General features: G+C 41.4%; 57 protein-coding genes (1 of these 57 running past the window's edge). 26 read left to right on the top strand and 31 right to left on the bottom strand.

What is annotated here, in order from left to right; genetic code table 11:
* The 17 genes from glmU to mnmE all read right to left on the bottom strand — a co-directional run.
* Positions 1 to 784, bottom strand: partial view of a bifunctional UDP-N-acetylglucosamine diphosphorylase/glucosamine-1-phosphate N-acetyltransferase GlmU gene (gene glmU / locus NYF15_RS00285; RefSeq protein ID WP_371352386.1) — the 5' portion only. 575 nt of this gene lie to the left of the window's left edge; 784 of the gene's 1,359 nt are visible here — the first part of the coding sequence; it begins with the start codon at positions 782 to 784; the stop codon falls past the left edge of the window.
* 267 nt (positions 785 to 1,051) lie between these two features.
* Positions 1,052 to 1,474, bottom strand: coding sequence for a F0F1 ATP synthase subunit epsilon (locus NYF15_RS00280; RefSeq protein WP_054554812.1), 423 nt, complete (start codon positions 1,472 to 1,474; stop codon positions 1,052 to 1,054).
* A 13-nt stretch (positions 1,475 to 1,487) separates the two neighbouring features.
* A complete protein-coding gene (gene atpD, locus NYF15_RS00275) occupies positions 1,488 to 2,873 on the bottom strand; it encodes a F0F1 ATP synthase subunit beta (RefSeq protein WP_054554811.1) in 1,386 nt (461 codons plus the stop codon).
* A 32-nt stretch (positions 2,874 to 2,905) separates the two neighbouring features.
* Entirely contained in the window at positions 2,906 to 3,766 is an 861-nt protein-coding gene (gene atpG / locus NYF15_RS00270) for a F0F1 ATP synthase subunit gamma (protein WP_054554810.1), read from the bottom strand.
* A 59-nt stretch (positions 3,767 to 3,825) separates the two neighbouring features.
* Positions 3,826 to 5,367, bottom strand: coding sequence for a F0F1 ATP synthase subunit alpha (gene atpA, locus NYF15_RS00265; protein WP_054554809.1), 1,542 nt, complete (start codon positions 5,365 to 5,367; stop codon positions 3,826 to 3,828).
* Positions 5,368 to 5,381: 14 nt separating this feature from the next.
* The gene (gene atpH / locus NYF15_RS00260; protein ID WP_062568483.1) at positions 5,382 to 5,915 is read right to left on the bottom strand and encodes a F0F1 ATP synthase subunit delta; all 534 of its coding nucleotides are present in this window, start codon (positions 5,913 to 5,915) and stop codon (positions 5,382 to 5,384) included.
* A gap of 16 nt (positions 5,916 to 5,931) precedes the next feature.
* A complete protein-coding gene (gene atpF / locus NYF15_RS00255; protein WP_054554807.1) occupies positions 5,932 to 6,402 on the bottom strand; it encodes a F0F1 ATP synthase subunit B in 471 nt (156 codons plus the stop codon).
* A 42-nt stretch (positions 6,403 to 6,444) separates the two neighbouring features.
* The gene (gene atpE / locus NYF15_RS00250; protein ID WP_004335261.1) at positions 6,445 to 6,678 is read right to left on the bottom strand and encodes a F0F1 ATP synthase subunit C; all 234 of its coding nucleotides are present in this window, start codon (positions 6,676 to 6,678) and stop codon (positions 6,445 to 6,447) included.
* A 55-nt stretch (positions 6,679 to 6,733) separates the two neighbouring features.
* Positions 6,734 to 7,591 (bottom strand): F0F1 ATP synthase subunit A, encoded by an 858-nt coding sequence (atpB, locus tag NYF15_RS00245; RefSeq protein WP_237120462.1) that lies wholly within the window; start codon positions 7,589 to 7,591, stop codon positions 6,734 to 6,736.
* A 15-nt stretch (positions 7,592 to 7,606) separates the two neighbouring features.
* Positions 7,607 to 7,987 carry an ATP synthase subunit I gene (locus tag NYF15_RS00240; protein ID WP_371352385.1) on the bottom strand — a complete coding sequence of 127 codons (381 nt, stop codon included), beginning with the start codon at positions 7,985 to 7,987 and terminating at the stop codon, positions 7,607 to 7,609.
* A 160-nt stretch (positions 7,988 to 8,147) separates the two neighbouring features.
* Positions 8,148 to 9,059 (bottom strand): ParB/RepB/Spo0J family partition protein, encoded by a 912-nt coding sequence (locus NYF15_RS00235; protein ID WP_371352384.1) that lies wholly within the window; start codon positions 9,057 to 9,059, stop codon positions 8,148 to 8,150.
* Positions 9,060 to 9,079: 20 nt separating this feature from the next.
* A complete protein-coding gene (locus tag NYF15_RS00230; RefSeq protein ID WP_371352383.1) occupies positions 9,080 to 9,865 on the bottom strand; it encodes a ParA family protein in 786 nt (261 codons plus the stop codon).
* Between the two features lie 12 nt (positions 9,866 to 9,877).
* Positions 9,878 to 10,498, bottom strand: coding sequence for a 16S rRNA (guanine(527)-N(7))-methyltransferase RsmG (gene rsmG / locus NYF15_RS00225; RefSeq protein ID WP_054554802.1), 621 nt, complete (start codon positions 10,496 to 10,498; stop codon positions 9,878 to 9,880).
* A gap of 15 nt (positions 10,499 to 10,513) precedes the next feature.
* A complete protein-coding gene (mnmG, locus tag NYF15_RS00220; protein ID WP_371352382.1) occupies positions 10,514 to 12,403 on the bottom strand; it encodes a tRNA uridine-5-carboxymethylaminomethyl(34) synthesis enzyme MnmG in 1,890 nt (629 codons plus the stop codon).
* A gap of 429 nt (positions 12,404 to 12,832) precedes the next feature.
* Positions 12,833 to 13,282, bottom strand: a complete 450-nt coding sequence (gene mioC / locus NYF15_RS00215; RefSeq protein ID WP_287204437.1) for an FMN-binding protein MioC — start codon at positions 13,280 to 13,282, stop codon at positions 12,833 to 12,835.
* A 586-nt stretch (positions 13,283 to 13,868) separates the two neighbouring features.
* Positions 13,869 to 14,609, bottom strand: coding sequence for an isocitrate lyase/phosphoenolpyruvate mutase family protein (locus tag NYF15_RS00210; protein WP_371352381.1), 741 nt, complete (start codon positions 14,607 to 14,609; stop codon positions 13,869 to 13,871).
* A 146-nt stretch (positions 14,610 to 14,755) separates the two neighbouring features.
* Positions 14,756 to 16,120, bottom strand: coding sequence for a tRNA uridine-5-carboxymethylaminomethyl(34) synthesis GTPase MnmE (gene mnmE, locus NYF15_RS00205; RefSeq protein WP_062568466.1), 1,365 nt, complete (start codon positions 16,118 to 16,120; stop codon positions 14,756 to 14,758).
* Between the two features lie 209 nt (positions 16,121 to 16,329).
* On the opposite strand from mnmE, the gene NYF15_RS00200 reads away from it, so the two are divergent.
* Both NYF15_RS00200 and NYF15_RS00195 read left to right on the top strand, forming a co-directional pair.
* Positions 16,330 to 18,477: a TonB-dependent siderophore receptor gene (locus NYF15_RS00200; RefSeq protein WP_371352380.1), complete on the top strand. Its 2,148-nt coding sequence runs from the start codon at positions 16,330 to 16,332 to the stop codon at positions 18,475 to 18,477.
* A 9-nt stretch (positions 18,478 to 18,486) separates the two neighbouring features.
* Entirely contained in the window at positions 18,487 to 19,692 is a 1,206-nt protein-coding gene (locus tag NYF15_RS00195) for a PepSY-associated TM helix domain-containing protein (RefSeq protein ID WP_371352379.1), read from the top strand.
* A 56-nt stretch (positions 19,693 to 19,748) separates the two neighbouring features.
* On the opposite strand, the gene yidC is transcribed toward NYF15_RS00195, so the two are convergent.
* The 4 genes from yidC to rpmH form a co-directional block, all read right to left on the bottom strand.
* A complete protein-coding gene (yidC, locus tag NYF15_RS00190) occupies positions 19,749 to 21,380 on the bottom strand; it encodes a membrane protein insertase YidC (protein WP_371352378.1) in 1,632 nt (543 codons plus the stop codon).
* A gap of 8 nt (positions 21,381 to 21,388) precedes the next feature.
* Positions 21,389 to 21,661: a membrane protein insertion efficiency factor YidD gene (yidD, locus tag NYF15_RS00185; protein ID WP_054563758.1), complete on the bottom strand. Its 273-nt coding sequence runs from the start codon at positions 21,659 to 21,661 to the stop codon at positions 21,389 to 21,391.
* Between the two features lie 128 nt (positions 21,662 to 21,789).
* On the bottom strand, positions 21,790 to 22,212 hold the full coding sequence (rnpA, locus tag NYF15_RS00180; protein ID WP_058583673.1) for a ribonuclease P protein component: 423 nt from the start codon (positions 22,210 to 22,212) through the stop codon (positions 21,790 to 21,792).
* Between the two features lie 7 nt (positions 22,213 to 22,219).
* Positions 22,220 to 22,354, bottom strand: a complete 135-nt coding sequence (gene rpmH, locus NYF15_RS00175) for a 50S ribosomal protein L34 (RefSeq protein WP_045980711.1) — start codon at positions 22,352 to 22,354, stop codon at positions 22,220 to 22,222.
* Between the two features lie 505 nt (positions 22,355 to 22,859).
* Here rpmH and dnaA point away from each other — a divergent pair.
* The 7 genes from dnaA (at position 22,860) to NYF15_RS00140 (ending at position 32,547) form a co-directional block, all read left to right on the top strand.
* Positions 22,860 to 24,260: a chromosomal replication initiator protein DnaA gene (gene dnaA / locus NYF15_RS00170; protein WP_371352377.1), complete on the top strand. Its 1,401-nt coding sequence runs from the start codon at positions 22,860 to 22,862 to the stop codon at positions 24,258 to 24,260.
* A 13-nt stretch (positions 24,261 to 24,273) separates the two neighbouring features.
* Positions 24,274 to 25,377 (top strand): DNA polymerase III subunit beta, encoded by a 1,104-nt coding sequence (gene dnaN / locus NYF15_RS00165; protein WP_130149247.1) that lies wholly within the window; start codon positions 24,274 to 24,276, stop codon positions 25,375 to 25,377.
* A 6-nt stretch (positions 25,378 to 25,383) separates the two neighbouring features.
* Complete coding sequence (recF, locus tag NYF15_RS00160) at positions 25,384 to 26,478, top strand: DNA replication/repair protein RecF (RefSeq protein WP_054563761.1); 1,095 nt, start codon at positions 25,384 to 25,386, stop codon at positions 26,476 to 26,478.
* A 12-nt stretch (positions 26,479 to 26,490) separates the two neighbouring features.
* Complete coding sequence (gene gyrB, locus NYF15_RS00155; RefSeq protein ID WP_371352376.1) at positions 26,491 to 28,917, top strand: DNA topoisomerase (ATP-hydrolyzing) subunit B; 2,427 nt, start codon at positions 26,491 to 26,493, stop codon at positions 28,915 to 28,917.
* Between the two features lie 141 nt (positions 28,918 to 29,058).
* Positions 29,059 to 29,958 (top strand): glycine--tRNA ligase subunit alpha, encoded by a 900-nt coding sequence (gene glyQ, locus NYF15_RS00150; RefSeq protein ID WP_054554789.1) that lies wholly within the window; start codon positions 29,059 to 29,061, stop codon positions 29,956 to 29,958.
* Positions 29,959 to 29,966: 8 nt separating this feature from the next.
* Entirely contained in the window at positions 29,967 to 32,036 is a 2,070-nt protein-coding gene (glyS, locus tag NYF15_RS00145; RefSeq protein WP_371352375.1) for a glycine--tRNA ligase subunit beta, read from the top strand.
* 61 nt (positions 32,037 to 32,097) lie between these two features.
* Complete coding sequence (locus tag NYF15_RS00140; protein WP_130149243.1) at positions 32,098 to 32,547, top strand: hypothetical protein; 450 nt, start codon at positions 32,098 to 32,100, stop codon at positions 32,545 to 32,547.
* Positions 32,548 to 32,620: 73 nt separating this feature from the next.
* Here NYF15_RS00140 and tusA read toward each other — a convergent pair whose 3' ends face one another.
* The 3 genes from tusA to fadB form a co-directional block, all read right to left on the bottom strand.
* On the bottom strand, positions 32,621 to 32,860 hold the full coding sequence (tusA, locus tag NYF15_RS00135; protein WP_371352374.1) for a sulfurtransferase TusA: 240 nt from the start codon (positions 32,858 to 32,860) through the stop codon (positions 32,621 to 32,623).
* Between the two features lie 154 nt (positions 32,861 to 33,014).
* On the bottom strand, positions 33,015 to 34,181 hold the full coding sequence (gene fadA, locus NYF15_RS00130) for an acetyl-CoA C-acyltransferase FadA (protein ID WP_062568452.1): 1,167 nt from the start codon (positions 34,179 to 34,181) through the stop codon (positions 33,015 to 33,017).
* Between the two features lie 5 nt (positions 34,182 to 34,186).
* Positions 34,187 to 36,346: a fatty acid oxidation complex subunit alpha FadB gene (gene fadB / locus NYF15_RS00125; protein WP_371352373.1), complete on the bottom strand. Its 2,160-nt coding sequence runs from the start codon at positions 36,344 to 36,346 to the stop codon at positions 34,187 to 34,189.
* A 195-nt stretch (positions 36,347 to 36,541) separates the two neighbouring features.
* Between fadB and NYF15_RS00120 the strand changes: the two genes are divergently transcribed.
* From NYF15_RS00120 to NYF15_RS00080, 9 genes are all read left to right on the top strand, one after another.
* A complete protein-coding gene (locus NYF15_RS00120) occupies positions 36,542 to 38,428 on the top strand; it encodes a transglycosylase SLT domain-containing protein (protein WP_371352372.1) in 1,887 nt (628 codons plus the stop codon).
* 86 nt (positions 38,429 to 38,514) lie between these two features.
* A complete protein-coding gene (gene pepQ / locus NYF15_RS00115) occupies positions 38,515 to 39,837 on the top strand; it encodes a Xaa-Pro dipeptidase (protein ID WP_371352371.1) in 1,323 nt (440 codons plus the stop codon).
* Positions 39,838 to 39,893: 56 nt separating this feature from the next.
* On the top strand, positions 39,894 to 40,517 hold the full coding sequence (locus tag NYF15_RS00110; RefSeq protein WP_130149238.1) for a YigZ family protein: 624 nt from the start codon (positions 39,894 to 39,896) through the stop codon (positions 40,515 to 40,517).
* An 89-nt stretch (positions 40,518 to 40,606) separates the two neighbouring features.
* The gene (locus NYF15_RS00105; protein ID WP_130149237.1) at positions 40,607 to 42,058 is read left to right on the top strand and encodes a TrkH family potassium uptake protein; all 1,452 of its coding nucleotides are present in this window, start codon (positions 40,607 to 40,609) and stop codon (positions 42,056 to 42,058) included.
* A gap of 31 nt (positions 42,059 to 42,089) precedes the next feature.
* Positions 42,090 to 42,743: a flagellar brake domain-containing protein gene (locus NYF15_RS00100; protein WP_371352370.1), complete on the top strand. Its 654-nt coding sequence runs from the start codon at positions 42,090 to 42,092 to the stop codon at positions 42,741 to 42,743.
* A gap of 480 nt (positions 42,744 to 43,223) precedes the next feature.
* The gene (locus NYF15_RS00095) at positions 43,224 to 43,436 is read left to right on the top strand and encodes a calmodulin (RefSeq protein ID WP_371352369.1); all 213 of its coding nucleotides are present in this window, start codon (positions 43,224 to 43,226) and stop codon (positions 43,434 to 43,436) included.
* A gap of 67 nt (positions 43,437 to 43,503) precedes the next feature.
* Positions 43,504 to 43,716, top strand: a complete 213-nt coding sequence (locus NYF15_RS00090; protein ID WP_062568443.1) for an EF-hand domain-containing protein — start codon at positions 43,504 to 43,506, stop codon at positions 43,714 to 43,716.
* 148 nt (positions 43,717 to 43,864) lie between these two features.
* Positions 43,865 to 44,080: an EF-hand domain-containing protein gene (locus NYF15_RS00085; RefSeq protein WP_062568442.1), complete on the top strand. Its 216-nt coding sequence runs from the start codon at positions 43,865 to 43,867 to the stop codon at positions 44,078 to 44,080.
* 81 nt (positions 44,081 to 44,161) lie between these two features.
* A complete protein-coding gene (locus tag NYF15_RS00080) occupies positions 44,162 to 44,380 on the top strand; it encodes an EF-hand domain-containing protein (RefSeq protein ID WP_062568441.1) in 219 nt (72 codons plus the stop codon).
* Between the two features lie 72 nt (positions 44,381 to 44,452).
* On the opposite strand, the gene trkA is transcribed toward NYF15_RS00080, so the two are convergent.
* The 4 genes from trkA to def are packed head-to-tail and all read right to left on the bottom strand — an operon-like array spanning position 44,453 to position 48,604.
* On the bottom strand, positions 44,453 to 45,829 hold the full coding sequence (trkA, locus tag NYF15_RS00075; RefSeq protein WP_054563775.1) for a Trk system potassium transporter TrkA: 1,377 nt from the start codon (positions 45,827 to 45,829) through the stop codon (positions 44,453 to 44,455).
* 12 nt (positions 45,830 to 45,841) lie between these two features.
* Positions 45,842 to 47,128 carry a 16S rRNA (cytosine(967)-C(5))-methyltransferase RsmB gene (gene rsmB, locus NYF15_RS00070; protein WP_371352368.1) on the bottom strand — a complete coding sequence of 429 codons (1,287 nt, stop codon included), beginning with the start codon at positions 47,126 to 47,128 and terminating at the stop codon, positions 45,842 to 45,844.
* Positions 47,121 to 48,074, bottom strand: coding sequence for a methionyl-tRNA formyltransferase (gene fmt / locus NYF15_RS00065; RefSeq protein ID WP_371352367.1), 954 nt, complete (start codon positions 48,072 to 48,074; stop codon positions 47,121 to 47,123). Before fmt ends, rsmB begins: the two co-directional genes overlap by 8 nt.
* Before the next feature lie 20 nt (positions 48,075 to 48,094).
* Entirely contained in the window at positions 48,095 to 48,604 is a 510-nt protein-coding gene (def, locus tag NYF15_RS00060) for a peptide deformylase (RefSeq protein ID WP_062568438.1), read from the bottom strand.
* A 118-nt stretch (positions 48,605 to 48,722) separates the two neighbouring features.
* Here def and NYF15_RS00055 point away from each other — a divergent pair, with 118 nt between their 5' ends.
* The 6 genes from NYF15_RS00055 to hemF all read left to right on the top strand — a co-directional run bounded on the left by NYF15_RS00055 (position 48,723) and on the right by hemF (position 53,630).
* Complete coding sequence (locus NYF15_RS00055) at positions 48,723 to 49,841, top strand: LysM peptidoglycan-binding domain-containing protein (protein ID WP_371352366.1); 1,119 nt, start codon at positions 48,723 to 48,725, stop codon at positions 49,839 to 49,841.
* A gap of 30 nt (positions 49,842 to 49,871) precedes the next feature.
* A complete protein-coding gene (dprA, locus tag NYF15_RS00050) occupies positions 49,872 to 50,969 on the top strand; it encodes a DNA-processing protein DprA (protein ID WP_371352365.1) in 1,098 nt (365 codons plus the stop codon).
* Entirely contained in the window at positions 50,962 to 51,435 is a 474-nt protein-coding gene (locus tag NYF15_RS00045) for a DUF494 family protein (RefSeq protein WP_062568435.1), read from the top strand. Before dprA ends, NYF15_RS00045 begins: the two co-directional genes overlap by 8 nt.
* Before the next feature lie 71 nt (positions 51,436 to 51,506).
* Complete coding sequence (locus tag NYF15_RS00040) at positions 51,507 to 52,076, top strand: type I DNA topoisomerase (protein WP_130149231.1); 570 nt, start codon at positions 51,507 to 51,509, stop codon at positions 52,074 to 52,076.
* Positions 52,077 to 52,110: 34 nt separating this feature from the next.
* Positions 52,111 to 52,677: an L-threonylcarbamoyladenylate synthase gene (locus tag NYF15_RS00035; RefSeq protein ID WP_237120492.1), complete on the top strand. Its 567-nt coding sequence runs from the start codon at positions 52,111 to 52,113 to the stop codon at positions 52,675 to 52,677.
* Positions 52,678 to 52,679: 2 nt separating this feature from the next.
* A complete protein-coding gene (gene hemF, locus NYF15_RS00030) occupies positions 52,680 to 53,630 on the top strand; it encodes an oxygen-dependent coproporphyrinogen oxidase (RefSeq protein ID WP_371352364.1) in 951 nt (316 codons plus the stop codon).
* A gap of 56 nt (positions 53,631 to 53,686) precedes the next feature.
* Here the strand turns inward: hemF and NYF15_RS00025 are convergent, their stop codons facing one another.
* Both NYF15_RS00025 and NYF15_RS00020 read right to left on the bottom strand, forming a co-directional pair.
* The gene (locus tag NYF15_RS00025) at positions 53,687 to 55,282 is read right to left on the bottom strand and encodes a methyl-accepting chemotaxis protein (protein WP_130149229.1); all 1,596 of its coding nucleotides are present in this window, start codon (positions 55,280 to 55,282) and stop codon (positions 53,687 to 53,689) included.
* A 76-nt stretch (positions 55,283 to 55,358) separates the two neighbouring features.
* Positions 55,359 to 55,790, bottom strand: coding sequence for a group II truncated hemoglobin (locus NYF15_RS00020; protein ID WP_062568430.1), 432 nt, complete (start codon positions 55,788 to 55,790; stop codon positions 55,359 to 55,361).
* Positions 55,791 to 55,831: 41 nt separating this feature from the next.
* Between NYF15_RS00020 and aroE the strand changes: the two genes are divergently transcribed.
* Both aroE and NYF15_RS00010 read left to right on the top strand, forming a co-directional pair.
* Positions 55,832 to 56,656 (top strand): shikimate dehydrogenase, encoded by an 825-nt coding sequence (gene aroE, locus NYF15_RS00015; RefSeq protein ID WP_371352363.1) that lies wholly within the window; start codon positions 55,832 to 55,834, stop codon positions 56,654 to 56,656.
* The gene (locus tag NYF15_RS00010) at positions 56,653 to 56,907 is read left to right on the top strand and encodes a DUF1488 domain-containing protein (protein ID WP_130149227.1); all 255 of its coding nucleotides are present in this window, start codon (positions 56,653 to 56,655) and stop codon (positions 56,905 to 56,907) included. Before aroE ends, NYF15_RS00010 begins: the two co-directional genes overlap by 4 nt.
* Here the strand turns inward: NYF15_RS00010 and NYF15_RS00005 are convergent.
* On the bottom strand, positions 56,904 to 57,437 hold the full coding sequence (locus tag NYF15_RS00005) for a gamma carbonic anhydrase family protein (protein ID WP_371352362.1): 534 nt from the start codon (positions 57,435 to 57,437) through the stop codon (positions 56,904 to 56,906). The two genes, NYF15_RS00010 and NYF15_RS00005, sit on opposite strands and share 4 nt — an antisense overlap.
* Positions 57,438 to 57,671 lie beyond the last annotated feature (234 nt).

The following is a 57,671-nucleotide window of genomic DNA, read 5'->3' as shown; positions in this document are numbered from 1 at the left end:
CACCACGCACATCAATACGAGCAGGATCAGCAAGAGTTGCGCCGTTCAGCATTAGTTCTTCTGCTTGCCATGCTTGATAGGCACGCTCAAGTGCCGCTAATTGCACTCGATTGTTAGCGCCTTCAACTTCCATCGGGTGCTCAGGCTGTGCAGAAGTAATTTCAACACCTTCGCTGTGTGCCATCGCAACGATATCCGTAAGGTAGTACTCACCTTGGGCATTATTGTTAGATAGATTACCTAACCAACGTTTAAGTAACTCACCATTGGCAGCCATAATACCGGTATTGATTTCTTTAATTGCGAGTTGATCAGGCGAAGCATCTTTTTGTTCAATAATGCCGACTAGCTTGCCATTTTCGCGAAGCATACGGCCATACCCAGAAGGGTCGTCTAGAGTGACCGTTAATACTGCAAGACCATTTTTAGGGGTCGAAGCAAGTAGCTTTTCTAATGTGGCACGTTTGGTCAATGGCACATCACCATAGAGAATCAACACAGTGTCGTCATCAGCAATGTGCTGCTTAGCAACAGCGACCGCATGGCCAGTACCAAGTTGCTCTTCTTGTAATACCCAGTTTACTTGATTGTGTGATAGGGCAGCTTGTAGCTGATCACGACCATGACCATAGACAAGGTTTGTTTCACGAGCACCAAGGGCAGTGGCATTATCAATCACGTGTTGCACCATAGGTTTACCAGCTACTTTATGTAACACCTTTGGTAGTGCTGAGCGCATACGAGTGCCTTTACCCGCAGCAAGAATAACGGTTGTCAGAGACATTAAAACAATATCCTTCTTTCTTTGTTTTATTTACTGATTGGAGTAAGTAATTAATTACCCAAGGTTACGTAAGTCACCTCATGTGCAAATACTCAATCCTAATGCTCAGGACTGAACCTTAAATGAAAAACCCACTTACTTTTAATACAGGACATTCTATCGGGGTTTAGTGAAGGATATAAGTGTGATAACACCATCTTTACGAAAAATTTATGCTTAGACACAAAAAAGCCCACATGAAGTGGGCTTTTTGAAAACCAAGTAGGCTTACTTTTTACGTAATTGTTGAATTACGCGAAGTTGAGCGATTGCTTCAGCAAGTTGCACTGCAGCTTGTTGATAATCTAACTCAGCAGTTGACGTATTCGCCATTTGCTCTTCAGCATCACGTTTCGCTTTTTCAGCCGCTTGTTCGTCTAGGTCTTCACCACGTACTGCAGTATCTGCAAGAATCGTGATGCGATCCGGTTGAACTTCTAGCGTGCCGCCAGCAATATACATCACGTCTTCGTGACCAAATTGCTTAACTAAACGTACCATACCAGGTTTTAGGGCAGTTAATAATGGAGCGTGACCATAGTTAACACCAAGGTCACCTTCACTACCACTCACTTGAATCGATTCAACCAGACCAGAGAACAAGCTCTCTTCTGCGCTTACTACGTCAAGATGTACAGTCATAGCCGCCATACTACCCTCCTAATTACATGCTTTTGGCTTTTTCTTGAGCTTCTTCAATAGAGCCAACCATGTAGAACGCTTGCTCTGGCATATCATCAAACTCACCGTTTAAGATACCTTTGAAGCCAGCAATTGTGTCTTTAAGTGACACGTATTTACCAGGCGCGCCTGTGAATACCTCAGCAACGAAGAACGGCTGAGATAGGAAACGCTGGATTTTACGTGCACGAGATACAACTTGCTTATCTTCGTCAGAAAGCTCGTCCATACCTAGGATTGCGATGATGTCTTTAAGTTCTTTATAACGTTGAAGAACTGTTTGAACGCCACGCGCTGTATCGTAGTGCTCTTGACCGATTACTAATGGGTCAAGTTGACGTGAAGATGAATCAAGTGGGTCTACCGCTGGGTAGATACCAAGTGAAGCAATATCACGAGAAAGTACTACTGTTGCATCTAAGTGAGCAAACGTTGTTGCTGGAGATGGGTCAGTTAAGTCATCCGCAGGTACGTATACCGCTTGGATTGAAGTGATTGAACCCGTCTTAGTCGATGCGATACGCTCTTGAAGTACACCCATTTCTTCAGCAAGAGTTGGTTGGTAACCTACTGCTGAAGGCATACGACCTAGAAGTGCTGATACCTCTGTACCCGCTAGAGTATAACGGTAGATGTTATCAACGAAGAAAAGTACGTCACGACCTTCGTCACGGAACTTCTCAGCCATAGTAAGACCCGTTAACGCTACGCGTAAACGGTTACCCGGTGGCTCATTCATTTGACCGTATACTAGCGATACTTTGTCTAGTACGTTTGAGTCGTTCATCTCATGGTAGAAGTCATTACCCTCACGAGTACGCTCACCAACACCTGCGAATACTGAGTAACCGCTGTGCTCGATTGCGATGTTACGGATAAGTTCCATCATGTTTACGGTTTTACCAACACCGGCACCACCGAATAGACCAACTTTACCACCTTTAGCGAATGGACATACAAGGTCGATTACCTTGATACCCGTTTCTAAAAGTTCTACTGAACTTGATTGTTCTTCATAAGAAGGTGCTGCACGGTGAATAGACATACGCTCTTCTTCACCAATTGGACCAGCTTCATCAATAGGGTTACCTAATACGTCCATGATACGACCTAGTGTCTTCGTACCTACTGGAACGTGGATTGGCTGACCTGTACCTTCTACTGCAGTACCACGACGTAAACCGTCAGTAGTACCAAGTGCGATACCACGTACCACACCGCCACCTAGCTGTTGTTGAACTTCTAAAGTTAAACCCGCTAAGTCGCCATCTGTTACTTTTAGTGCGTCATATACGGCTGGCACGTTGTCTTGTGGAAATTCGATATCCACAACGGCGCCGATAATTTGGACGACCTTACCTAAACTCATGTCTATTCCTCTCATTAAACTTTGCCGAAGCGTTAAACTGCTGCCGAACCGCCAACAATCTCACTGATTTCTTGTGTGATTGCAGCTTGACGAGCCTTGTTATAAACAAGCTGTAACTCATCCATAAGGTCGCCAGCGTTATCAGTTGCAGCTTTCATTGCAACCATACGGGCAGCCTGTTCAGAGGCAGCGTTCTCAACTACACCTTGGTATACTTGAGACTCAATAAAGCGTACTAACAGAGCTTCTAAAATAGCTTCTGGGTTTGGCTCATATAAGTAATCCCAAGAATGTTGAGATACTTCTTCTTCAGCTTTTGGCAAAGGGAGTAACTGATCGATTGTTGGCTCTTGCTTCATCGTATTAACGAACTTGTTAAATACGACGTATAAGCGGTCAATTTTACCTTCAGAGTATGCATCTAGCATTGTCTTTACAGGACCAATCACGTCTTGTAATGAAGGTGTATCTCCTAAGTTCGCTTTTTTAGCGACTAACTTACCGCCAAAACGTTGGAAAAAGCCAGCTGCTTTGCTACCTAAAGTAGTAAATTCAGCTTCAACGCCTTTTTCTTTCCACGCTTTCACGTCTAGGGCAACTTTTTTGAACTCGTTTGAGTTCAAGCCACCACATAGACCACGGTCAGTAGAGATAACAATATAACCAACTCGTTTTACTTCACGCTCTTCTAGAAAAGGGTGAGTAAAATCAAGATTTGCTTGAGCAACACGACCAATCACTTGGCGTAAGTTTTCAGCGTATGGACGGCTTGACGCCACACGTTCCTGCGCTTTTTTCATTTTAGACGCAGCAACCATTTCCATTGCGCTGGTGATCTTTTGAGTATTCTTGATACTCCCGATCTTGCTTTTAATCTCTTTTCCGCTGGCCATGACTCTCTCTCCGAATCAGGTGGGCTTTAGTTGCCTAAAGCTCACCATTCATAACTAAATTACCAAGTTTGCGTCGACTTGAACTTCTCTAGAAGTTCTTTAAGTTGAGCTTCAATCTCAGCGTTGTAGTTACCAGTTTCATTGATTTGAGCCATTAGCTCTGCGTATGTGCTGTTTGCGTAAGAAATTAGGCCAGCTTCGAAATCCATGATTTTCGCGATTTCGATATCTTTTAGGTAGCCTTTTTCAGCAGCAAATAGCGACAGAGACATTTCAGCAACAGACATTGGTGCGTACTGTTTCTGCTTCATTAGCTCTGTTACGCGCTCACCATGCTCTAATTGAGCACGTGTTGCATCGTCAAGGTCAGACGCGAACTGCGAGAACGCAGCTAATTCACGGTACTGAGCTAACGCTAGACGGATACCACCACCTAGTTTCTTAACGATTTTAGTTTGCGCTGCACCACCAACACGCGATACCGAGATACCAGCGTTAACAGCTGGACGGATACCTGAGTTGAATAAGTCAGTTTCTAAGAAGATCTGACCATCGGTGATAGAGATAACGTTTGTCGGTACGAACGCAGAAACGTCGCCGCCTTGAGTTTCAATGATTGGCAATGCCGTCAATGAACCTGTTTTACCTTTCACTTCACCATTCGTGAACTTCTCAACGTAATCAGCGTTTACACGTGATGCACGCTCTAGAAGACGTGAGTGAAGGTAGAATACGTCACCTGGGTATGCTTCACGGCCTGGTGGACGCTTAAGTAGTAATGAGATTTGACGGTAAGCAACAGCTTGCTTAGATAAATCATCATATACGATTAGCGCGTCTTCACCACGGTCACGGAAGTATTCACCCATAGTACAACCAGAGAATGGTGCTAGGTACTGAAGTGCCGCAGATTCAGAAGCAGATGCAACAACAACAATCGTGTTTTCAAGTGCACCGTGCTCTTCTAATTTACGTACTACGTTAGCGATAGTAGATGCTTTTTGACCAACTGCAACGTACACACATTTAACGCCTGTACCTTTTTGGTTGATGATAGCATCGATTGCTAATGCAGTTTTACCAGTTTGGCGGTCACCGATCACAAGCTCACGTTGACCACGACCTACTGGGATCATCGCATCGATAGATTTATAACCAGTTTGTACTGGCTCATCTACTGATTGACGTTCGATAACGCCTGGTGCGATTTTCTCAACAGGTTCAAAACCGTCGTTATCTAAAGCGCCTTTACCATCGATAGGAGCACCTAGTGTGTTAACAACACGACCAAGTAGACCACGACCAACAGGAACCTCTAGGATACGACCAGTTGATTTAACTTTTACGCCTTCTTTAAGGTCAGCGTAAGGACCCATTACTACTGCACCTACTGAGTCACGCTCAAGGTTTAGTGCGATAGCATAACGGTTGCCAGGAAGCTCAATCATCTCACCTTGCATACAGTCAGCAAGACCGTGGATGCGGATGATACCGTCAGTAACAGATACGATAGTACCTTCGTTACGAGCTTCACTTACAACTTCGAACTGCTCAATACGTTGTTTGATCAGATCTGAAATTTCAGTGGAATTAAGTTGCATGCTCTTTTTCCCAATTACGATTGTAGTGATGTAGCTAAGCGGGCTAATTTGCCACGTACAGAGCCGTCAATTACAGTGTCACCCGCCTTAATGATAAGACCGCCAACAACTGTAGTATCTTCACTACAATTCAGCTTAACTTTGCGTGCGAAACGTTTTTCAAGTGCCGCTACCAATGATGCTTGCTGCTCAGCAGCAAGCGGTGTTGCAGAAACCACATCGACGTCGATTTCTTTGTCGTAGTCCGCTTTAAATTCAGCGAATAACTCAGCAACAGCAGGCAGTGCAACTAAACGTCCATTTTCAGCCATCACCTTGATTAGGTTCTGACCTTGTTCGTTGAGCTGCTCTGCACAGATCTTGATAAACAGATCGGCTTGTTCAGTAGCAGTAGGCAATCCAGCTAGCGCGGCAGCGGCTTGCTCATTGCTGGCAACGTGGCCAGCAAAGAACAGCATGTCGTTCCAACTTTCAACAGTGCCTTTTTCAACGGCAAGTTCAAAAGCCGCTTTAGCGTATGGGCGAGCGATAGTAGCCAATTCAGACATGCTCATACCCTCCTAATTACAGCTCAGCGACAAGTTTTTCAACGATGTCACTGTGTGCGGCTTGATTGATTTCGCGCTCTAAAATCTTCTCAGCACCAACCACTGCCAGCGTCGCTACTTGTTTACGTAGTTCTTCTGTTACACGGTTACGCTCTGCTTCGATTTCAGAGTGCCCTTGAGCAATAATTTTTTCACGCTCTTGTTGACCACGAACAGTTTCTTCGTCAACGATTAGCGTGGCACGCTTTTTAGCTTGTTCAATGATATCAGCCGCTTGAGCTTTTGCCTCTTTAAGCTGCTCAGCAGCTTTCTTTTGCGCAAGTTCTAAGTCTTTTTCGGCTCTATCAGAGGCAGCTAAACCATCTTCGATTTTCTTCTGGCGAGCTTCAATTGCACCATTTAGTGGTGGCCATACGTATTTCATACAGAAAAGTACGAAAACCGTAAATGCAATTAATTCACCGATAAGAGTGGCTGTTAAGTTCACGACCGCTCCTCCTTAAAATAGTAAGCTGTTCAAAAAATAATATTAAAGTACGAACAACAATACCATTGCGATACCAACACCGATCATAGCTACGGCATCGATTAGACCAGCAAGGATGAACATCTTAACTTGTAATGAAGGTGCAAGCTCAGGTTGACGTGCACATGCTTCTAGGAATTTACCACCCATGTTACCGAAGCCGATTGCAGTACCGATTGCACCGAAGCCGATAAGTAGAGCAACAGCGATATACTTAAGACCTAATACTAGTTCCATTTTTTTCTCCAAAGTTTCAATTGTAAATTAAAATTAAATTTTAAAAGTGTAAAAATTAGTGATTATCTGAGCTTGCCATGCTTAGGTAAACGATAGTCAGCATCATGAATACGAATGCTTGTAGTACGATTACTAAGATGTGGAATACAGCCCAAATAAAGTGCAACGGTAGTTGCATTAAACCAACTGCGCCGATCAAGATGAAAATCAACTCACCAGCATATAAGTTACCGAATAAACGCAGTGCTAACGAGAACGGCTTAGCAACTAAAGCGATTGTTTCTAGTAATAAGTTACATGGGATTAAGAACACCATCGCTAGCTTGTTTTTAGAGCTAAATGGGTGAAGCGTTAATTCAGCTATGAATCCGCCAATCCCTTTGATTTTTATTGCGTAACCGATCATCAGAATGAATACACCAATAGCCAGTGCAGCTGTCATGTTGATGTCTGTTGTCGGTACAATCTTCATGTAAACGTCGTGAGGGTCCATACCAAATGCTTGCTCGCCAACGAAGCCAGCGAATGCAGGTAGGAAATCAACCGGAATCAAGTCCATTAAGTTCATTAAGAACACCCAAACGAAAATCGTCAGAGCTAATGGAGCGATTAATGCGCTTTTACCGTGGTATGTGTCACGTACGTTGTCGCCAACGAACTCAACGATCATTTCAATGAAGCACTGAAATTTACCAGGTACACCGGTATTTGCTTTTTTAGCGGCACTACGGAAGATCCATAAAAATACAAGACCTAAACCGATTGACCATGCAAGGGTATCTATATTCCATGTCCAGAAACCACTGTCTGCACACGCTTTGTTGAAGGCAAGACCAGCGTCGGTCGAGCACATCTTAGCGTTCGTTAAGTGGTGCTGAATATGGCTTGATAGAGTTACTTCTTCTGCAGCCATGTTATATCCCAAAAGTTAATGATTAAAAAAAACGGGCGCAAACAATCCACTGAATAACACCAATACATACACACAAAAAAACGGTAATAAAATAACCGTATAAGACTTCAGTACTAGTGCGAACAATACGATTGTTAGCATAAATTTTAATCCGTTGCCGCGCTTGAGCGAGGCATACACTTGATTTGTCCGACTAGCACCCATATATCTAAATGCATAGACGACAAATACAAAATTAGGGAGTAGTGCAACAGCTCCGCCAGCAAGCGCTGACTGGCCGGCATTGACTCCCCAACCTACAAAAACAATTACTGCAGCGATAAGCGCTACGATACCCTGAAGACAAATTAATTTAAATGCGGCAAGCCGATATGGCTTTGCTAACTTATTAGTCACGTTTTATTAACCTTGTGAACGTTCAAATTGTCAGGGTATGAAAACTGGCGAAATTATACTGATTCCTACCAGTTTTGCAACTTGAGTCGACCCTTTGTAGTGCAAAAACACCACAAATGTCTCTTTTTGGACATGTTATTAATTAATGACGGGAATAGTCTTAATTTATACGGCTTAAAATGCCATCTAACTCATCAAGATTTGTATATGAAATAACCAGCTTGCCTTTGCCCTTTTTGTTGTAGTTTATTTCAACTTTAGCGCCTAAATTTTCAGCGAGCTTTTGCTCTAACTGTTTGACATCTGGATCTTTTTCTTGCACTTCTTTTTCAGGTGCAGGTTCTAAAATAGAGCGTACTAATTTTTCTGTCTCACGCACTGTTAATGCTTTAGCGACAGCCGATCTTGCGGCATCAGATTGCGCTTCACCTTCAAGTGCTAATAAACAGCGCGCATGACCCATTTCAATGTCGCCATGCTCTAACAATATTTTAACATCGTCGTTAAGGTTATTCAGACGCAGTAAGTTAGTCACAGTCGTACGAGATTTACCAACGGCTTCCGCGACTTGTTGATGAGTCAGTTCAAATTCATTCAACAAACGATTAAGAGCAATCGCTTCTTCCATTGCATTTAAGTCTTCACGTTGAATGTTTTCAATAAGGGCAATAGCAACAGCGGCTTCATCTGGTACGTCCTTGATGATACAAGGCACAGTATCTAACTTTGCTAATTGGGCAGCGCGCCAACGACGCTCACCAGCGATAATTTCGTATTTATTTGCACCAATAGGGCGCACAACAATCGGCTGAATAATACCTTGTGCTCGAATTGAGCTGGCTAACTCTTCTAGCGCTTCTTCAGACATGTCTTTACGAGGTTGATATTTACCCGACTGTAAAAACTCAATCGCTAACTTTTGCAGTTCACCTTTACTTTGCTCTGCAACAACCTCAGAGACTTGTTCTGGCTTTGCTGTAGCTTGTTGCTGATTATCTGCACTAGGGGCAGGTTTTGATGAACTTAATAAAGCATCGAGTCCTCGGCCTAAACCGCGTTTTTTAGCAGACATGTTATTTTTTTACCTCAAAGTTAGGCTACTGCTGAAGAAGTTTTCTCTTTTCTACGTAACATTTCACCGGCAAGGGCTAAGTATGCTTTAGCGCCACTTGATGCACGGTCATAATACATGGCAGGGGCACCAAAACTTGGCGCTTCTGCTAAACGGACATTACGTGGGATAACGGTACGATAAACTTTATCGCCAAAATGTTGTTTTAGTTGTTCAGATACATCATTTGCAAGGCGATTGCGCGGATCATACATGGTGCGCAAAATCCCTTCAATTGTTAACGATGGATTTACTAACTTAGAAAGTTGCGTAATGGTATCCATCAATGCGGTTAAACCTTCAAGGGCATAATACTCACATTGCATCGGAACTAAAATCGAATCTGCGGCAGCCATCGCATTAACCGTTAGCATATTAAGTGAAGGTGGGCAGTCGATAAAAATGAAATCGTATTGGTCTTGAATTTGTTCAAGTGCATTACGTAAACGTACTTCACGTGCAAACAATTCCATTAATTTAACTTCTGCGGCTGTCACATCGCCATTAGCTGCAATTAAATGATATTCACCTGACGTTTCTTTATTAATCACTTCATCAATCGGAGTTTCTTCAATTAATAAATCGTAAATCGTTGCTACATCGCCGTATTTATCGACACCGCTCCCCATGGTAGCGTTTCCTTGCGGATCAAGATCGATTAATAACACTTTACGCTTCGTCGCAGCCATAGATGCCGCAAGATTCACAGCGGTGGTTGTTTTACCAACTCCCCCTTTTTGGTTTGCTAATGCGATGACTTTTGCCACAGTGTCTGATCCCTAGTCTTTAGATAGAATGATTAGATGTCTTTGTGCATCTAACTCAGGTACTTCTAAGCTGATTTTTTCATCAAACTTAATACCTTTAGGTAATGAGTCTAATTCTTCGCTTGGAAATACGCCTTTTAAGGCGATAAATTTACCTGAATGATCAATCAAGTGCGCACACCAGTCAACCATATCTTGCAATGAAGCGAATGCACGACTTAATACACCATCTAATTTAACACTTGGTTGATATTCTTCAACTCTAGACTGCACTGGGGTTACATTTTCAAGGCCAAGAGCATGTTTTACTTGCATTAAAAAGCGCACGCGTTTCCCTAAACTATCTAACAACACAAATTGTGTATCAGGTAAAGCGATGGCTAATACGATACCCGGTAAACCAGGCCCCGTACCTACATCAATGTAATGTTTGCCTTTTAGGTGTGGCGCAACAACTAAGCTATCCATAATATGCTTAACCATCATTTCTTCAGGTAAACGAACAGAGGTTAAGTTATATGCTTTGTTCCACTTGTCGAGTAATTCAACATATTGCACAAGTTGTTGTTGCTGTTTTTCTGTTAGCGCAATATCAGTTTGCGCTAACAGTGACGTTAATTGTTGTTGTAACACTGTATTCCTCACCAACTACGCAGTCTTGCGTAGTAAGCCTTGCTTCTTCAGATAAACTAATAATAGCGAAATAGCAGCAGGGGTGATACCTGAAATACGTGACGCTTGGCCAATTGTGTCTGGACGACTATCAGTAAGCTTTGCAATAACCTCATTTGATAAACCAGAAACAGTTGAATAATCAAAGTCTTTTGGTAATACAGTTTGTTCATGACGTAGCTGCTTATTGATCTCATCTTGTTGACGAGCAATATAGCCTGCGTACTTAGTATGAATTTCAACTTGCTCAAGAGCAGCTTGGTTATTAAACTCAGAACCTAAACCATCGATCGCCATTAAATCGTTATAACGAATTTCAGGACGACGGATCAGATCCTCTAAACTCGCTTCACGCGTCAGTGGTGTTTTTAATAACGCATTTACTTGCTCAACAGCAACGTGATCTTTGTGGATCCATGTTTCTTTTAAACGTTGCGTTTCTTTTTCGATAATTTCCATTTTTTCGTTAAAGGCAGCCCAACGAGCATCGTCAACTAAACCAAGTTCACGGCCTTTAGCTGTTAAACGAATGTCGGCATTATCTTCACGAAGTAATAAACGGTATTCAGCACGGCTAGTAAACATACGGTACGGTTCTTTAGTACCTAATGTTGCTAGGTCATCAATTAGTACACCTGTGTATGCTTCATCACGGCGAGGTGTCCAAGACTCTTTACCTTGTACTTGTAACGCCGCGTTCATACCCGCAATTAAACCTTGTGCGCCTGCTTCTTCGTAACCGGTTGTACCATTAATTTGGCCTGCGAAGAATAAACCATTAATAAATTTCGTTTCTAATGATTGCTTTAAGTCGCGCGGATCAAAGAAGTCATATTCAATAGCATAACCAGGACGACAAATATGTGCATTTTCAAAACCAGTGATTGATTGCACAATTTCAAGCTGTACATCAAACGGTAAACTCGTTGAAATACCATTTGGATATAATTCGTATGATGTTAAACCTTCAGGCTCAACAAATATTTGATGTTTGTCTTTATCAGCAAAACGTACGATCTTATCTTCGATTGAAGGGCAGTAACGTGGACCAATACCTTCAATTACACCTGAATACATAGGTGAACGATGTAAGTTATTGCGGATCACATCATGTGTTTTTTCATTTGTATAAGTGATGTAACACGGGATCTGTTGTGGGTGATCTGCTTGTTTACCCATAAATGAGAATACAGGAGTAGGGGTATCACCTGGTTGTTCTTGCATCTTGCTAAAATCAACAGTACGCGCATCAATACGAGGAGGCGTGCCTGTTTTTAAGCGATCAACACGGAATGGTAATTCACGTAAACGCTCAGCAAGTGCAATTGAAGGTGGATCACCGGCACGACCACCTTTGAAGTTCTCTAAACCAATATGGATCTGACCACCTAAGAAAGTACCTACGGTAAGAACCACAGAAGGCGCGCTAAAACGCAGACCCATTTGCGTTACAACACCGATTACTCGATCACCTTCAACGATTAGATCGTCACATGATTGTTGGAAGATCTTTAAGTTTTCTTGATGTTGTAAAGTATGTTGAATAGCTGCTTTATACAAAGCACGGTCAGCTTGAGCACGTGTAGCACGTACTGCAGGGCCTTTAGATGAGTTTAAAGTACGAAATTGAATACCGCCTTTATCAATAGCCTGAGCCATTGCACCACCAAGTGCATCGATCTCTTTAACTAAATGGCCTTTACCAATACCGCCAATTGCCGGGTTACAAGACATTTGACCAAGGGTATCCATATTATGAGTTAGCAATAGGGTATTCATGCCCATGCGAGCAGATGCTAATGCAGCTTCAGTACCTGCATGTCCACCACCTACAACAATAACATCAAAACGTTCGTGAAAAATCATTTATGGGATCCTACTTAATCGACCAGCAAAACTTTGTAAAGGGAGCGTATTCTACCTAGAAATTTAGAGAAGATAAATGATTAAACAGTGCTCAAGATCTAAGTGGGTGATCTCTAATAATATAAAGGATCTTTTAAAGAGATCTTTTATTACTCTTACTACTAGTAACGGCTAGATCTGTTGATAATGTTCGCTTTACTATTTAAAACATGATCTTAACGCAGATCTAAAGGTGTTAATATGATCGGATCTTCCCGCGTAAAAGCTTTGATCAAAAGGGCTGTTTATACACAGGGCAATATCGATTGGATCTTATCCAAGGGATAAACTAGGTTAAAATCGCAGTTAGATCAGTGTTTATCCACAATCCGATCTAAATTATCAGTAAATTGTGGGTAACTTTTATAACAACGATCAACACCGATCGGCTTAATTGAGCCCTACTGATTCGATCCAGCTTGGTAACCAGGCTAATGCCGTGTCTTCTGGCAATGCTTCATCAAGAATATTTAGCTCTAAGCGTTCTGCCACGCGGTTTGCGCCTTTATTAGCTAATAACTCATCTAGATTACGGCCTGCATAGTTATAGGTGTCGTAACTAGTGTCACCTAATCCGATCACACTGTAGTTTAATCCTTTTAGATCAGCCTGTTGGTTAATAGATTCAACAAATGGCAGTAGGTTCTCAGGGTAGTCTCCCGCGCCGTATGTAGAAGTACATAACAACCAAATAGTATCTTGCTGATCAATATCATCAAATACAGGCTGTTCATGAAGCTGCACTTGCACTCCTTGTTGTTCAAGGGCTTCAGCTAGTTGCTCTGCCACGTATTCTGCAGATCCCATTTGGCTGCCAACGATGATATTTACTGATTGCATGTGATTGATCATGTATAGAAATAAGTGGCCACATGATAACTAAGTTAAGGTGTGAGTAAAGCGTTGAATTACGATCTGAATAAGTTTTTCTGCTTAAAATAACGGCTTAAATTTAATGTTTTTTATAATTAACTGTTTTTAATAGTTTTTTATATTTATAAATAAATTAAACCCTTTGATCAAGCTGTTAATAAATTTGGGGAAAGTTCTGATCAAGCTAAAATTTATAAACTGTATAACTTTGCTAAGTTGTTGATCTTTAATTGTGTGTAAGTGCTTCATGTTTCAGAACAGATTAAAATAGCGAGTATGATCGTTTTGTGGATAGATCGCTTGTTGATAACGATCGGTTTGTAATTTGCGATCAATAAAATAGATCGAAAAAAACTTAAGTAAGCGCTAATAAAGGGTGTTTTTAAGAAAATTAGTTATCAAAAAGGGCCGTTGTATGAAAATAAATTCAAATTTCAGCGTTTTTTTATGATCAAATCAGCCTTTAGATCTAAAAAAGCCCCAAATGTGGATAACATTTTTAGCTAAATTCGATCTTAAAAGCTGTTTTGATCTGATTTTTTAGCTCGCTAAGTTAGTTTTCGATCTGAGTTAAACTGGTTTTTATCGTATTACCGACTAGATCATAGAGCGAATTACCCAATGAAAACCGTTTTGCACCACCAGTGAAAGCGGCTTTTGCTGAGTTAAAATTGTTCATTGCCATTACATTTAATGGCATATCTATTGTGTTAGCTAGGCTGGTTATGTGCGCTATGTTAGTTAAGCTGGGCACAAACAGACCGTCTGCACCTGCATCTTGATACGCTTTTGCGCGCTCTAATGTTGCTTGAAAAGGGGAGTCACTAACAAAGTAGGTATCGGTTCTGGCGTTTATAAATAAACCACCGAAGCCATTTTCGTTAAGTGCTTTTTTTATCTCACTAATAATAGTGCATTGCTGCTCGATAGATCTCAGTTCGTTAGTGTCTTTGTCTGAATCTTCGATATTGATGCCAACAACCCCTAATCTTGCTAGTGCCAAAACGTTTTCGCTAATTTGCAGCGGATCATTACTGTAGCCTGACTCTATATCGACAGAGAGTGGAATATGAAGGTGTTCGGTTAAGCTTTTAGCCAGCGCTAACTGAGTTTGAAAAGAGATGTTCTCACCATCGGCTAAACCCAAACTGGCAGCAATCCCCCAGCTGGTTGTTGCTACAGCCTTAGCGCCCGCAGCTTGGATGAATTGTGCAGAACTAAGATCCCACGCATTAGCGAGTACAAAGCCCCCATGCTGGTGGTGTAATTGGTGAAAGAGTTGATATTTGTCCATGATGTCCTCCGTTTAAAAACATCGCTAGACTAATTGATATGAAATTAATTACTGGCTGATTTCGGCCCTGAACCGATAATTGATTGCTGGATTAAAAATAAAAAAGAGCCTTGCGACTCTTTTTTATCAATATTGATAACCGGAATTTATTTACCGATACAGAACGAACTAAAGATTTTCCCTAGTAGGTCATCAGAGGTAAATTCACCCGTTATCTCATTTAAGAACTGTTGAGTTAGGCGTAATTCTTCAGCCAAGATCTCACCAGCAATATGCATCTCTAATTGCTCTTTACCTGTGTTTAAATGATAGGCTGCGTGATCAAGTGCATCTAAGTGACGACGGCGTGCCATAAAGCCACCTTCTGTGGCACCTTGGAAACCAATACATGCCTTTAAGTGAGTACGAACTAACTCTATACCTTCTGCATTTTTAGCACTTAAGCGGATCACTGGATATTGATCATGTTCATCCATACCGACATTTTCACCAGAAATATCGGCTTTATTTCGGATCACAGTAACCCCCATACCCTCTGGTAACTTGGCCATAAACTCCGGCCAGATATCATGAGGATCAGTGGCTGATGTATCTGTACCGTCTAACATAAATAGTACGCGATCGGCTTGGTTAATTTCATCCCATGCGCGTTCAATACCAATTTGCTCTACTTTATCTGGGCTTTCACGCAGGCCTGCGGTATCAATAATATGCAGTGGCATGCCGTCAATGTGGATATGTTCGCGTAATACGTCACGTGTTGTACCAGCTATTTCGGTAACGATAGCAGCATCACGGCCAGCTAACGCATTAAGTAGGCTTGATTTACCAGCGTTAGGGCGACCAGCAATAACAACACGCATACCTTCACGCATGATGCTACCTTGTTTAGCTTGCTGAGTTACATTCTCTAACTGATCAATAATGGCATTGAGATCTGCGGATACTTTACCGTCTGATAGAAAGTCGATTTCTTCATCTGGAAAATCAATTGCGGCTTCAACATACATACGTAGGTGAATGACTTTCTCCACCAGCGTTTCAATATGTTTAGAGAATTCACCTTGCAGTGATTGGAGGGCACTTTTTGCAGCCTGTTCACTGGTTGCATTGATTAAATCGGCAATTGCCTCTGCTTGAGTTAAATCTAGCTTGTCATTCATAAATGCGCGCTCAGAGAACTCACCTGGTTTTGCTAAACGTACACCGTCAATTTGGCTAATTTCTTTTAATAGCATATCTAATACGACAGGGCCGCCGTGACCTTGTAGTTCTAGTACGTCTTCGCCGGTAAATGAATTTGGCCCTTGGAAGTAAATAGCAATACCTTGGTCAAGCTGTTCACCGCTCAAGCTTTTAAAGGGCACATAGTCTGCGTAACGTGTTTTAGGGCAACGGCCAATAATGTGCTCTGCCACTGTTTTAGCTAAGCTGCCAGAGACGCGAATAATACCAACCCCACCACGTCCAGGTGCGGTCGCTTGTGCTGCAATTGTGTCTTGATTAATCATGCGATGAAATAATGCCAATAAAAGAATGAATGCTGGCTCTATTGTAACCTATGGCTTAATTTCATGCGAATAGCTCTTTATCTAGTGAAGTGTTTACTATTTGATGTAAGTATTACTTTATTTAGCTTTAATTAATAATAAACGCCTATTGCAAATGATAATTATATTCATTACCATGTTGCGCATTCTAAATCTTATCGTTTTTTATTATGCGTCTTTCTGCTGTTTTTATTGCACTTGCTGCTGGTTTTTCGGGCGTTGCCCATGCTCAAACTGAAGTGACTACTTCTGATCAAAATGATTCTAAAGAACTCGAAAAAATAGAAGTTGTTGGTCGTGCGTTTTCTTTATATCGCCCAACAGAATCAAGCTTTGCGACTCGTACCAATACACCTTTAGAGAAAATTCCTCAGTCAATTCAAATCTTGCCGCAGGAGCTGATTAGCGATCAGGCTGCTCGCCAAATTACCGACCTTTATAGCAATATTGCTGGTGTTAATGCTTTTAGTTATTCGGGCGTGACATTCCGTGGCTTTCGCCAAGATGAGATTTTATACGATGGTGTGAAGGGCGATCCTTTCAATGGCTTTGCTGTACCGCAATTATTTAATATTGAACAAGTTGCGGTTTTAAAAGGGCCTGCTGGTGCTATATACGGTAGCGGTAATCCAGGTGGTATTATTAACTATGTAACTAAGAAGCCTAAATTCACCAGTGAGCACAGTATTGAAGTGGAAGTGGGGAATGATGACTTCTTCAGTGGAGCATTAGAAAGCACGGGGACTTTAAATGAGTCACTTGATAACCATGCTTATCGTGTTGGTCTTTACCGTGATACTGAAAAACCATTTCGTGCAAATACTAGCAGCGATAATACCATTGTTGATCTTGGTTATACGTGGCTTATAAATAGTGCAACCGAATTGACCACTCAGTATACCTATATAGAGCAAGAGTTGGGTGGGGCACGTTTACGTGGTGTTCCTGCTGATGATAATGGCAATTTTCTAACTGATATTAGCTGGAACCATAACGAGGCGACAGACTTTCAAAATGTTGAAGCCCATGTTTATCAGGCTACTTTAAAACATGAGTTTAATGATGTTTGGCGCACAGATGTTACAGCACGTTATTTTGATAACAAAGAAGTGCAAAACTACCATGAACCAAGAGGCCTCGTAGATACAGATGACGACGGTATTGTTGATTGGAGCCACCGTGAGTTTCGTGATCAAGTTCGTGAGAACGAAGGCTTTAGCTTAACAGCTAATGCGATTGCAGAATTTGTGGTTGCAGATATGCAGCATCAAGTGCTGTTTGGTAGTGACTGGTATGAACATGATTTTGAAAGCGTTTACCGTACAGCTACACAACAAAGTAAAGGTGGCCCTGTACCAGGTCTTGCTCTTAACAACCCTGAATATGGTTTAACCTCTGCTGATGATTATGACCTTGATAGTATTACACCAAGGCTTGGCAAAACGAATAGCACCCGTTTTGGTGCGTACCTGCAAGACCAGCTAGATATCACCGTAAATTGGAGTGTGACCGCTGGCTTAAGGTATGATCGTTTTGAAGATAAAGATCTGTTAAATCAAACCGAGTTTTCTGATAGCGACTTAACTTACCGTATTGGTACCAGCTATAACATTAACAATATGTTCTTCCCTTATGCGCTACATGGCACTGGCTTTGTGCCGCAAAGTGCCAGTAATCAAGAAACAGCAAAGGGCGGTCCGTTCTCGCCGGAGACTAGCCGTATTAACGAGTTAGGTTTAAGAACCAAGCTATTAGCAGACACACTTGCCGTTAATATGGCTGTGTACGATATTGTTCGCGAAAACATCCTGCAGCCTAGCTTATTAGGTGATGTTGCAGGTGACGGCGTTGATGACTTAGTTGCCGTTGGTGAAGTACAAAGTAAGGGCTTTGAACTCGAAGTGGTTGGTGACATCACTGAGCGCTGGGTAGTTACTGCAAGCTATGCCTATAATGATACCCGTATCACTGAAGCAAATGATAGTATTACTAACCAAATTCCTGATAGCGATAAATTTGCTAACGCGCCGCAAAATACTCTAGGTATATGGACACGCTATGAGCTACCTAGCTTATCGTCATCTATTTCTGCTGGTCTAGATTATGTTGATGAACAGCTTAGTTTAGGTGGCCAACACGTTAAACCTTACACTGTTTACAACATGGCGTGGCAAACAAGGGTTGATAATTGGCAATGGCAGCTATCAGTTAAGAACGTGTTTGATAAAGAATACGCAAGCAGTGGCTTTATCGAGCGAACAGGGCACTTTCCTGGTGAACCGCGCCGTGTCTATTTAAGTGCTAAATACAGCTTTTAATGGTGGCGTGTGAACGCTAAAAGTTGGTTTAACTTACATTCTTGGGCAGGACTCTTTGTTGGAGTCCTGCTTTTTGTTACTTGCGTATCGGGCACACTCGCTACGTTAAGCCATGAACTCGAGTACTTAACAGACGCAAAATACCGTGCTTTAAGTTCTTCTACCTCTACTAACTACCTAGCTCTCGAAAACACCCTTAATAAGCATTATCCGCAAGCTCAGTTACTTTATATCCAACGTCATAAGCAAGATTACCTTGCCACTGAAGCGGCCCTTAAAGTCGGTGATTCATTTCGGTTTGTATATTTAGATGCTGCAACCGGTACCTTACTTGGTGAAGGAGAGTGGGCGCGGATATCGCGGTTTTTACGTAACTGGCATATGAACTTGTCGATGGGCTGGACAGGTAAATTAATCGTCACCAGTTTGAGTATGTTACTCGTTATTTTATTGGTCTCGAGTTTTTATGTGTATCGGCGCTGGTGGCAAGGCTTTATGAAAAAGCCTGCTGCGCTTAGCCTTGATAAGCGCAGTAGTTGGTCTGATTGGCATAAGCTGTTAGGGCTTTGGAGTTTATGGTTTATTGCTGTGATGGCAATTACAGGGATTTGGTATTTAGTCGAACATGGGCTGCAAACCGCAAAAGTGCCACACACTGCTTCTGCTCCACCAGCTGTGAGTGAGTTTAAAAAACAAAGCCCTCGTAAAGATGTATCGCCAATTAGTTTAGCTACAGCTTATAAAGCCGCTCAACAGGCGTTTCCTAGCCTTGATATTCGCTATATCCGTTATCCTAATAAAGTGAATCAGCCTATTGAAGTACGCGGCTATAACGATGATATTTTACTTCGTCTACGTGCTAATCGCGTGTATTTGGAGCCAAGCTCCGGTGAAGTTCTTGGCATACAAAAAGGGGAACAATTACCTATTGTCGCAAGAATCACCGATACCGCTGATCCACTACATTTTGGCAACTTTGCAGGAATTGGTACTAAGCTTATTTGGGGGTTATTTGGTGCATTGATGAGCTTTGTAAGCGCTGCTGGCATCTATATGAGTTGGCTTAGGGTTAAGCGTAAAACAACGGCTATAAAGTGGCTTGGTTTATCTGGAGTGATTGCAATCGGTTTGGTGGTTGCTTCGCTACTCACAACAAGTTTGAGCTTTACTGAGCGCAGTGTACCCAATCAGGTTTATTCTCCTATTCTGGGTTAGCCATTTTCAGGCATTAAAAAAGGCGCAGTTAGCGCCTTTTTTATTGAGTTAAGAGTTTAGCCTCTTACCTTAATACCTTTTTTCTCCATACCGCGGTAGATGATTAGCATCTGTGCGATTGAGATAAGGTTCGATACTAACCAGTAAAGTACTAGGCCAGATGGGAACCACAAGAAGAAAATTGAGAATATTACAGGCATAAAGGTCATCATTTTTTGCTGCATAGGATCTTGAACTGTCATAGGTTGCAGCTTCTGAGTAACGAACATACTTAAACCAAATAGAACTGGTAATACATAGTATGGGTCCATTGCTGATAAGTCATTTAACCATAAAACGAATTCAGCATGGCGTAGCTCAGTTGATTCTAGGAATACGTAGAATAATGCTAAGAAAATAGGCATTTGCAGTAAAAGAGGGAAACAGCCACCCATAGGGTTCACTTTTTCTTTCTTATACATTTCCATCATAGCTTGACCGAATTTTTGACGATCATCGCCATACTTCTCTTTTAGTGCAGCCATTTTAGGTTGTAATGCGCGCATCTTCGCCATTGACGTATATTGCGCTTTTGTAAGAGGGTACATTGCAGTTTTAACGATAACCGTAATTGCAATGATTGCCAGACCCCAGTTACCTAGGATGCTGTGTAACCACTTCAGTAATACGAATAATGGTTGTGAGATAAACCATAACCAACCATAGTCTACTGTGAGGTCTAAGTCTGGGTGAATTGCTTCTAGTACATCAGACTCTTTCGGGCCCATGTAGTAAGTAGAAGAAAGAGTAGTTTGTGTGCCTGCCTGAACGTTTACCGCTTCACCTTTAGTACCAATAATGGCTGCATTACCAGCAACTAGTTTGCTGTAAAGGGTATTTTGTTGATCTTGCTTTGGCACCCATGCACTTACAAAGTAATGTTGGATAAATGCGATATAACCGCCAGATGTGGTGATGTTGAGGTTTTTATCAGCCATGTCTGAGAAGCTATACTTTTCGTATGGCTCTTCTTCAGTACCGTAAGCTGCCCCTAGATAGTTTTGATCTACTAAGCTACCTTTTTCTTGTACAGTACGCTTAACTTGCGTGTATAGCTGAACTTGAATAGGATCTGCTGTTACGTTGTTTACTGTGTACTCTAGACCTACAGCGTAGTTGCCTTTTTTGAATATATAGGTTTTAGTAAATGTCACACCTTTACTGTCAGTAAATTCAAGTGGAACACGCAGCTCATCACCATTTAATGTAAATGCTTTTTGTGTGGTTTTATAAACAGGGCGGCCTTTGACTGTTGCGTCGGGGCCATTTAAACCTATCAAGCCACTTTGTGAGAAGTATTGTTTACCGTCAAACACACCTAGGAGCATGTAAGGAGTATCACTACCTTTTGTCTCTTCATATTGAAGTAGGTCTGCTTCAATAATGTCACCACCGCGGGTGTCAATTTTTACAGTAAACACATCAGTTGTTACATCAATAACTGAGCGCTTTGCTGTTGTAACTGCAGGTACTTCACCGTCAGATGATGCCGGAATAAACTCATCTGATTCTGGTGTTGTTGCGCCTTGTGTTTGTGTTGTGGCACTTGGATCAGCTTTTGGTGCATTGTAGTCGTTATTCCATTCTTGGAATAATAAAAACGACACAAGCATCAAGCCGATTAATAAAAACGTGCGTTGCGATTCCATAACAGCTCTTATTTCTCGTGTTGGTGGTTAATATGATTTTTTGCCGGTACGGGATCATCCCCACCAGCATGTAAAGGGTGGCATTTTAATATGCGTTTAACAGCTAACCAACTGCCTTTTACACTTCCATGCAAATTAATTGCTTGAATAGCATAACTTGAGCAGGTTGGGTTAAAACGACAATGCGGGCCTAATAACGGGCTTATCCACTTTTGATAGCCACGTATAAGCATGACTAAACAGCGCTTTGGAATAGCAACAAGTGGTTTAAGTAACCTCATGATGAGTCAGCCCCTGCGTTAATTTAGTCAATGGATACCATGAATTTAAATTCCCAATGTAGAATTTTAAATGCATGATTAAAAGGTGAGCTAAAGATACCCTAATTAAGCCTGTAATTCTATTGCTATCAGGCTTGTTTATTAGATTTAGCCGATTTATTGGGGCGCTTTTTAAAAGGAGGTGGTTTTGGAGCACCTGGCTTGCAGCGTTCATTAATTTTTCGCCACAATTTATTCAATTGTTTGGTTAGCTCTTCGTTTGACTGCTCATCAATACCGCTTTTAACCATGAGCACTATATCAATGTTATCGAGTTTATGTTGATTTAAACGGAAACTTTCGCGAGCAAGGCGTTTAATTCGATTACGTTGACAGGCTTTTTTAACGCGTTTTTTTGCAACCGTAAGACCTAATCGAGGATTAGTTTGGTCATTGCGTTTGGCTAATAAAGTAAAGAAAGGAGTCGCAGCGCGTGCTGGTTCATTAAAAATGCGGGAGTAATGCGAGGGAGTTAACAAACGTAACTCCCTGCTGAAGCTAAAGTCTTCCACTTATATATTAAGCAGAAAGTACTTTACGGCCTTTAGCACGACGACGAGCTAATACTTTACGGCCATTTGCTGATGCCATACGAGCACGGAAACCGTGTGTACGTTTGCGTTTTAAAACGCTAGGTTGAAAAGTTCTTTTCATAACAATTCCATCCGATCGGTTAAGGTTAAAACATCCTATGCAGGTCGCGATCCTGGCACAGGTGCCATTGCGAGCGCGAGATATTATAGATGAAGACCACAAAAGTCAATCATTAAAACGCTGCAGAGGTAGTAATTATAAAGGATCCTTTACCTTGATCATATAGGATCATCATAAATAAGAAGTTTTCCACAGCCTCTGTATAAAAAGTGAATAAAAGCTTGGGAAAAGTAAATTAGATCGTAGATTTCGATCGCGATCCGCCTGCAAATTTGCTATGATCAGTGTTCAGGCTTAAAAAATAAATACTCTATAAATCATGGTGTTACTTGTTTTTTTGCGCGAGATCATATTTTTCAGAAAAATCAATCTTGTACTTGTGGATAAAGTGCCTTCATAATAGTCGGTCTGGGTCGATAAAATCGGTCAAAGATTAGCAATAAATGTTTGATTTTCCATCATTTAAGATGAACGGGAATAAAATTAAATCTCTAGGAGTTTAATAGTGTATCTGTCGGTTTGGCAAAGTTGTTTATATGTATTGCAAGATGAATTGCCGTCGCAGCAATTCAGTATGTGGGTAAGACCACTTCAAGCAGAAAGTACCGAAGATACGTTAACTATATATGCACCAAATCGTTTTGTATTAGATTGGGTGAGAGAAAAATATTTAAACCGTATTAATGAATTGCTTGTTGAAATTTGTGGCGATGAAGCACCTGAACTTCGTTTTGATGTTGGTAGTAAGCCTATTCTAAATGCCCAAGCGGCAACGATGCCCGCTGCTGCTGAAGTAAGTGCGCCAGTGAATGCACAACACGCAACTGAAAAACAACAGCCAAAGCCTGAGAAAAAAGCAGTAGAGCCTGCTCCTAAATCAGGCTATAAATCAAACATTAAAGAAAATTACACCTTTGATAGCTTCGTTGAAGGTAAATCAAACCAATTAGCAAAAGCTGCAGCGACTCAAGTTGCAGATAACCCAGGTTCAGCATTTAACCCTGTATTTATATATGGTGGTACTGGCTTAGGTAAAACACATTTATTGCATGCTGTTGGTAACGGTATTATGGCTAATAAGCCAGACGCGAAAATTGTTTATATGCACTCAGAACGGTTTGTGCAAGACATGGTTAAAGCGCTACAAAATAATGCCATCGAAGAATTTAAACGTTATTACCGAAGTGTTGATGCATTGATGATCGATGATATTCAATTTTTCGCTAATAAAGAACGCTCACAAGAAGAGTTCTTTCATACCTTCAACGCTTTACTTGAAGGAAATCAACAGATTATATTAACTTCAGACCGCTATCCAAAAGAGATCGAAGGGGTTGAAGATCGCCTTAAATCACGTTTTGGTTGGGGCTTAACCATTGCTATTGAGCCGCCAGAACTTGAAACGCGCGTTGCTATTTTGATGAAAAAAGCGCAGCAAAGTAAAATAAATTTACCTCACGAAGTTGCCTTTTTTATCGCGAAAAAGTTACGCTCAAATGTGCGTGAATTAGAAGGGGCGTTAAACCGCGTTATTGCTAATGCAAATTTTACTGGTCGTCCAATTTCGATCGACTTTGTAAAAGAAGCGCTACGTGACTTACTTGCGCTGCAAGATAAACTGGTAACGATAGATAATATTCAACGTACTGTTGCTGAGTATTACCGTATTCGTGTGTCAGATTTATTATCTAAACGTCGTAGCCGTTCAGTCGCAAGACCACGCCAAGTGGCGATGGCATTGTCAAAAGAGCTAACAAATCATAGTTTACCTGAAATAGGTGATGCATTTGGTGGTCGTGATCACACAACTGTATTACACGCTTGTCGTAAAGTTAAATCACTACGTGATGAAAGCCACGAAGTGAAAGAAGATTATCAAAACTTAATAAGAACCTTGTCATCTTAAGGCCGACTTTATTATGCAAATAACAATATCAAGAGAGCAATTTTTAAAACCTTTAGTTCAAGTGTCAGGTGCGATTGAGCGTAAGCACACCTTACCAATTTTATCGAACGTTTTGTTAGTTGTTGAAAACGGGCAACTTTCAATGACAGGCACAGACCTTGAAATTGAGTTAGTGGCCAGTGTTTTTGTTGGTGAAGATACGGCAGATACCAAGCTAACTTTACCAGCTAAAAAATTACTCGATATTTGTAAAAGTTTACCCGATGGCTCTGACCTTACGTTAAGTAGCCAAGATCATCAGTTACTACTAACAAGTGGTAAAAGCCGTTTTTCTTTAACAACGTTGGCCGCGGAAGATTTTCCGAATCTTGAGCAGTGGGATGGTGAAGTTGAATTTCAACTAACACGTTTAGAATTACGTAAGCTTTTAGAAAGTACACATTTCTCTATGGCGAATCAAGACGTCCGTTATTACTTGAACGGTATGTCATTTGAGGTTGATAACACAGATATTAAGACAGTGGCGACAGATGGTCACCGTTTGGCGATTGCACAAAAACAATTACCGCAATCTTTAAATACGCAGCGTCAGTTAATTATTCCACGTAAAGGTGTGCAAGAAATTATGCGCCTAATGGTGGCTGATGATGAGCTAGTAACCATTCAATTTGGTGCTAATCATATTCGTATTATTGATACTGAATTTACGTTTACCAGTAAACTGGTTGATGGTCGTTTCCCTGATTATCGCCGCGTACTTCCTCGTGGAGGAGACAAAGTCATTACTGCTAACCGAGAGTGGTTACGTAGTGCTTTCCAACGTGTGTCTATTTTATCGAATGAAAAGTTCCGTGGAGTACGACTAAATCTGTCTGAAGGTTTATTGAAAATTACGGCAAATAACCCTGAGCAAGAACAAGCTGAAGAAGTGGTTGAAGTAATGTACCAAGGCGGCGAACTTGAAATTGGCTTTAACGTTTCTTATGTACTTGATGTACTTAATACATTAAAAACAGAAGATGTAACCTTTACACTTGCAGACTCTAATAGCAGTGCGCTAATTGAAGGTGCAGGTGACGAAGAAGCTATGTACGTTGTTATGCCGATGCGCCTATAAGCTTATATGAGTTTAAGTCATTTAAGCCTCAATAATTTTCGAAATATTGAGGCGCTGACACTTGAGCCGGTTAATGGCATAAACATTATCTATGGCGAAAATGGCAGTGGAAAAACCAGTCTCCTTGAGGCGATATATTTCCTTTCTCACGGTAAATCATTTCGTACCGCCAAACATAAAAATATCATTCAGCATCAACAAGACAAGTTTGTGATTCATGGTCGCAAAGCGCTGCATGATTTGTCTATTCCGATTGGTATAAGCAAAAACCAAGCGGGTGAAACGTCTTTAAAGATTCAGGGAAAAACGAGCCGTAAAATCTCTGAATTAGCTCAGCTAGTGCCGGTGCAAGTTATTACTCCAGAAAGCTATTCCTTGTTTTTTGGTGGCCCAAAAGAGCGTAGAAAATTTCTCGATTTAGGATTGTTCCACGTGGAACATGACTTTTTTTACTTGTGGCAGTCTTTTAATAAAGTACTGAAACAACGTAATGCTTTATTAAAAAGTAAACCTAGAGATTATTTCGAACAGATCAAGTTTTGGGATAAAGAATTTGTTAGACTAGCTGAACAAATAAATAATCTAAGAATCGCGTATATAAGTAGGTTTAAGCAGCAGTTTTTTGATAAAATGTGTGCAGAATTAACGCTTGTAAGCGATTTAGAAATTAACTTTCATGCGGGCTGGAAAGAGAGTGAAACGCTCTCAGAGGCGCTTGAGCAAAGCTTTGAACGTGATGCCAAACAAGGTTTCACAAGTAAAGGTCCGCATAAAGCTGATTTTAGTTTTAGCGTTTCTGGTAACAGCGTAGAAAATACCTTTTCTCGCGGTCAATTGAAGCTCTTGCTTTATGCGTTAAAAGTAACGCAAAATAGCTTAATTGAGTCAGAAACAGATAAGCAATCTATATTGCTAATAGATGACTTACCTTCAGAACTAGGTGAAGATACAAAAGAAAAAGTGGGTCAGCTTTTGACTCATTGCGATTCGCAACTTTTTATCTCATCAATTTTATCTGAAAGTATTTCTGCTGTGGTGGAACCCATGCAACGAGAACTAAAAATGTTCCACGTGAAACATGGCAACCTAATAACAAGATAAGTGGGATTAACCATGTCTGAGAATTACGATTCGTCGAGTATTAAAGTACTTAAAGGATTAGACGCAGTAAGAAAGCGTCCAGGAATGTATATAGGGGACACCGATGACGGTACAGGCCTACACCACATGGTGTTTGAGGTTGTTGATAACTCTATCGATGAAGCCTTAGCTGGTCATTGTGATGATATTTTTGTAACGATTCACTTAGACGGTTCAGTCTCTGTAAGAGATAACGGTCGTGGTATTCCTACATCTATTCACGAAGAAGAAGGTGTTTCTGCGGCTGAAGTTATCATGACAGTACTTCATGCTGGTGGTAAGTTCGATGATAACTCATATAAAGTATCTGGTGGCTTACACGGTGTAGGTGTTTCGGTAGTAAATGCACTATCTGAAAAGCTGCAACTGACCATTCGTCGTGAAGGCAAAATTCACCAACAAACATATACTATGGGTGTACCAGATGCGCCATTAGCTATAATTGGTGATGCAACAGACACAGGTACTGAATTACGTTTCTGGCCAAGTGGTGAAACATTCAGTGACCTTAACTTCCACTACGATATCTTAGCAAAACGTTTGCGTGAGCTTTCGTTCTTAAACTCTGGTGTAAGTATCATTCTTACTGATGAGCGTGAAGAATCTAAGAATGACCACTTCAAATATGACGGTGGTATCCAAGCATTCGTAGAATATCTAAACCGTAACAAAACACCTGTACATAAAAGTGTTTTCCACTTTACCCATGAGCGTGAAGAAGACGGTATTAGTGTAGAAGTTTCAATGCAGTGGAACGATGGTTTCCAAGAAAGCATTTACTGTTTCACAAACAACATTCCACAACGTGATGGTGGTACGCACTTAGCTGGCTTTAGAGCTGCATTAACGCGTACGCTAAATAACTACATGGAAAAAGAAGGCTTTAACAAAAAAGCGAAAACAACAAGCAATGCGACGGGTGATGATGCTCGTGAAGGCTTAACTGCGGTTGTAAGTGTTAAAGTACCTGATCCTAAGTTCTCATCACAAACTAAAGACAAACTAGTATCAAGTGAAGTTAAGTCTGCTGTAGAACAAGCAATGGCAGAAAAACTAACAGAGTTCTTATTAGAAAACCCTGTTGATGCTAAAACAGTTGTTGGCAAAATTATTGATGCAGCACGAGCTCGTGAAGCAGCACGAAAAGCACGTGAAATGACACGCCGTAAAGGTGCAATGGATTTAGCTGGTTTACCAGGTAAATTGGCAGACTGCCAAGAAAAAGATCCAGCACTTTCTGAACTATACATAGTGGAGGGTGACTCTGCAGGTGGTTCAGCTAAGCAGGGTCGTAACCGTAAAAACCAAGCTATCTTGCCACTTAAAGGTAAGATTCTTAACGTAGAAAAAGCACGCTTTGATAAGATGCTTTCTTCTCAAGAAGTCGCAACTCTCATTACAGCATTAGGCTGTGGTATTGGTCGTGATGAATATGACCCAGAAAAACTACGTTATCATCGTATCATTATCATGACCGATGCGGACGTGGATGGTTCTCACATTCGTACCTTACTACTGACTTTCTTCTATCGTCAAATGCCAGAGATTGTAGAGAAAGGCTTTATTTATATTGCACAACCGCCACTTTATAAAGTGAAAAAAGGTAAGCAAGAACGCTACATTAAAGATGACCCAGCGCTTGTTGATTACTTAACATCATTAGCATTAAACAATGCTGCACTTTATACAAGCGAAGGTGCATCTGCACTTGAAGGTGAAGAATTAGAAAGAATTGTTCACGACTATCAAAATACAGTTAAAGTGATTGAGCGCTTAAAACGTAAATATCCAAATTCGGTTATGGAACGTTTAATTTATCAAAGCGAAATTACCGAAGCTGATCTAGCAGATGAAGCAAAAGTTAAAGAGTGGACTAACATCCTTGTTGACGACTTAATTGCACGTGATGAAGATGCAACTATCTTCCACGCCGGCACTGAGCACGATACTGAGCGCAACATGTATTATCCTGTTGTGAATATTCGCCAGCATGGTGTGGATAAAGCGCATGTATTGAACTTCGACTTCATCACATCTCGTGACTACAAACGCATTGCAGCGACAGGCGTAAACATTGCTAACTTACTTGAAGAAGGCGCATATGTTCAACGTGGTGAGAAGACATTAGCTGTTGATAACTTTGTGGATGCATTAGAGTGGTTGATCAATGAATCGAAGCGTGGTCTTTATATTCAACGTTATAAAGGACTTGGTGAGATGAACCCAGATCAGCTTTGGGAAACCACCATGGACCCAGATGCACGTCGCATGTTGAAAGTAACAATTGAAGATGCCGTAGCTGCAGACCAATTGTTCGCGACTCTAATGGGTGACCAAGTTGAGCCGCGTCGTGACTTCATCGAAACGAATGCGCTACGTGTAGTTAATCTAGACGTATAACGCTAAATTAAGAATTAAAAAGGAGCCTACAGGCTCCTTTTTTTATTGCTGAAAAAGCACAAACTGCTTAAAACCTTACTGCACACAAGGTATACTGAGAGCAATTTTCAGACTAAACGCACCAGATACTATAAGCCAAATATGCAAAAATATGACGTTAAAACCTTTCAAGGTTTGATCCTGGCTTTACAGGACTATTGGGCACAGCAAGGCTGTGTGATTGCTCAACCACTCGATATGGAAGTGGGAGCAGGGACATTTCATCCGTTAACTTTCTTAAAGTCAATTGGCCCTGAGCCAATGTCGAGCGCGTATGTTCAACCATGCCGCCGTCCAACTGATGGTCGTTATGGTGAAAACCCGAACCGTTTACAGCATTACTACCAATTCCAAGTAGTTTTAAAGCCATCACCAGAAAACATCCAGGAGCTCTATTTAGGCTCATTAGCTGCTGTTGGTATCGATACACTAACTGATGAAGTTCGCTTTGTAGAAGACAACTGGGAGTCACCTACATTAGGTGCTTGGGGTCTAGGTTGGGAGATCTGGTTAAATGGCATGGAAGTAACTCAGTTCACTTACTTCCAACAAGTTGGTGGCTTAGAGTGCTCACCAGTGACCGGTGAAATCACTTATGGTCTTGAGCGTTTAGCAATGTACATTCAGGGCGTAGATAGCATCTATGACCTAGTATGGGCAGACGGCCCTATGGGTCGTGTAACATACGGTGATGTATTCCATCAAAATGAAGTAGAGCAGTCAGCTTATAACTTCGAACAAGCGGATGTTGAGTTCTTATTTGCACAGTTTGATCACTGTGAAAAGGAAAGCGAAAAGCTAATTGAAGCAGGCTTACCATTACCCGCTTATGAGCAAGTAATGAAAGCATCACATGCATTTAATTTATTAGATGCTCGTCACGCTATCTCAGTAACAGAACGTCAACGTTATATCTTACGTGTTCGTGCTTTATCAAAAGCATGTGCGCAAAGTTACTATGATGCCCGTGAAGCTCTTGGTTTCCCGCTTTGTAAGGATTAAGAATTAGCATGTCAGCAGAAAATTTATTAGTAGAAATTGGCACTGAAGAGTTGCCACCGAAAGCACTTCGTAAACTTGCTGAGTCGTTTGCTGAGAACTTAGCAGCTGAGCTTACAAGCTTAGAACTAGCACATCAAGGTGTTAACTGGTACGCATCTCCACGCCGTTTAGGTTTACGTGTTACTGCACTTGAAGCTAAGCAAAGTGACAAGGTAGTAGAAAAGCGCGGTCCTGCTGTAGCAGCTGCATTTGATGCCGATGGTAATCCAACTAAAGCAGCAATGGGTTGGGCTCGTGGTTGTGGTATCGATGTAAGCGATGCGCAAACACTAGAAACAGATAAAGGTGCTTGGTTATTACATAAAGCACAAGTAGAAGGTAAATCAACAACTGCACTTATGAGTGATGCTGTAAACAAGGCACTTGCTAAATTACCTATTCCTAAACCAATGCGTTGGGGTGCAAATAAAACACAATTTATTCGCCCAGTACACACTGCAACTATTTTGTTTGGTAGCACGCTAATCGAAGGCGAAATCCTTGGTAAGCAAGTTGGCAACCAATTACAAGGTCACCGTTTCCATCACCCAGAAAAAGTAACAATCAACCACGCTGATGATGTGTTTGATGTGCTGAAATCTGCTTACGTTGTCGCTGACTTTGCAGCGCGTAAAGCACAAATTCGCGAACAGATTGAAGCAGCAGCTAGCGCTGTAAATGCAAAAGTAGCGATGGATGAAGACTTACTTGAAGAAGTAACATCCTTGGTTGAATGGCCAGTAACGCTGACAGCAACATTCGAAGAAGCATTCTTAGATGTTCCTTCAGAAGCCCTTATCTATACCATGAAGGACGACCAGAAGTACTTCCCGTTATTAGACCAAGATGGCAACTTACTTAACAAGTTCCTGTTTGTTTCTAATATCGAAAGTAAAGATCCAAGTGTGGTCATTGCCGGTAACGAAAAAGTTGTTCGCCCTCGTTTAGCTGATGCACAGTTTTTCTATGAAACTGATAAGAAGAAAACGCTAGAGAGTCGCCTAGAATCGCTAGATACTGTTTTATTCCAAAAGCAACTTGGTACGCTGAAAGATAAATCTGAGCGTATTAGTGAACTTGCAGGTTACATTGCAGAGCAATTAGGTGCCGATGCCGAGCTTGCTAAGCGAGCAGGTCTTCTAAGTAAAACAGACTTAATGACCGAAATGGTTATGGAGTTTACCGACGTACAAGGTGTAATGGGTATGCATTACGCTCGTCACGACGGTGAAGCCGAAGAAGTTGCACTGGCGCAAAATGAACAATATATGCCACGTTTTGCGGGCGATAATTTACCAACAAATGTGATCAGCTGTGCTGTCGCAATTGCTGATAAGTTTGATACGCTGGTGGGTATTTTTGGTATTGGCCAAGCGCCAAAAGGCGACAAAGACCCATTTGCACTTCGTCGTGCTGCCATTGGTGCATTACGCATCATGGTAGAAAAATCATTACCGCTAGATATCTTAGACCTTGTTGCTAAGTCACAAACGCTATTCGGTGAAAAGCTAACAAACCTAAACGTATCAACAGATGTGTTTGAGTTTATGCTAGGCCGTTTCCGCGCATGGTATCAAGATGAAGGTATTGAAGTTGATGTCATTCAAGCTGTGCTAGCACGTCGTCCAACTAAACCAGTTGACTTCGACCGTCGTGTTAAAGCGGTAAGTCACTTCCGTACACTAGACGCAGCAGAGGCGCTTGCAGCAGCAAATAAACGTGTAAGCAACATCTTGGCTAAGAATGACATCACAACGCAAGGTGATGTAAATGAGAGCCTATTAAGCGATGATGCAGAAAAAGTATTAGCGTCACACGTTGCTAAGTTTGCAACTGAGCTTGCACCTCTATATGCAAATGGCGATTATCAAGAAGCATTGTCACAACTTGCGGGTATCCGTGAGAGTGTTGATAACTTCTTCGATAACGTCATGGTAATGGCAGATGATGAAGCGGTTAAACAAAACCGTTTAGCATTATTAAGTCAGTTAAGCCGTCTGTTTTTAGATATTGCTGATATTTCTGTACTTCAGAAGTAAGTAGTAGCCAATTAATAAAAGCCAGCTTTGTGCTGGCTTTTTAGTAGCATAAGGAACAGTAATGAAACGTGTAATTACTTTAGCATTAGCAGGTTTATTAACAGCCTGTACGAGCCAAATACAAATGCCAAGCATCGACGACATGCTGCCCAGCAAAGACTTAGATCGTACCATGTACTTGCGTGGCGACTTTACGTTATGGGATGCTGAACCACAATATATACTAGAGCAAGTTGCATCAGGTATCTTCCAAGCAGAAGTAACGTTCTCAACACCAGGGAAAGTCTATGAATTTAAAGTAGCTGATGCTAACTTTAGTCAAGGCTATAACTGTGGTTACAGTGACATGGACCCCGCAGGACAAGCACTATTATTAGGTCAGGCTGCCATCGCCGATTGTAATACTATTTACAACTACTTTAGTTTTAAACCAGCTACAAAAGGCGTGTATGTAGTGAGCTTTGATTACCGCAATAGTAATAAGCCAAAAGTGACAGTTACTAAAAAGTAACTGGAGTTTTTGAGTGGGTTTTTAATTGGTAAAGGTAACAATTAAACGCTCACTCTAATCTTGTTTATCTAGCCTATAGTCCTTTCTTCAGCAAATATCTAAATGGCGCTTGCTCAACATCTTTAGCCACTAGCGTGTGATCCATAAAAGTACAAAAGCTTGGGATATCGCGGGTGGTTGATGGGTCATCGGCGATGATAAGTAAGGTTTCGCCATCTTTCATTTTACGTACTGCGCCACGTACCATCATGACAGGTTCTGGACAACGAAGGCCAAGTGCATCTAATTGGTGATCGGGATTATCAAAATTCATGGCTGACCTTTTTGGATGAAAGAGACGATTAATAAGCGGCTATTTTAACTTTCTATTGCTGTCAGTTTCAATAACACAAAGCAACGCAAATAAAAAAGGCGCACTGAGTAAATCAATGCGCCTTTTTATCACCAAGATGTTTGATGTGAGCTCGTTATTCTACGCGCTCAAATACAGTTGCAATACCTTGGCCTAAACCAATACACATTGTTGCTAGACCGTATTTAGCATTCTTGTCTTCCATTAGGTGAACAAGCGTTGTGCTAATACGTGAACCAGAACAACCTAGTGGGTGACCAAGTGCAATTGCACCACCATTTAGGTTAACTTTTTCATCTACCACATCCATCAGACCTAAGTCTTTTAATACTGGTAGAGATTGTGCTGCGAATGCTTCGTTAAGCTCTGCAACATCGATATCGTCAATAGTGATACCTGCTTGTTGAAGTGCTTTTTGCGAGGCAGGAACAGGGCCGTAACCCATGATTGATGGATCGCAACCTGCCACAGCCATTGATTTAATACGGGCACGAATTGGTAAACCAAGTTCTTTAGCTTTCTCTTCGCTCATTACAAGCATTGCTGACGCGCCGTCAGAAAGTGCAGATGAAGTACCTGCCGTTACGCTACCTGATGCTGGATTGAATACAGGGCGTAGTTGCGATAAGCCTTCAACAGTTGTCTCTGGGCGGATTACTTCATCGTCTTCAACTAAGATTAAAGAGCCATCTGCATCGTGACCTTCCATTGCTAGGATTTCACGACGGAAACGACCTTCAACCGTTGCTGCATGTGCACGTTGGTGTGAGCGGTAAGCAAATTCGTCTTGTTGCTCGCGGCTAATGCCGTGAAGCGTTGCAAGGTATTCAGCAGTTAAACCCATTACGCCAGCAGCTTGTGCTACAGACGTTGATAAACCTGGGTGAAAATCATTACCGTGAGTCATAGGTACGTGACCCATGTGTTCAACACCACCAATGATGTAGGTATCACCAGCGCCAGTCATAATAGCGCGTGCTGCATCGTGTAATGCTTGCATTGATGAGCCACATAAACGGTTAACTGTAACAGCTGGCACTGAATGTGGGATACCGGCAAGGAGTGCTGCGTTACGAGCAATGTTAAAACCTTGCTCTAAAGTCTGTTGTACACAGCCCCAGTAAATATCATCAATTGATGCTGGATCAACGGCTGGGTTACGGTCTAACAAACCTTTCATTAAGTGAGCACTTAAATCTTCCGCACGCTTGTTTTTGAATACGCCGTTCTTTGAACGACCCATTGGTGTGCGGATACAATCTACGATTACTGGATTATTCATGTTTCTTATCCTTCCACCTTGTAGAATACACGGCCTTCTTCGGCCCATTTGCGAGTTTCATCAGATACTTGGTAAATCGCACCTAAGTGAGCGTACTTGTCTGCTGTTGCAACAAAATTCGCTAAACCAGTTTGATCTAAGTAACGGAATGCACCGCCTCTAAATGGAGGGAAACCAATGCCGTAAATTAGCGCCATGTCAGCTTCTTGTGGTGACGCTACGATACCTTCTTGTAAACAAAGTAGTACTTCGTTGATCATCGGGATCATACAACGGTCAATGATTTCTTGTTTATCGAAATCTTTAGGTGCATCAGTGATAGCACTTAGTAACTCAGTTGCTATTGCATCTTTTGCTTTTTTCAGGCGACCACGACGGTCTGGCGCGTATTGGTAGAAACCAGCACCATTTTTCTGACCAAAGCGTTTTTCGTTTGCAAATACAGTAACAGGGTCTTTATCTTGGCGAGCCATACGCTCAGGGAAACCGTCAGCCATAACACCAGTACAGTGGTAAGCTGTATCGATACCTACAACATCAAGAAGATATGCAGGACCCATAGGCCAACCAAATACATTTTCCATCACTTTATCAACTTTAGTGAAGTCAGCACCTTCAACAACAAGTTTGCTGAAACCTGCAAAGTAAGGGAATAGTACGCGGTTTACAAAGAAGCCTGGGCAGTCGTTTACAACGATTGGTGATTTACCAAGTTTTAATGCGTAATCAACAACGGCATTAATAGTAGCTTCTGATGTTTTTTCACCACGAATGATTTCTACTAAAGGCATTTTTGGCACTGGGTTAAAGAAGTGCATACCACAGAAGTTTTCTGGTTTTTCAAGCGCAGATGCTAACTCGTCAATACGAATTGTTGAGGTATTTGAAGTTAGGATAGTGCCCGCAGGTAAGTCTTTTTCAAGACCAGCAAGAACAGCTTGCTTCACTTTAGGGTTTTCAACTACGGCTTCAACAACAATGTCAGCGCTTTGTAGGTCTGCATCGTTTAGCGTTGGTTTGATCTTGCCTAATGTAGCAACCATCTTATCCATCGCCATATGGCCACGTTGTACTTTTTTACCAAGTAGCTTAGATGCTTCGCCCATACCTAAATCAAGTGCATCTTGATTGATGTCTTTCATGATAATAGGTGTGCCTTTATAAGCAGACTGGTATGCAATACCGCCGCCCATAATACCTGCGCCTAATACAGCTGCTTGTTTAATTTCAAGTTCACTGTGTTTAGCTTGCTTCTTCGCTTTACCTTTAATGTATTGGTCAGCTAAGAAAATACCAGTTTGCGCAGCAGCTTCGCTTGTTGCTGCTAATTTAGCAAAGTTAGCGTTTTCAATCGCCATTGCTTCAGCGCGTTCACAGTTTGCTGCAGCTTTGATTGTTTTTACAGCCATAACAGGTGCTGGGTAGTGACCTTTTGTCTGACCCATTACCATGCCTTCAGCCATCGCAAAGCTCATACCTTGCTCAACACGGTTCATTTTCAGTGGCTGTAATTTTACTTGTCGTTTTGCTTGCCAATCTAGTTTGCCAGCAATTGCATGCTCAAGTGTTGCAATACTTGACTCTAAAAGTTTGTCAGCACTAACTACCGCGTCAAATGCACCTACTTTTAAGGCATCAGCAGCGCGGTTTTCTTTGCCTGTGGTGATCCATGTCATCGCATTATCAGCGCCAATAAGGCGTGGAAGGCGAACTGTGCCACCAAAACCAGGCATAATGCCTAGTTTAACTTCAGGTAGGCCAATTTTAGCGTTAGAGCTAGCAACACGATAATCGGTAGCAAGTGCCCACTCACATCCACCGCCAAGCGCCATGCCGTTTACAGCACTTAGCGTTGGGAAAGGTAAATCTTCAATCGCGTCAAAAACGTCAGTAGCATTTTTGATCCATGCAACCAATTCTTCTTGCGGTTTAGTGAAAGTAGGTAAAAATTCGAAAATGTCGGCACCGATAATGAAATGATCTTTATCGCTGGTGAACACCATGCCTTTGATATCTGAGTTTGTTGCCAATTCTTTTAATGCTAAAGCGCAATCTTGCAAGGTTTGCTGCGAAAGTTTATTTACTGAGCCGTCGGCACAGAACTTAAACTCGGCGATGTTGTCCTTGATGAAAGCAACTTCAAATGAATCGCTTTTATATAACATTATTATTCTCCCTAGTTTATTAACTAAGACTGGTACGATGAGTTTGCATTTCAATCAGTGTGCTTGCTTTAAAATGAAAATGCAACGAAAAATTTACTGCGCTTTATCGCGATTGGTTAAAATATAGCTGGTTTGGTGCTAAGGTGTAGAAGAAGTTTTTTGTTATTAATTCTTTAATTTTTGTTAAAGGTCATCATGAAAAAACAACTCCTTGGTTGGACAGCTGCCGCATTACTTTTTCCTTTTTTTGCAGCTGAAGCCAACGACAAACATGACGCTTTTTTAAAAGCAGAAAAAAAGGCGCGATACGGTGATTATGACGATATGAAAGAGGCAGCTAATGGATTAGACCACCCGCTAAAGCCTTACGTCGAAAAAGCCTATTGGCAACGAAACCCAAGTTTGAAGCATCAAACAGAAATAGAAAATTATCTAAATGTTTATCGTAATACGCCATTAGAGTGGCCTGTGCGTAAAGCATGGCTTAACTATTTAAAAGAGTACAATAAAAAAGCCGCTTATATTCGTAATTACAGAGAGACCAGTAATAACGAATTGACTTGTCCTTATTTAAGCTTTCAATTGGACTTAGGTGCGCCTAAAGAAGCAATAATGAATCAAGTTAGTGATTTATGGGTGGTAGGGCATTCTCAACCAAAAGAATGCGACACACTTTTTTCACTTTGGAAAAAAGAAGGTTATCAAACACAAGAACGTATTTGGCAACGAGTTTCTCTCGCTGCAGAAGGCGGTACGTCAAGCTTATTGCCTTACCTAAAGTCATTACTCCCTAAAGATGAGCAGTACCTAGCTGATTTATATTTAAAAGTACGCAAAGACCCGAGTGCTTCGGCTGGTTTATATCGCTTTAAGAAAAAGACAGCCAAAGAAGGGCAAATAGCATTATACGGGGTGAAACGCTTAGTTTGGCGTGATAAAGAGTTAGCGCTTCGAGCATGGGAAAAGCTTGAAAAAATGTTTGTTTACACGGAAGAACAAAAAGCAGATGTGTACTACAACTTTGCACTATCGCTTGCCTCAAGCGGGCATAAACAAGCTCGCTTTTGGTTAAATAAGGTGCCTAAAGAGCGTCAAACAACGAAGTTAATGCAGTGGCAGCTTGCTAATATGCTCGAATTGCAAGATTGGTCTGGTATTGTGGCGTTTTTTACCGGTAAAGAAAACCTAAGCCTAGGTCAGCAATATTGGTTAGCATATAGCTTAAATCAGCGTGGCGAAGTTGAAGATGCCCGCGCTCTTTGGCAAAAAGTAGCCAAAGAGCGCGATTATTACGGCTTTTTAGCGTCTGCCCGATTAGGTATTCCGGTTAGTTTAAACAATCAACAGTTGCAAATTTCTGATAAGCTCCAACTAGAAGTCGCAAATGCACCTGGCTTTAAGCGTGCGCGTGCACTCTATGAGCTTGAGCGCTACACGTCAGCTCGCAGGGAGTGGAATTACTTAACAGGTACATCAACCAAAGAAGAAAAACTCGCGGCATCAATACTTGCTGCTGAGCTTGATTGGTATGACAGCACTATTTATACCTTGGCACAAATTAAAGAATGGGATTATGTTGATTTGCGTTTCCCATTTGCGTTTAAAGATGTATTTGAGAGCTACAGTAACCGTAATCATATAGACATGGCATGGAGTATTGCAATTTCACGTCGTGAAAGCTCATTTGCGCCCGATGCCCGCTCTCATGCAAACGCCTATGGTTTAATGCAGTTATTACCGAGTACTGCTAAATACATTAATAGAAGTACTGTTTCACGCCGAAAATTGTTTCACCCTAAAACGAATATTCGTTTAGGAAGTGAATACTTGAAATATTTAAAAAAGAAAAATCGTGGCAACGAAATATTAGCAACCGCCTCTTATAATGCAGGTTATCACCGTATTAAACGTTGGATCCCTGAACAGGCAATGCCTGCAGAGTTATGGATTGAACTTATACCTTATACTGAAACACGCAATTATGTGAAGAATGTATTTGCTTACAGGCAAGTTTACCATACGCGTTTAGGGCGAGATGGTAATGTGCTTGCGCCAATTTTAGATATGAAAATGGGCGGCTGACTAATTGACCTTAACCCCCTGTGTTGGGCGTTAAGGTCGACTATGATAGACTGCGACTAAGTCGAATTTACTTATATGGGTTTACTATGGATAAATTAGCGGTGTTATATGCCGAACATATTGCAACCTTGCAACAGCGCACGCGTACAATTACAGAGCGTGAAGGTTTAGAAGGCCTTGTTATTCACTCTGGTCAGGCAAAGCGCCAGTTTTTAGATGATATGTACTACCCGTTTAAGGTTAACCCGCAATTCAAAGCTTGGTTACCTGTAATTGATAACCCTCATTGTTGGATAGTTGTAGACGGTGCATCTAAACCAAAGCTGATATTTTATCGCCCAGTTGATTTTTGGCATAAAGTACCTGATGAGCCTCGTGATTTTTGGGCTGAGTATTTTGATATTGAATTATTAGTACAGCCAGATCAGGTAGAAAAACTGCTTCCTTACGATAAGGCAAAATTTGCCTATATCGGTGAATATTTAGACGTAGCGCAAGCGCTGGGCTTTAGCATTATGAACCCAGAGCCAGTTATGAACTACTTGCACTTTCATCGTGCCTATAAAACACAATACGAGCTTGAGTGTTTACGTCAAGCTAACCGTATTGCCGTCGATGGTCATAAAGCGGCACGTGATGCTTTCTTAGCAGGTGGCTCTGAATTTGATATTCAACAGGCTTATTTACTGGCGACGCGTCAAAGTGAAAATGAAATGCCATACGGTAATATTGTTGCGCTTAATGAAAACTGTGCAATCTTACACTACACGCACTTTGAGCCTAAAGCGCCAGAGACACATCGCTCATTCCTAATTGACGCTGGTGCAAATTTTAACGGCTACGCAGCTGATATCACGCGTACTTATGATTTTAATCAGTCGGGTGAGTTTAGTGACTTAATTAAGGTCATGACGGAGCATCAAATTGCCTTAGGTAAAGCATTAAAACCTGGTATGTTATATGGCGAATTGCATTTGGACTGTCATCAGCGTGTAGCACAGGTGTTGAGCGACTTTAACATTGTGAAGCTACCGGCGGCTGAAATTGTTGAGCGCGGTATTACGTCAACCTTCTTCCCGCATGGTCTTGGCCATCACCTCGGCTTACAAGTGCATGATATGGGTGGTTTTATGGCTGATGATAAAGGTGCACATCAAGCACCACCTGAAGGACACCCGTTCTTACGTTGCACTCGCTTAATCGAAAAGAACCAAGTCTTTACTATTGAACCGGGTTTATATTTTATTGAATCGTTACTGGGTGACCTTGCGCAAACCGATAATAAACAGTTTATTAACTGGGAAAAAGTTGAAGCGCTTAAACCATTCGGCGGTATCCGTATTGAAGATAATATTATCGTTCATGATGATCGCTTAGAAAACATGACCCGTGATCTGCATCTAGACTAATAAAAACGAGATTAACAAGAGGGGCCAAATGGCCCCATTTTTTTGGATAGAAGAATATGTCTGAATATCAATATCCGGCAGAGCCTGTTTTTTACCAAGAAGAAATAAAAAAAAGTACATTTATTGTGCATATTGCCCATACTCCTAACTTAGAGTCAGCAAAAGCATTCATCAAAGAGATTCAAAATAAATACAGTGATGCGCGTCACAACTGTTGGGCACATGTTGCAGGAAATCCAGGTGGTAGCCATGTATATGGCTTTTCAGATGATGGAGAACCTAATGGCACCGCAGGAAAACCAATGCTTAATGTGCTGACGGGGTCTGGAATTGGTGAGATCACCGCTGTTGTAACGCGTTATTTTGGCGGTATTAAGCTGGGTACCGGTGGACTCGTGCGTGCTTATGGTGGGAGTTTAAACAATGCCATGCGTGAGCTTAAAACAATCACCAAAGTACCGAGCGTTGAGTTAGTCGGCTACAGTGATTACAGTGCTCAGGGAGCCATAGAGCAGTTGTTGAAAAGCCAATATCAAGTATTAAATATAGAAAAACAGTTTGCTGAAAATATTGCTTGGAAAATCCAAATAGATAGTCGCCAAGTAGAGCTGGCAATCAAAGAGATACATGAGTTAACACATGGTGCCGTTGAGTTCGCCGTTAAAAAAGATACGCCATGAAATAAACATACAGCGTTTACTTACAGTTAAGCCTGTAAGACAATAAACTCTAATAGCTAAATCAGATATTTAAAAAGCGATACGCACAGATGCAATTTCGTACCATAATAAAAATCCTAGGCCAGCTGGTGGCTTTATTTAGTATCACCATGGTGCCGCCAGCACTGGTATCTTTAATCTATAAAGATGGTGGTGGTGTGCCGTTCGTTCTTGCGTTTATTTTTAGTGTTGTTATTGGTTTAGCAGCGTATTACCCAAACCGCCATGAGCATGGCGACTTAAAAGCGCGCGAAGGCTTTTTAATTGTGGTGTTGTTCTGGTTGGTACTTGGCAGCTTTGCGGCTGTGCCATTAGTTTTTTTACAAGAGCCAAGTTTGTCGTTAGCTGACTCTGTGTTTGAGGCATTTTCAGGCCTTACAACAACAGGGGCAACCGTTTTAACCGGGATTGAGTACCTACCAAAATCAGTGCTTTTTTATCGCCAACAACTACAGTGGCTTGGTGGTATGGGGATCATCGTACTTGCCGTTGCTGTGTTACCCATGCTTGGGGTCGGTGGTATGCAGCTGTACCGTGCCGAAACTCCAGGCCCAGTTAAAGATTCGAAAATGACGCCCCGTATTGCCGATACCGCCAAACACCTTTGGTACATTTATGTGTCACTTACTATCGCGTGTACGCTTGCCTATTGGGGAGCGGGAATGGACTGGTTTGATGCTATTTGTCATGCTTTCTCAACGATTGCGATTGGCGGTTTCTCTACTTATGATGCGTCTATGGGGCAGTTTGATAGTCCACTGATTAACTTTATATGTGTGGTGTTTTTACTTATTGCCGCAATAAACTTCTCGCTGCACTATGCGGCGGTATCCTCGCGCAGTATTCGTGTTTATTTACGTGACCCTGAATTTAAAGTGTTCTTACTTATTCAGCTCGCTCTAGTGATTGTCTGTTTTACTGTACTGTCATCTAATAACATTTATGCAGACGGTGACGAAACATTAGATCAAGCTATGTTCCAGGCCGTGTCAATGAGTACTACCGCAGGTTTCGCTACCGATAACTTTTCTGCATGGCCATTGTTTTTGCCTATTTTATTAATATTCTCAAGCTTTATTGGTGGTTGTGCAGGGTCTACCGGTGGCGGAATGAAAGTTGTGCGTGTGTTCTTACTTTACTTACAAGGTATTCGTGAGCTTAATCGTCTTGTACATCCGCGCGCAATTTATTCAATTAAACTAGGTCGCAAAGCACTTCCAGATAAAGTGGTAGAAGCTGTCTGGGGATTCTTCTCAGCTTATGCTTTAGTGTTTGTGATTATCATGTTGGCACTAATGGGCACAGGTATGGATAACATTAGTGCGTTTTCAGCAACCGCAGCGTGTCTAAATAATTTAGGTCCTGGCTTGGGTGAAGTTGCCGCCCATTATGGGGCGATATCCGATACTGCTAAGTGGTTATTGACCATCGCAATGGTATTTGGTCGTCTTGAAATTTTTACCTTGCTGGTATTGTTCACTCCTACTTTCTGGCGTGGTTAGTGAGCCGTTTATATTTTAAAGGACTTAATGAATGGCAAAGACACAGCTACAGCGTAATTTAGATAAGCTAGCTTATATACCTGCAGGTAGTATTGTTGATGTTGAGATAATCACTCCGATAGATAGTAAGCGAGTTAAAACGGAGTTTATAGGTTTACTCAACGAACAACATATTATTCTTAATTACCCCTCAGCAAGGCGATTAATTAATAGTGGCGAGTTGATCAAAGAAGGTGTGATGGTCATTGTGCGCGCAGTGCTCGAAAGTGGCGGTGGGCAGGTGATTGCATTTCGCCAACAAATTAAGGCCGTCGCTTCGCACCCCTATCGTTTAATCTTTTTAGACTTTCCGAAACACGTTCAGTTATTCAGTCTTCGCAGTGAAACCCGTATTCCAACACTCTTCAGTGCTTGTTTAAACACCGATGAGCAGAAATACCAAGGACTCATTAAAGATATCTCTCTTACAGGCGTACAGTTTGATATTAAAAGTGATGTCGATCTCAGCTTTTTAAAAGAACAAAGCTGTAACCTTGTACTAAATAAGCATGAATTTTCTGGAAAGGTGTGCAGTGTTCGTAAAAATGCGTCTAGCTACCAACTAGGACTTCAGTTAAATACGGGTGAAGAACAAATGAAGTCATTCATGAAAGAGCACTTGATAGACTTTTCAGTACTTGATTGAAGCCATTCACTTTCCCTGATCCGCCGTTTTGCAACAAAGCGGTTGTTTTTTATACTTTTATTGAAAATAAAGTAAAAAAATTTTCGTAAATTATTAAAAATTCAAATAAATCAGCTAGTTAAATTTAAAAAATATTTTTATTTATTTTTATTATTTTCACCGTTCATACAAGGTTTAGACTCACGTTCGAACATTTTTAGTGTTTAGGTAGCTAATTGCACTCAATGTCTCTGTTTTATATTTTTTAACTTCATGATTAATAAAGAAATAATTTTTTAAGCTTTATGTGTGTTGCTAAAAAGCAACAGAAAATTAGCTCATTTTCCTCGTAAAATCACCGAATTCTCTTTAACTAAATGAAAAATAAGGAATTTTAAACTTTGGCATCGAAGTTGAAATAGTCTTAGCGAACACAGAGAAAAGTGATTAGAAGTTTCACACCTCTAACACAGTTAAGACAACATTGAAGGAATAGTGATTATGAAAACAGTAAACAAAACATTTGCACTTTTAGCTCTAGTATCTTCTTCAGCAGCATTTGCAGCGACAGATTTCGAAACACTTGATGTTAACGACGATGGTGTAATTAGCCAAAGTGAAGCGTCAGTTGATGCAACTTTAATGAGTCAGTTTAAAGAATTAGACACAGATGGCAACGGCGAACTTTCTGAAGAAGAATTCGCAAAAGCATAATTTTACAGTAGGGAAACTCTGAAAAGGATTTTCTATACAAGACAACACACTTTGAAGGAATAACATTATGAATACAGTAAATAAAACATTAGCACTAGTCGCACTTGTATCTTCATCTGCAGCATTTGCAATGAGCGATTTTGACACATTAGATGTGGATGGAAACGGTGCCATCAGCCAAAGCGAAGCATCAGTTGATGCAGAGTTAATGAGTATTTTCACAGAACTTGATACAGACGGTAACGGTGAGTTATCAAAAGAAGAGTTCTCTAAAGCTTAATGATGTATTTAGTAAACCCATTAATTTAGCTGATTAGTTCTGAGTTGCCAAAGACAACCTAAATGGATAAGGGAATCCATGATAAAGGATAGCAAGGAGAGTGTGATCAGCTAACACTTTTTTGAGTAGATATTGAAGGATTATGATTATGAAAACAGTTAACAAAGCACTAGCACTTATCGCATTAGCCTCTTCGTCAGCAGCATTTGCAGGCACAGATTTCGATACATTAGATGTAGACGGAGATGGTGTTATCAGTCAAAGCGAAGCATCTGTCGATGCTAACATCATGGCGCAATTTAAAACCCTTGATGTAGATGGCGATGGCGTACTCACTGAAGCCGAATTTTCAGAAGCAGAGTAAAACAAACTCGCAATTAACCAGTTTCCATTGAACAGGGATCTCAGAAACGGATTTCACTCTTAAAAAATGAAGGTAATTATTATGAAACAGATCAATACAACACTTGCAATTTTAGCACTAGCAACTTCATCAGCGGCATTTGCACAAGGTGTAAGCTTCTCAACGTTTGACACTAACAGTGATGGTGTTATCAGTAAAGAAGAAGCATCAGCAAATGTGCAACTAGAGAAGCTATTCCCAGAGTTAGATACTGATGGCAATGGTGAGCTTTCTAAAGAAGAATTTGCACAGATTCAATAGTTAAGTTTTTTCACTTCAAGAGTCGTAAAGCAGCTAAATCATTAAGATTTGCTGCTTTTTTTATGCCAAACACTAAAGGAATATAGCGCTTACTTGGAATAGCTTTTCAACAACCGTAATATGTTTCTTATCGATTAAGAACATAATCACATGATCTCCCGATTGAATCACTGTATCGTCATGGGCAATCAGTACATCATCGTTACGCACAATCGCGCCAATGGTTGTTCCTGCGGGTAGTTTGATATCAGCAATTGCTCGGCCAACAACTTTAGAAGTATGCTCATCACCGTGAGCGACAGCCTCAATGGCTTCCGCAGCGCCTTTACGTAACGAATAAACATTAACGATGTCACCACGGCGAACATGTGTTAACAGCGCCGATATAGTGGCTTGCTGAGGTGAAATAGCAATATCAATTTCACCACCTTGTACTAAGTCAACATAAGCACCACGCTGAATAAGCACCATGGTTTTTTGTGCGCCCATGCGCTTTGCCAGCATCGCAGACATAATGTTTGCTTCATCGTCGTTAGTCACTGCGATGAATACATCCACTTGCTCAATATGTTCTTCAGAGAGCAGTTCTTGATCGGAGGCATCGCCACAAAATACGACGGTGTTATCAAGCATTTCAGATAGCTGGGCTGCGCGCTCTTTATTGCGCTCAAGCAGCTTAACGCTGTGGTTTTTCTCAAGTGAACGCGCAAGGCCCGCACCGATATTACCACCACCGGCAATCATGATTTTTTTGTATGAACGTTCGAGTTTTTGAAGTTCATTCATGACTGCTCGAATATGCTTTGTTGCAGCGATAAAAAACACTTCATCATCCGCTTCGATAACGGTTGTGCCAAGCGGTTTAATCGCTTTACCTTGACGGTAAATAGCCGCTACACGGGTTTCGACATTCGGGATGTGTTCTTTCAAGGCTGAAAGCGCATAACCCACCAGCAAACCACCGTAATAGGCTTTCACCGCAACCAGCGATAGCATGCCATCGGCAAATTGTAATACCTGTAAAGCACCCGGGTAGTCGATTAAGCGACGAATATACTTAGTAACGAGTGCTTCTGGAGCAATGTAGTGGTCAACAGGTAAGTCATCGTTATGGAATAACTTTTCACGGTACTTTAAGTATTGCTCTGAGCGAATACGGGCAATTTTGGTTGGCGTGTTAAAAATACTATAAGCAACTTGGCAAGCAACCATGTTCACTTCATCAGAACTGGTTACGGCAATAATCATATCGGCGTCTTCTGCACCTGCGCGACGCAATACATCGGGATGCGCACTGTGGCCAGTAACACCTTGTAAGTCGTACTTATCTTGTAGCTCTCGCAAACGGTTACCGTCGATATCAACAACGGTGATCTCATTTTGCTCACCTACGAGGTTTTCTGCCAATGTGCCACCAACTTGTCCGGCACCGAGTATGATTATTTTCATAGCGTGTTCTTATTAGTGTTTTTTAACTAGCTTTGCATAATAGAAACCGTCACTTTCACCAGGCAGTAATTGTAGGCCAGGTAAAGTCGGGGTGTCGTTTTCATGCAGAGGTATGTGTTCAGCACTTGGATTATTGGCAAGGAACTTAGCAACTTGTTGTTGGTTCTCTTGCGGTAATACAGAGCAGGTCGCATAAACTAACGTACCACCTGGCTTAAGTAGAGGCCAGATACTATTTAGGATATCGCCTTGTAAATTAGCCAGATCTTCAATATCAGATGCACGACGTAACCATTTAATATCAGGGTGACGACGGATCACGCCAGTAGCTGAACAAGGCACATCAAGCAAGATACGGTCGAATTGCTGCTCATCCCACCAGATGTGAGGTTGTGAAGCATCGGCACATTGTAGATCAGCAGCTAAACCAATACGCACTAAGTTTTGTTTAACACGTTCTAGGCGTTCGCTGTCGCTATCAAGTGCTAATACATCAGCATCGGCAAGCTCTAGGATATGGCACGTTTTACCACCTGGCGCTGCACACGCATCTAAAATGACATCATCATTTTGTGGATCTAAAAAGCGTGCTGCTAATTGTGCCGCGGCATCTTGAACTGAGCAGGCACCGGTATCAAATTCTGGTAATGCGTATACATCACATGGTTTTGCTAGTTTAATACCATCAGGAAAATCAGCATTAAGGGTATGCTCAATATCATTTGCTTTAAGCATTTCGCTGTATTCTTGGGTGCTGTATTGCGATTGGTTTACACGTAACCACATAGGTGCTTGTAGCTGATTAGCTTCAAGGATTTCTTGCCAGTTGTCAGGGTAGGCAGCGGTTACTTGTTTGATGAACCAACCAGGGTGGTTAAATCTGCAAACCGGAATTTGCTTCGCTTTCTCTTCAAGTTCAGCTTGTTCACGTTGGAAACTGCGTAAAATAGCGTTAATCAGGCCTTTTAAACCCAGTGCACGCATTTGCTGAAGTGCGTTTACTGTTTCGCTGATTGCTGCATGAGGCGGTACACGCATATGTTGAAGTTGGTAAATACCTACATACAACAAGAACTGGAAAATACGGCGCTTACCTTTTAGCGGTTGATCTAAAAGTTGTTGGCAATAATTCTCTAAACTAGGTAAATAGCGCAGCACACCGTAGCAAATTTGTTGCAGTAGGGCTTTATCTTTCGGTGATAAACCTTGGCTTGCAAAAGGCAACTCTTGATTTAGCGATGCGCCTTTATCGACCACGTTGTAGAGGGTTTCAGCAGCCAGTGCTCTTACATTACTCATTGCTTTGACCTAATACTGAGCCAGGCGCTACCCAATCACTGCGACCATTTAAAAAGTCAGTTACAGCCATTGGTTTTTTACCTTGTGGTTGAAGAAGGGTGATTTTAAGTGCATCTTGTCCACAGCCAACGGTAATACCTTGCTTATCAGCAGCAATGATTTTACCTGCTTGTGCAGTTTGCGATACAACTTCAGCTTGCCAAATTTTTACCGTTTGTCCTGCCATTTCAGTAAAGCAAACAGGCCATGGATTAAAGGCACGGATATTACGCTCAATTTGCGCAGCATCCATTGACCAATCAATATTAGCTTCGTCTTTTGATAGCTTCTTGGCGTAATTTGCTAGTGCGTCATCTTGCTTTTCTGGGGTGATTTCACCTGCAGCGAGACGATTTATAGTACTGATCAGAGCATCAGGTCCAAGTGCAGCCAGTTTATCGTATAAAGAACTACTGGTTTCTGTGTTATCAATAGGGCAGCGGCTGATGTGTAGCATATCGCCTGTATCTAATCCCTCGTCCATTTGCATTATTGTTACACCGGTTTCACTGTCGCCAGCCCAAATAGCGCGTTGAATTGGTGCAGCACCACGCCAGCGTGGTAAAATAGAACCATGCACGTTTAAGCAGCCTAAGCGCGGTGCATCTAAAATTGCTTTTGGTAGCAGTAAGCCGTATGCCACTACAATCATAATATCGGCGTTCAGGCTTGTAAGCTCTGCAAGTGCTTTATCTGATTTTAGTGATTGCGGTTGAAATACAGGTAAATCATGAGCAAGTGCGAGTTCTTTTACTTCACTGGCTTTAAGCTTTTTGCCACGGCCAGCAGGGCGATCTGGTTGGCTATAAACACCAACAATATCATGCTCTGAGTCTATTAAGGCTTGTAAGTGGCGCGCGGCGAAATCCGGCGTACCAGCAAAAATAATACGTAATGGTTGTGTCACAGGTATTCCTATTGATTAATTTATGATTTAGCTGCCAGCTTCGCTTCTTTCTCAAGCTTCTTACGGATACGTTGGCGCTTTAGAGGCGATAAATAATCAATAAATAGAGTGCCTTTTAGGTGATCAAGCTCATGCTGAATACAAATCGCTAATAGCTCGTCAGCGTCTAGGCTGAATTCCTCACCATTTTCATTCAGTGCTTTAACAGTCACTGTTTCTGCACGGTCAACTTTCGCATAAGAATAAGGCACAGATAAACAACCTTCTTCACTCACCGTTGAGCCATCTTTTTTGGTGATTTCTGGGTTGATTAATACTAGCGGTTGGTCGCGCTCTTCTGAGACATCGATGACCACAATTCGCTGGTGGATATCTACTTGCGTTGCTGCTAAGCCGATACCGTTCTCGTCATACATAGTTTCAAGCATGTCTTTGACGATTTGACGAACATCATCGTTTACTTCTGGTACTTCTTTCGCGATTGTACGTAAACGCTCATCCGGAAATCTTAAAACATCTAACCTAGCCATAGTTACCTTTTACACTTGTGATTCATTTAGGGTATTGTATGCTTTTATTTTAGCCATTCGTGTTCACCTTTAACAGGTTTTGGTTGATAATAATCTAAAAACAACACTAGGAAGCCAAATGAAATATCCGTTAGTTGCGGCTTTATTAGCCATTAGCTGTGCATTTTCAGCAGCAGCTGATGTGTTAACAATAAAAAAAGATGCTCCAAAACAATATGTTGTAAAAAAAGGGGACACGCTTTGGGATATATCAGGTATATATCTTAATCATCCATGGCAATGGCCAGAGCTATGGCAAATGAACCCTCAAATAGCCAACCCTCATTTAATATACCCAGGTGATGCACTTACTTTAATTTACGATAAAGATGGAAAACCGCGTTTAGTTAAAAATAGCCGGTATAAAAAACTCTCTCCAGAAGGGCGTATTACACCTAAAGGTAAACAGGCTGTACCCACATTACCCCTTGAACTACTGCGCCCATATTTGACCTACGAGCAAGCAGTTGATCGTCAGGTTATGGCAGATAAGCCATATATTTTAGGTGCTAGTGTGAATACAAAAATGAATACCATGGGTCATATTCTTTATGTGAAAGGTAATTTAAATTTAAATGAAGCATATGGCGTTTATCGTAAAGGAAATGAGTTAGTAGACCCTAATACAAATGAAGTGTTAGCCAATAAAGCTGAATTAGTTGCAATTGTACGTGCCTTTAGAAGTGGTGATGTTGAACATGGTGTACCAGCGTCCGTTAAGATTGAGATGGTAAAACAAGAAATTAAACCGAATGATTTCTTAATGCCTGCAATGGATGGACAAATGTTACCAGCCTATTTCAATATGAAACGTCCAGAAGGTGAGCTGAACGGTACAATTATCGCGTCAGCAAGTGAGCTGCGAGAATTTAGCACCATGGATATTGTTGTTTTAAATTTAGGTGCAGAACAGGTCAAGCCTGGTTTTGTACTTGATATTAAACGTCAATCTCCAGAGGTATTTGATGGTCGAAGTGGCCCTCGTTATCGTGAAGACTCAACGAGTCTTGAGAAGCTAATCACAGATACCAATGAGTACTTTGGTGTGGAAGCAGACAAAGATAGCAAGGTATGGCACATGCCTAAAGAGAAAGTAGGCGAACTCATGGTGTTTAAGGTATACGATAACGTGAGCTATGCATTGATTGTGAAAAATCAGCATCCTATTCGAGTTGGTGACTATGCTGTCATAAACTAACCCACACTCAGGATGCTCTAAGGAGGGAGCATGGAACAGGTTTCAGGCAAGCTATCTCATTGGCTTGCCTTTTATTTATGTAAAGGGCTGGGAATTAAAAGCCTTATAGCATTGGCCCAAAACCACATCTTAAGTGAGCTTTTTTCGCTTACAAGTACACAGCTGCAGAATTTAGGTTTAACAAAAAACCAAGCTGATAATCTCGCTAATACCGATTGGCAAAAAGTCGCTTACTACGAAGAACTTATTCATGCTTACCAAATAACCACCATTTGTTACTTTGATGATCACTATCCCACACAGTTAAAGGAAATTGCCAGTGCACCTTTATTACTATTTTGTGTGGGGAATATTGAACTTTTAACTTCACCACAAGTTGCGATTGTTGGCAGCCGACATGCAACTCCTACGGGGCTCGAGATCGCCGCTGAATTTGCACACCAATTAAGTTGTGCAGGCATTACAGTCACTTCTGGTATGGCACTTGGCATTGATGGTGCGGCACATAAAGGGGCTCTGGCTGGTTCTGGAAAAACCATTGCTGTGCTTGGTACAGGGTTAGATATTACTTACCCTAAACGTCATAAACTACTGACAAAGCAGGTAGCAGAACGCGGATTGCTTATATCGGAGTTCTTGCCTGGTACAGCTGCTAATGCAGCAAACTTTCCTCGTAGAAATAGAATAATATCAGGTCTTTCACTTGGTGTTCTAATTGTCGAAGCACAAATAAAAAGCGGCTCTTTAGTCACTGTACGTTATGCACTTGAGCAAAATAAGGATGTTTTTGCAGTGCCCGGCTCAATTAAAAATCCGCTTTCAGAAGCTAGCCATTTTTTGATAAAGCAAGGTGCTAAATTAGTCGAAAATATAAGTGATATTCTTGATGAAGTGAGCTTTTTTTGTGAAAACAGTCTATATATAACAGAAGAGCCCATCATCGAAGAACACGACTGTCCCGTGTTTCAAAGTATCGGGTTCGAGGTAACAAGTGTCGATGTTATTACTCAACGCACTCAGTTACCTGTTGATGAAGTACAAGCTCGGTTACTTGACCTAGAGCTCGCAGATAAAGTAGAGCGAGTGCTAGATGGCTATATAAGACTTGGAGGACATAAACATGTTTGACATCCTCATGTATCTTTTTGAAAACTATATCCATAGTGAAGCTGAAATTTTTACTGAAGAGAACGAGCTTACTGATGAGTTGGTTCGAGCTGGGTTTAATAAACCTGAAATTTATAAAGCACTTGACTGGCTTGAGCAATTGGCTGACTTGCAGCAAAGTGACGTGTATCCGTACCTAAACGCGCAGCCACAACATGCTATGCGTATTTATACCGACAGTGAATGCCAAATGCTGTGCACTGAGTGCCGCGGCTTTTTAATGTTTATTGAGCAAATAGGCGTCATAAATAGCATTACGCGTGAAATGGTAATAGATAGATTATGCGCACTTGATAAACCGTTTATTTTACTTGAAGACTTAAAATGGGTGGTGTTAATGGTGCTGTTTAATGTGCCAGGATCTGAGCAAGCATATGCACAAATGGAAGATTTGATCTTTGACGAGCCTGCTGATGTGCTTCATTAGTTCGACTTTGCTTGTATCTTTGTTGAGTTTGGGTATATTAGGCGAAAATTAGCCAGCCTAACAGGAACCTTATGAGTAAAATCGATCATTCTCTTTTTTCTGCAGATAAACACGCATTAGAGAAAGAATATGAGGTTTGCCCTAAATGTGGTTCTGAATTGGTCATGCGAAATTCAAAGTCAGGGCCTTTTTTAGGCTGTGCAAGCTACCCTAAGTGTGATTTTATTCGTCCTTTGGCTCATCATGATAGTCAACAAATTAAAGTACTCGAAGACAGTGCTTGTCCTGAGTGTAGCAAGCCATTGGTAATTAAAAATGGCCGCTATGGCATGTTCATTGGTTGCACAGGCTATCCTGATTGCCATTATATTGCGCATGATGAAGAGCCCGGTGATTCAGAGGCGCTTCCTAGCTGCCCAAAATGCAAAAAAGGCCAGTTGGTTTCCCGTAGCAATAAATTTGGTAAAACATTCTATTCATGCGACTGTTATCCTCGTTGCAAATATACCCTTAATAACAAACCTGTGTCTAAGACATGTCCCGCTTGTGATTGGCCTATAATGACAGAGAAGAAAACTGCATCGGGCGTTGTGTTACAATGCCCACAAAAAGCCTGTATGCATAAGCTTGCAGAGTCTTAACATATTCGTTCCCTATTATAGTTAGGAGATATTCTTGTCCGATCCTGTTGCTCAACCAGCCAATCCTATTGAAGCCTTAAACCAAGGCGGTGTGATTGTTTATCCAACTGAAGCTGTATTTGGTCTTGGTTGTGACCCTGATAACCAAGCAGCTGTAGAAAAGCTTTTAGCAATTAAACAGCGTCCAATTGAAAAAGGCTTAATTTTAATTGCTGATAATTATGGTCAGTTATTAAAGTATGTTGATGATGCTAAAATCCCAATGGATAAGCGGGCAGATATCTTCTCGCAGTGGCCAGGGGCGATTACGTGGGTAATGCCAGCCGCAAAGCAGACACCAAAATGGTTAACAGGTCAGTTTGATACTATTGCTGTGCGTGTAACGAACCATCCAACAGTAAAAAAACTGTGCCAGCAATTTGGTAAACCACTGGTTTCAACAAGTGCAAATTTAACCGGCCAACCAACAGTAATGAGCATCACGCAAGCAAAAAGCGAATTTGTTGATAGCGTCGATTTTTATGTTGATGAGCCACTAGGTGGGAACACGAACCCCAGTGTAATTAAAGATGCAATGACCGGAAAAGTATTCAGAGGATAAACATGCAAAGCGAGTTACTCGAACAAGTAAAAACCTATTTAATGGCTTTACAAGACACAATTTGTGCAGGCCTTGAAAATGCTGACGGCAACGCAAAGTTTGTTGAAGATAATTGGCAACGAGCAGAAGGCGGCGGTGGCCGTACTCGTGTTATCCAAGGTGGTAATATCATTGAGCAGGGCGGGGTAAATTACTCGCATGTGTTTGGCGCTTCAATGCCAGCCTCTGCAACTGCGCATCGTCCAGAGCTCGCTGGTCGTAGTTTTCATGCTTGCGGTGTGTCATTGGTGATCCATCCTAATAATCCACACATTCCAACTAGCCACGCTAACGTGCGTTTCTTTATTGCTGAAAAAGAAGGCGAGGAACCAATTTGGTGGTTCGGAGGTGGTTTTGATTTAACACCTTTTTATCCTGTGTTCGACGATGTACAGCACTGGCATCAAGTAGCAAGTGACTTATGTCAGCCATTTGGTGAAGACGTGTATGATAAGTATAAAACATGGTGTGATGAGTATTTTTATTTAAAGCACCGCGGCGAAACACGTGGGGTAGGTGGTTTATTCTTTGATGATTTAAATGAGCTCGGTTTTGCGCAGAGTTTTGCTTTTATGCAAGCTGTTGGAAATGGCTTTTTAGATGCTTACTTACCTATAATTGAGCGTCGTAAAAATACGCCAATTACAGAGCAGCAACGAGATTTTCAGCTTTACCGTCGTGGCCGCTACGTTGAATTTAACCTAGTATGGGATCGTGGTACTTTATTTGGTCTACAAACTGGGGGACGGACAGAATCGATTTTAATGTCTATGCCACCACTCGCTCGTTGGGAGTATAGTTATACCCCTGTTGAAGATAGTCCTGAAGCCAAGCTTTATCAATATTACTTAAGACCACAAGAATGGCTAAATACAAAGGAATCTGAGTTAGTTGCGCGTGAATGGCAGCTTTAAAGTGCTTAGGTTGTCACTTTATATAAAGGTGACAACCTGCACGTTCAGTATTTTACCTAGTTAAATTTAAAGCGTCTAACTTGCTCATCTAAAGAGCGTGCTAATGATAAGAGCTCTTCACTGACTTTTTGATTTTCATGAGCATCAACCAACGAATGCTCTGCGTTATCACTTATAGCGACCACACTCCTGTTTATTTCTTCTGCGGCAAGGTTTTGCTGCTCGGTGGCATCGGCTATTTGTACATTGAGTTGATTTATTTCACTCATTTGCAAAGAAATATCACGCAAGGCTTTAGCAACTTGCTTAACTTGTACAGCACGTTCATCAGCTTCTTCACATGAATTATTCATAGTGCTAACCGTTTGTGCCGCTTCGCTCTGTAGCTTATCTATTGTTCGGCGAATTTCATCAGTGGAGTCATGAGTTCTATTCGCGAGCGTTCTAACTTCATCTGCCACGACAGCAAAACCACGGCCGGCTTCACCTGCTCGTGCTGCTTCAATAGCAGCATTAAGCGCAAGTAAGTTAGTTTGCTCAGCAATACTACTGATAACTTCTAATACTTTACCGACTTCTAAAGTTTGCGCCTGAAGTTCAGAGACTTGATCTGCGGCTGCACGGACATCTGTCGCCAGTTGGTTAATGCTATGCTCGGTATGCTCGGCAACTTGCAAGCTTTGCTGCGCAAGTTGATTACTGTGTTCTGATTTTTCAGATGCAAAATGCGTTGTATTTTTTACTTCACTTGATGAGCTTTCAAGTTCATTTATTGCCGCTGCAACAGAGTCAGTGCCTTGCTTTTGTTGTATTATGGCTTGCTCGGTGGCATCTGCTGAAGTGTATATACTCTCCGCTGAATGGATTAGTACTTTTGATGAGTGCGATACCTGGGCAATATTATCTTTAAACGCACCAATCATTTGATTAAAGCTGGTGGCGAGTGAGCTAAGTTCATCGTTATTATCATCATCAATTTTAAGGCTTAAATCTTTGTTGGTGGTTGCCAAGTGCATCGTATGGCTAATCATCTTCAAGCGCTTAATAAATACTTTTCTAAACATGACTGCTAATAAAGAGAACGCAGTTATGAATATAGTAGCGAGTAGGAAAGTGTTCATTAACGTATTTTGTGATACTTCGTGTTCAATGTCGGCTAATGAATAACTGATTTTAACTACCCCAAGCACATCGCCTTCTTGCGCTTGATGGCATCCTAAACAGTTCGTTCCTTTATAGTCACTGCTAGCAAACATAGGTTTAAGATAGGTCATCGTACTGTTGCTGTTATCTATATATAATGCTTCTGTACCCGCCAGTGCTGCATGTTCTGTATCGGTTGTGGCAACTTGATTGGCATTGCCTGGTCCATAAATTTTATTAACGATGGAGCTGCGAATAATATGTGCATCTTTGATATTTGGATGGCTTCTAAGCTTGTTGCTAAGAATTTCACGGTTTGCCATGGTGCCTGTGAGCATCATGGTATTAATAGAATCAAAGTAATTATCAGCAAGTAATTTTATGTTACTTTCAACGGTATCTTGCGCTAATTCGTGTTGTTGCTGGGCGCTGCTAAATATGCTGGCAAATAATACTAATACGCCTGTCAGTGCTAACAAGGCATAAATTTTAAATTGGATAGACTTCATTCAACGACGCTTTTTCTAAACTAAGGAAAGAGTATTATCTTTATTTAGAAAAAGCATACATTGATATAACTCAAGCTTAATGTTGATTGATCATATGGCTTGCGAGTTGCGATAACGATTGTCTTAATCCTTCGCGAAGTAGTGGGTTATCAATTTCGATATCGAGCGTTTTATTCATACAATGCATCCATTGGTCACGTAGGTCTTGATCAATAGGGAAAGGCATGTGACGCTTTCTTAGCATTGGGTGACCATATTTTTCAACGAATAGGTCAGGGCCGCCCAGCCAGCCAGATAAAAACTCAAAGAATACTTGGCGAATTCTATCTAAAGGCTGAGGATGCATATCATATAATGGTTTGGCGTATTCATCTGTGGCCATTATGTCGTAAAATCGATTTGCAATTGCTCGAGCGCCTGCTTCACCGCCAATAATTTCGTAAGGTGTTTTTTCTGGAGTAGGTGTTTCAGGCGTTGGTTTCGATTTGGAAAAAAGTCGTTTAATCATAATATTAATAAAGCTCTACAGGGCGAAGAGGTTGCTTCACTATGGACAAATACGCGGTTTTTGGAAATCCAATCAAACATTCGAAATCACCCGCAATACACGCACAATTTGCTGCATCATTAAACGAGCAAATACAATACAGCGCCATTTTAGCACCAACAGATGCATTTGAAAAAACTGTCGCTGAGTTTTTCGCTGCGGGTGGTAAAGGGGCTAATGTCACTTTGCCATTTAAAGAGCAAGCGTTTGCCATGGTCGATGAACTTACAGAGCAAGCGAAAATAGCCGGAGCAGTAAACACTATTAAACAACTCGAAGATGGTAGCCTACTGGGTGATAACACGGATGGTGTAGGGCTTGTTAAAGATCTTTTAGCCAATAATGTCACCTTAAAAGGGCTGCGAGTACTTCTTATCGGAGCAGGTGGTGCGGCACGAGGCGTCATTCAGCCATTATTGAATGAGCAAATCGAAAGCTTAACAATAGCCAACCGTACCGCCGAAAAAGCAAAGGCGCTAGCGAGTCATTTTAATGGTGAAATTGATGTGCAGGGCTTTGCTTTGAATGATATCCCAGAAAACAACTATGATGTGGTGATTAATTCAACCTCAAGTAGCGTTACTGGAGACCTGCCTGGTATAGCAGAAGAGTATGTTGCTAAGTGTCAGTGCGCTTACGATATGTTTTACGCCAATGACGATACTGCATTTATCAGTTGGGTTAAGTCGATTAACCCGACATGTTTAACACTTGATGGCTGTGGCATGTTGGTTGGCCAAGCGGCACAAGCTTATTTTGTATGGCGCAATAAAATGCCAGAAATCATTCCCGTTGTTAGCGCGCTTAAAGCAGGAGAAATTGCGTGAATCAAGCTATCCAATTTATAGAGCGACTCGAGTTTAAGCCTGAAGAAAAACAGTTGGTATTCTTCGCACAAGTAAGTGGCTTGATGGTGGAGTGTGTTATTGATACCAGCAAGTATGATTTTGCTGATCAAAGCAGTGCGGTTAATTACTTTGAATCTTATCGTTTCGATTATGAAGAGCTCGCCGAGCAACTGATCGAAGATGAGCAGTATAACTCGGCAGGACAAATCGAATTAACCGAGGTGTTTTAGCCCTCTGCTAAGTATTCATCTTTAAGCTGAACATAATTATCTGCAGATATTTTTAAAAAGGCGCGCTCTTGCTCTGTTAAAGGGCGAGCCTGCTTAACAGGGCTACCTACATAGAGATAGCCTGACTCTAAACGCTTGTTAGGTGGTACCAGCGAACCACCACCAATGATCACATCATCTTCAACAGTAGCATTGTCCATCACAATTGCACCCATCCCAACAAGTATACGATTACCAAGTTGGCAGCCGTGTAGCATAACTTTATGACCAACAGTGACATCATCACCAATAAGAAGAGGGTAGCCATCGGGGTTTGACTTAGAGGCACGTGTTAAATGTAAAACACTGCCATCTTGAATGTTCGTACGTTCACCGATACGTATATAGTTAACATCACCTCGCGCAGCAACAAGAGGCCATACACTTGAATCTTTACCAAGCGTAATATCACCGACTAAAACCGATGACTCATCAATATAAACACTATTATCGTATGTCGGAGTGATCCCTTTATAAGAACGGATAGTCATAAATTCACCTTTTAATTTTAAAATGCGCTCAGTCTAGTGTAACAGCGAAGCAAATAAATACACCAAAACAGGCCTAAATTGACTGCAAAACACCCAGTTTTAGGGTGTTTAGTTCAAAAGCTGAGCGAACAGCAGTTTTTTTTAAATTTTATTGAAAAAAGTGCTTGCGTAAAAAATCCATCTCCCTATAATGCGACCCCACTGACACGGCGGGCAGCAACGAAAGACGCTGAA

Source organism: Pseudoalteromonas sp. 68 DY56-GL68, assembly GCF_041414825.1.
GTDB lineage: Bacteria > Pseudomonadota > Gammaproteobacteria > Enterobacterales > Alteromonadaceae > Pseudoalteromonas.
The sequence above is the reverse complement of the archived record's forward strand: the minus strand, read 5'-3'. Positions and strand labels throughout refer to the sequence as shown.

Bases quoted from the DNA above. Each gene is read 5' to 3' on its own strand.
- NYF15_RS00140 (WP_130149243.1), top strand. From the start codon at position 32,098: ATGAAACGTGTAATTACTTTAGCATTAGCAGGTTTATTAACAGCCTGT.
- mnmG (WP_371352382.1), bottom strand. From the start codon at position 12,403: ATGATTTTTCACGAACGTTTTGATGTTATTGTTGTAGGTGGTGGACAT.
- atpB (WP_237120462.1), bottom strand. From the start codon at position 7,591: ATGGCTGCAGAAGAAGTAACTCTATCAAGCCATATTCAGCACCACTTA.
- NYF15_RS00235 (WP_371352384.1), bottom strand. From the start codon at position 9,059: ATGTCTGCTAAAAAACGCGGTTTAGGCCGAGGACTCGATGCTTTATTA.
- fadB (WP_371352373.1), bottom strand. From the start codon at position 36,346: ATGTTATATAAAAGCGATTCATTTGAAGTTGCTTTCATCAAGGACAAC.
- NYF15_RS00025 (WP_130149229.1), bottom strand. From the start codon at position 55,282: ATGAAGTCTATCCAATTTAAAATTTATGCCTTGTTAGCACTGACAGGC.
- glyQ (WP_054554789.1), top strand. From the start codon at position 29,059: ATGCAAAAATATGACGTTAAAACCTTTCAAGGTTTGATCCTGGCTTTA.
- NYF15_RS00210 (WP_371352381.1), bottom strand. From the start codon at position 14,609: ATGGACAAATATCAACTCTTTCACCAATTACACCACCAGCATGGGGGC.
- pepQ (WP_371352371.1), top strand. From the start codon at position 38,515: ATGGATAAATTAGCGGTGTTATATGCCGAACATATTGCAACCTTGCAA.
- aroE (WP_371352363.1), top strand. From the start codon at position 55,832: ATGGACAAATACGCGGTTTTTGGAAATCCAATCAAACATTCGAAATCA.
- tusA (WP_371352374.1), bottom strand. From the start codon at position 32,860: ATGAATTTTGATAATCCCGATCACCAATTAGATGCACTTGGCCTTCGT.
- recF (WP_054563761.1), top strand. From the start codon at position 25,384: ATGAGTTTAAGTCATTTAAGCCTCAATAATTTTCGAAATATTGAGGCG.
- NYF15_RS00085 (WP_062568442.1), top strand. From the start codon at position 43,865: ATGAAAACAGTTAACAAAGCACTAGCACTTATCGCATTAGCCTCTTCG.
- NYF15_RS00045 (WP_062568435.1), top strand. From the start codon at position 50,962: ATGTTTGACATCCTCATGTATCTTTTTGAAAACTATATCCATAGTGAA.
- NYF15_RS00200 (WP_371352380.1), top strand. From the start codon at position 16,330: ATGCGTCTTTCTGCTGTTTTTATTGCACTTGCTGCTGGTTTTTCGGGC.
- def (WP_062568438.1), bottom strand. From the start codon at position 48,604: ATGGCTAGGTTAGATGTTTTAAGATTTCCGGATGAGCGTTTACGTACA.
- NYF15_RS00100 (WP_371352370.1), top strand. From the start codon at position 42,090: ATGGCAAAGACACAGCTACAGCGTAATTTAGATAAGCTAGCTTATATA.
- NYF15_RS00090 (WP_062568443.1), top strand. From the start codon at position 43,504: ATGAATACAGTAAATAAAACATTAGCACTAGTCGCACTTGTATCTTCA.
- atpE (WP_004335261.1), bottom strand. From the start codon at position 6,678: ATGGAACTAGTATTAGGTCTTAAGTATATCGCTGTTGCTCTACTTATC.
- atpA (WP_054554809.1), bottom strand. From the start codon at position 5,367: ATGCAACTTAATTCCACTGAAATTTCAGATCTGATCAAACAACGTATT.
- NYF15_RS00120 (WP_371352372.1), top strand. From the start codon at position 36,542: ATGAAAAAACAACTCCTTGGTTGGACAGCTGCCGCATTACTTTTTCCT.
- dprA (WP_371352365.1), top strand. From the start codon at position 49,872: ATGGAACAGGTTTCAGGCAAGCTATCTCATTGGCTTGCCTTTTATTTA.
- NYF15_RS00020 (WP_062568430.1), bottom strand. From the start codon at position 55,790: ATGATTAAACGACTTTTTTCCAAATCGAAACCAACGCCTGAAACACCT.
- yidD (WP_054563758.1), bottom strand. From the start codon at position 21,661: ATGAGGTTACTTAAACCACTTGTTGCTATTCCAAAGCGCTGTTTAGTC.
- mnmE (WP_062568466.1), bottom strand. From the start codon at position 16,120: ATGATTAATCAAGACACAATTGCAGCACAAGCGACCGCACCTGGACGT.
- glyS (WP_371352375.1), top strand. From the start codon at position 29,967: ATGTCAGCAGAAAATTTATTAGTAGAAATTGGCACTGAAGAGTTGCCA.
- yidC (WP_371352378.1), bottom strand. From the start codon at position 21,380: ATGGAATCGCAACGCACGTTTTTATTAATCGGCTTGATGCTTGTGTCG.
- dnaN (WP_130149247.1), top strand. From the start codon at position 24,274: ATGCAAATAACAATATCAAGAGAGCAATTTTTAAAACCTTTAGTTCAA.
- atpG (WP_054554810.1), bottom strand. From the start codon at position 3,766: ATGGCCAGCGGAAAAGAGATTAAAAGCAAGATCGGGAGTATCAAGAAT.
- NYF15_RS00040 (WP_130149231.1), top strand. From the start codon at position 51,507: ATGAGTAAAATCGATCATTCTCTTTTTTCTGCAGATAAACACGCATTA.
- NYF15_RS00005 (WP_371352362.1), bottom strand. From the start codon at position 57,437: ATGACTATCCGTTCTTATAAAGGGATCACTCCGACATACGATAATAGT.
- rsmB (WP_371352368.1), bottom strand. From the start codon at position 47,128: ATGAGTAATGTAAGAGCACTGGCTGCTGAAACCCTCTACAACGTGGTC.
- NYF15_RS00080 (WP_062568441.1), top strand. From the start codon at position 44,162: ATGAAACAGATCAATACAACACTTGCAATTTTAGCACTAGCAACTTCA.
- NYF15_RS00105 (WP_130149237.1), top strand. From the start codon at position 40,607: ATGCAATTTCGTACCATAATAAAAATCCTAGGCCAGCTGGTGGCTTTA.
- fadA (WP_062568452.1), bottom strand. From the start codon at position 34,181: ATGAATAATCCAGTAATCGTAGATTGTATCCGCACACCAATGGGTCGT.
- atpH (WP_062568483.1), bottom strand. From the start codon at position 5,915: ATGTCTGAATTGGCTACTATCGCTCGCCCATACGCTAAAGCGGCTTTT.
- rpmH (WP_045980711.1), bottom strand. From the start codon at position 22,354: ATGAAAAGAACTTTTCAACCTAGCGTTTTAAAACGCAAACGTACACAC.
- NYF15_RS00110 (WP_130149238.1), top strand. From the start codon at position 39,894: ATGTCTGAATATCAATATCCGGCAGAGCCTGTTTTTTACCAAGAAGAA.
- NYF15_RS00055 (WP_371352366.1), top strand. From the start codon at position 48,723: ATGAAATATCCGTTAGTTGCGGCTTTATTAGCCATTAGCTGTGCATTT.
- NYF15_RS00280 (WP_054554812.1), bottom strand. From the start codon at position 1,474: ATGGCGGCTATGACTGTACATCTTGACGTAGTAAGCGCAGAAGAGAGC.
- trkA (WP_054563775.1), bottom strand. From the start codon at position 45,829: ATGAAAATAATCATACTCGGTGCCGGACAAGTTGGTGGCACATTGGCA.
- atpD (WP_054554811.1), bottom strand. From the start codon at position 2,873: ATGAGTTTAGGTAAGGTCGTCCAAATTATCGGCGCCGTTGTGGATATC.
- gyrB (WP_371352376.1), top strand. From the start codon at position 26,491: ATGTCTGAGAATTACGATTCGTCGAGTATTAAAGTACTTAAAGGATTA.
- mioC (WP_287204437.1), bottom strand. From the start codon at position 13,282: ATGCAATCAGTAAATATCATCGTTGGCAGCCAAATGGGATCTGCAGAA.
- NYF15_RS00095 (WP_371352369.1), top strand. From the start codon at position 43,224: ATGAAAACAGTAAACAAAACATTTGCACTTTTAGCTCTAGTATCTTCT.
- hemF (WP_371352364.1), top strand. From the start codon at position 52,680: ATGCAAAGCGAGTTACTCGAACAAGTAAAAACCTATTTAATGGCTTTA.